This window comes from Sabulicella glaciei (assembly GCF_026183895.1).
Taxonomy (GTDB): domain Bacteria; phylum Pseudomonadota; class Alphaproteobacteria; order Acetobacterales; family Acetobacteraceae; genus Roseococcus; species Roseococcus glaciei.
The window spans coordinates 35,592-89,459 of the sequence record NZ_JAPFQI010000006.1; the positions used below are offsets into that span (position 1 = coordinate 35,592).

55 protein-coding genes and 1 pseudogene (1 of these 56 cut by a window edge) are annotated in these 53,868 nt (G+C 72.2%); 36 read left to right on the forward strand and 20 right to left on the reverse strand.

From position 1 onward, the window contains the following. Positions 1–235 precede the first annotated feature (235 nt). The 7 genes from OF850_RS10040 to OF850_RS10070 all read left to right on the forward strand — a co-directional run bounded on the left by OF850_RS10040 (position 236) and on the right by OF850_RS10070 (position 7,105). Positions 236–1,213, forward strand: coding sequence for an MBL fold metallo-hydrolase (locus OF850_RS10040; protein ID WP_301589928.1), 978 nt, complete (start codon positions 236–238; stop codon positions 1,211–1,213). Beyond that, positions 1,210–2,802: an FAD-dependent oxidoreductase gene (locus OF850_RS10045; RefSeq protein ID WP_301589929.1), complete on the forward strand. Its 1,593-nt coding sequence runs from the start codon at positions 1,210–1,212 to the stop codon at positions 2,800–2,802. Before OF850_RS10040 ends, OF850_RS10045 begins: the two co-directional genes overlap by 4 nt. After that, the gene (locus OF850_RS10050) at positions 2,799–3,020 is read left to right on the forward strand and encodes a DUF2783 domain-containing protein (RefSeq protein ID WP_301589930.1); all 222 of its coding nucleotides are present in this window, start codon (positions 2,799–2,801) and stop codon (positions 3,018–3,020) included. Before OF850_RS10045 ends, OF850_RS10050 begins: the two co-directional genes overlap by 4 nt. 9 nt (positions 3,021–3,029) lie before the next feature. After that, positions 3,030–4,184 carry a M20 aminoacylase family protein gene (locus tag OF850_RS10055; RefSeq protein WP_301589931.1) on the forward strand — a complete coding sequence of 385 codons (1,155 nt, stop codon included), beginning with the start codon at positions 3,030–3,032 and terminating at the stop codon, positions 4,182–4,184. A 27-nt stretch (positions 4,185–4,211) separates the two neighbouring features. Further along, complete coding sequence (locus OF850_RS10060) at positions 4,212–4,403, forward strand: DUF4169 family protein (protein WP_301589932.1); 192 nt, start codon at positions 4,212–4,214, stop codon at positions 4,401–4,403. Next, entirely contained in the window at positions 4,403–5,098 is a 696-nt protein-coding gene (locus OF850_RS10065; protein WP_301589933.1) for a VIT1/CCC1 transporter family protein, read from the forward strand. Before OF850_RS10060 ends, OF850_RS10065 begins: the two co-directional genes overlap by 1 nt. A 75-nt stretch (positions 5,099–5,173) precedes the next feature. Continuing rightward, the gene (locus tag OF850_RS10070) at positions 5,174–7,105 is read left to right on the forward strand and encodes a putative bifunctional diguanylate cyclase/phosphodiesterase (protein ID WP_301589934.1); all 1,932 of its coding nucleotides are present in this window, start codon (positions 5,174–5,176) and stop codon (positions 7,103–7,105) included. Here the strand turns inward: OF850_RS10070 and OF850_RS10075 are convergent. Genes OF850_RS10075 through OF850_RS10085 form a run of 3 tightly spaced genes read right to left on the reverse strand, consistent with a single transcriptional unit; the run spans position 7,098 to position 10,424 of the window. Next, entirely contained in the window at positions 7,098–8,201 is a 1,104-nt protein-coding gene (locus tag OF850_RS10075) for a hypothetical protein (RefSeq protein ID WP_301589935.1), read from the reverse strand. The two genes, OF850_RS10070 and OF850_RS10075, sit on opposite strands and share 8 nt — an antisense overlap. 16 nt (positions 8,202–8,217) lie before the next feature. Next, entirely contained in the window at positions 8,218–9,177 is a 960-nt protein-coding gene (locus OF850_RS10080) for a lysylphosphatidylglycerol synthase domain-containing protein (RefSeq protein ID WP_301589936.1), read from the reverse strand. After that, entirely contained in the window at positions 9,177–10,424 is a 1,248-nt protein-coding gene (locus OF850_RS10085) for a Zn-dependent hydrolase (protein ID WP_301589937.1), read from the reverse strand. The genes OF850_RS10080 and OF850_RS10085 overlap by 1 nt, the downstream gene beginning before the upstream one ends. Before the next feature lie 60 nt (positions 10,425–10,484). Between OF850_RS10085 and OF850_RS10090 the strand changes: the two genes are divergently transcribed. Both OF850_RS10090 and OF850_RS10095 read left to right on the forward strand, forming a co-directional pair. Further along, on the forward strand, positions 10,485–11,270 hold the full coding sequence (locus tag OF850_RS10090; protein WP_301589938.1) for an aldolase: 786 nt from the start codon (positions 10,485–10,487) through the stop codon (positions 11,268–11,270). A gap of 90 nt (positions 11,271–11,360) precedes the next feature. After that, on the forward strand, positions 11,361–11,813 hold the full coding sequence (locus tag OF850_RS10095) for a hypothetical protein (RefSeq protein ID WP_301589939.1): 453 nt from the start codon (positions 11,361–11,363) through the stop codon (positions 11,811–11,813). A 35-nt stretch (positions 11,814–11,848) separates the two neighbouring features. Here the strand turns inward: OF850_RS10095 and OF850_RS10100 are convergent, their stop codons facing one another. Next, positions 11,849–12,685 carry an NUDIX hydrolase gene (locus tag OF850_RS10100; protein WP_301589940.1) on the reverse strand — a complete coding sequence of 279 codons (837 nt, stop codon included), beginning with the start codon at positions 12,683–12,685 and terminating at the stop codon, positions 11,849–11,851. A gap of 77 nt (positions 12,686–12,762) precedes the next feature. On the opposite strand from OF850_RS10100, the gene OF850_RS10105 reads away from it, so the two are divergent. From OF850_RS10105 to rpmB, 3 genes are all read left to right on the forward strand, one after another. Further along, positions 12,763–14,628 carry an ABCB family ABC transporter ATP-binding protein/permease gene (locus tag OF850_RS10105; protein WP_301589941.1) on the forward strand — a complete coding sequence of 622 codons (1,866 nt, stop codon included), beginning with the start codon at positions 12,763–12,765 and terminating at the stop codon, positions 14,626–14,628. Positions 14,629–14,707: 79 nt separating this feature from the next. Continuing rightward, on the forward strand, positions 14,708–14,956 hold the full coding sequence (locus tag OF850_RS10110; RefSeq protein ID WP_301589942.1) for a hypothetical protein: 249 nt from the start codon (positions 14,708–14,710) through the stop codon (positions 14,954–14,956). A gap of 94 nt (positions 14,957–15,050) precedes the next feature. Next, positions 15,051–15,350 carry a 50S ribosomal protein L28 gene (gene rpmB, locus OF850_RS10115; RefSeq protein ID WP_301589943.1) on the forward strand — a complete coding sequence of 100 codons (300 nt, stop codon included), beginning with the start codon at positions 15,051–15,053 and terminating at the stop codon, positions 15,348–15,350. On the opposite strand, the gene OF850_RS10120 is transcribed toward rpmB, so the two are convergent. The 4 genes from OF850_RS10120 to OF850_RS10135 form a co-directional block, all read right to left on the reverse strand. Beyond that, entirely contained in the window at positions 15,351–16,118 is a 768-nt protein-coding gene (locus OF850_RS10120; protein WP_301589944.1) for an esterase-like activity of phytase family protein, read from the reverse strand. Positions 16,119–16,218: 100 nt separating this feature from the next. Continuing rightward, the gene (cobT, locus tag OF850_RS10125) at positions 16,219–18,084 is read right to left on the reverse strand and encodes a cobaltochelatase subunit CobT (RefSeq protein ID WP_301589945.1); all 1,866 of its coding nucleotides are present in this window, start codon (positions 18,082–18,084) and stop codon (positions 16,219–16,221) included. A 16-nt stretch (positions 18,085–18,100) separates the two neighbouring features. Next, positions 18,101–19,105 carry a cobaltochelatase subunit CobS gene (gene cobS, locus OF850_RS10130; RefSeq protein ID WP_301589946.1) on the reverse strand — a complete coding sequence of 335 codons (1,005 nt, stop codon included), beginning with the start codon at positions 19,103–19,105 and terminating at the stop codon, positions 18,101–18,103. A 59-nt stretch (positions 19,106–19,164) separates the two neighbouring features. Then, entirely contained in the window at positions 19,165–19,743 is a 579-nt protein-coding gene (locus OF850_RS10135) for a J domain-containing protein (RefSeq protein WP_301589947.1), read from the reverse strand. Positions 19,744–19,808: 65 nt separating this feature from the next. Here OF850_RS10135 and OF850_RS10140 point away from each other — a divergent pair, with 65 nt between their 5' ends. After that, on the forward strand, positions 19,809–20,084 hold the full coding sequence (locus tag OF850_RS10140; protein WP_301589948.1) for a BolA family protein: 276 nt from the start codon (positions 19,809–19,811) through the stop codon (positions 20,082–20,084). A gap of 68 nt (positions 20,085–20,152) precedes the next feature. Here OF850_RS10140 and OF850_RS10145 read toward each other — a convergent pair whose 3' ends face one another. Next, positions 20,153–20,716: a DUF2889 domain-containing protein gene (locus OF850_RS10145; protein WP_301589949.1), complete on the reverse strand. Its 564-nt coding sequence runs from the start codon at positions 20,714–20,716 to the stop codon at positions 20,153–20,155. A gap of 125 nt (positions 20,717–20,841) precedes the next feature. Between OF850_RS10145 and secB the strand changes: the two genes are divergently transcribed. From secB to OF850_RS10185, 8 genes are all read left to right on the forward strand, one after another. Beyond that, entirely contained in the window at positions 20,842–21,327 is a 486-nt protein-coding gene (gene secB / locus OF850_RS10150) for a protein-export chaperone SecB (protein WP_301589950.1), read from the forward strand. A 94-nt stretch (positions 21,328–21,421) separates the two neighbouring features. Further along, entirely contained in the window at positions 21,422–22,615 is a 1,194-nt protein-coding gene (locus OF850_RS10155) for a DegT/DnrJ/EryC1/StrS family aminotransferase (protein ID WP_301589951.1), read from the forward strand. After that, positions 22,612–23,850 carry a glycosyltransferase family 4 protein gene (locus OF850_RS10160; RefSeq protein WP_301589952.1) on the forward strand — a complete coding sequence of 413 codons (1,239 nt, stop codon included), beginning with the start codon at positions 22,612–22,614 and terminating at the stop codon, positions 23,848–23,850. The genes OF850_RS10155 and OF850_RS10160 overlap by 4 nt, the downstream gene beginning before the upstream one ends. A gap of 243 nt (positions 23,851–24,093) precedes the next feature. Further along, on the forward strand, positions 24,094–24,981 hold the full coding sequence (locus tag OF850_RS10165; protein WP_301589953.1) for a glycosyltransferase: 888 nt from the start codon (positions 24,094–24,096) through the stop codon (positions 24,979–24,981). Between the two features lie 6 nt (positions 24,982–24,987). Next, complete coding sequence (locus tag OF850_RS10170) at positions 24,988–26,925, forward strand: polysaccharide biosynthesis protein (RefSeq protein WP_301589955.1); 1,938 nt, start codon at positions 24,988–24,990, stop codon at positions 26,923–26,925. Between the two features lie 69 nt (positions 26,926–26,994). After that, a complete protein-coding gene (locus tag OF850_RS10175) occupies positions 26,995–28,137 on the forward strand; it encodes a DegT/DnrJ/EryC1/StrS family aminotransferase (RefSeq protein ID WP_301589956.1) in 1,143 nt (380 codons plus the stop codon). 37 nt (positions 28,138–28,174) lie between these two features. After that, positions 28,175–28,861, forward strand: coding sequence for a DUF1194 domain-containing protein (locus OF850_RS10180; RefSeq protein WP_301589958.1), 687 nt, complete (start codon positions 28,175–28,177; stop codon positions 28,859–28,861). Between the two features lie 31 nt (positions 28,862–28,892). Beyond that, on the forward strand, positions 28,893–29,960 hold the full coding sequence (locus OF850_RS10185) for a hypothetical protein (protein WP_301589959.1): 1,068 nt from the start codon (positions 28,893–28,895) through the stop codon (positions 29,958–29,960). Positions 29,961–30,027: 67 nt separating this feature from the next. Here OF850_RS10185 and OF850_RS10190 read toward each other — a convergent pair whose 3' ends face one another. From OF850_RS10190 to OF850_RS10205, 4 genes are all read right to left on the reverse strand, one after another. Then, positions 30,028–30,456, reverse strand: coding sequence for a DUF3775 domain-containing protein (locus tag OF850_RS10190; protein WP_301589960.1), 429 nt, complete (start codon positions 30,454–30,456; stop codon positions 30,028–30,030). Between the two features lie 61 nt (positions 30,457–30,517). Then, a complete protein-coding gene (locus OF850_RS10195) occupies positions 30,518–31,309 on the reverse strand; it encodes an aldo/keto reductase (RefSeq protein ID WP_301589961.1) in 792 nt (263 codons plus the stop codon). A 23-nt stretch (positions 31,310–31,332) separates the two neighbouring features. Then, the gene (locus OF850_RS10200; RefSeq protein WP_301589962.1) at positions 31,333–32,361 is read right to left on the reverse strand and encodes a WD40 repeat domain-containing protein; all 1,029 of its coding nucleotides are present in this window, start codon (positions 32,359–32,361) and stop codon (positions 31,333–31,335) included. Then, the gene (locus OF850_RS10205) at positions 32,358–33,338 is read right to left on the reverse strand and encodes a CobW family GTP-binding protein (protein WP_301589963.1); all 981 of its coding nucleotides are present in this window, start codon (positions 33,336–33,338) and stop codon (positions 32,358–32,360) included. The genes OF850_RS10200 and OF850_RS10205 overlap by 4 nt, the downstream gene beginning before the upstream one ends. Positions 33,339–33,446: 108 nt before the next feature. On the opposite strand from OF850_RS10205, the pseudogene OF850_RS10210 reads away from it, so the two are divergent. From OF850_RS10210 to OF850_RS10220, 3 genes and pseudogenes are all read left to right on the forward strand, one after another. After that, positions 33,447–33,632, forward strand: a pseudogene (locus tag OF850_RS10210) (plasmid stabilization protein); the annotation flags it as partial. Between the two features lie 5 nt (positions 33,633–33,637). Continuing rightward, positions 33,638–33,850 (forward strand): hypothetical protein, encoded by a 213-nt coding sequence (locus OF850_RS10215; protein ID WP_301589966.1) that lies wholly within the window; start codon positions 33,638–33,640, stop codon positions 33,848–33,850. 167 nt (positions 33,851–34,017) lie between these two features. Continuing rightward, positions 34,018–35,010 (forward strand): Bug family tripartite tricarboxylate transporter substrate binding protein, encoded by a 993-nt coding sequence (locus OF850_RS10220; RefSeq protein ID WP_301589967.1) that lies wholly within the window; start codon positions 34,018–34,020, stop codon positions 35,008–35,010. A gap of 174 nt (positions 35,011–35,184) precedes the next feature. On the opposite strand, the gene OF850_RS10225 is transcribed toward OF850_RS10220, so the two are convergent. Continuing rightward, positions 35,185–36,513: an aspartate aminotransferase family protein gene (locus OF850_RS10225; protein WP_301589968.1), complete on the reverse strand. Its 1,329-nt coding sequence runs from the start codon at positions 36,511–36,513 to the stop codon at positions 35,185–35,187. A 149-nt stretch (positions 36,514–36,662) separates the two neighbouring features. On the opposite strand from OF850_RS10225, the gene OF850_RS10230 reads away from it, so the two are divergent. Next, positions 36,663–40,133 carry an autotransporter outer membrane beta-barrel domain-containing protein gene (locus OF850_RS10230; RefSeq protein ID WP_301589969.1) on the forward strand — a complete coding sequence of 1,157 codons (3,471 nt, stop codon included), beginning with the start codon at positions 36,663–36,665 and terminating at the stop codon, positions 40,131–40,133. A 7-nt stretch (positions 40,134–40,140) separates the two neighbouring features. On the opposite strand, the gene OF850_RS10235 is transcribed toward OF850_RS10230, so the two are convergent. Continuing rightward, positions 40,141–40,974 (reverse strand): class I SAM-dependent methyltransferase, encoded by an 834-nt coding sequence (locus tag OF850_RS10235; protein WP_301589970.1) that lies wholly within the window; start codon positions 40,972–40,974, stop codon positions 40,141–40,143. 105 nt (positions 40,975–41,079) lie between these two features. Between OF850_RS10235 and OF850_RS10240 the strand changes: the two genes are divergently transcribed. From OF850_RS10240 to OF850_RS10265, 6 genes are read left to right on the forward strand one after another with little or no spacing between them, the layout of a single operon-like run. After that, positions 41,080–42,507 carry a LutB/LldF family L-lactate oxidation iron-sulfur protein gene (locus tag OF850_RS10240; RefSeq protein ID WP_301589971.1) on the forward strand — a complete coding sequence of 476 codons (1,428 nt, stop codon included), beginning with the start codon at positions 41,080–41,082 and terminating at the stop codon, positions 42,505–42,507. Further along, complete coding sequence (locus tag OF850_RS10245) at positions 42,504–43,292, forward strand: LutC/YkgG family protein (RefSeq protein ID WP_301589972.1); 789 nt, start codon at positions 42,504–42,506, stop codon at positions 43,290–43,292. The genes OF850_RS10240 and OF850_RS10245 overlap by 4 nt, the downstream gene beginning before the upstream one ends. Further along, positions 43,292–43,819, forward strand: a complete 528-nt coding sequence (locus OF850_RS10250; protein WP_301589973.1) for a Smr/MutS family protein — start codon at positions 43,292–43,294, stop codon at positions 43,817–43,819. Before OF850_RS10245 ends, OF850_RS10250 begins: the two co-directional genes overlap by 1 nt. Before the next feature lie 22 nt (positions 43,820–43,841). Beyond that, positions 43,842–44,201 carry a helix-turn-helix transcriptional regulator gene (locus OF850_RS10255; RefSeq protein WP_301589974.1) on the forward strand — a complete coding sequence of 120 codons (360 nt, stop codon included), beginning with the start codon at positions 43,842–43,844 and terminating at the stop codon, positions 44,199–44,201. Beyond that, positions 44,198–44,860, forward strand: a complete 663-nt coding sequence (locus OF850_RS10260) for an AzlC family ABC transporter permease (RefSeq protein ID WP_301589975.1) — start codon at positions 44,198–44,200, stop codon at positions 44,858–44,860. The genes OF850_RS10255 and OF850_RS10260 overlap by 4 nt, the downstream gene beginning before the upstream one ends. Further along, complete coding sequence (locus OF850_RS10265) at positions 44,853–45,152, forward strand: AzlD domain-containing protein (RefSeq protein WP_301589976.1); 300 nt, start codon at positions 44,853–44,855, stop codon at positions 45,150–45,152. Before OF850_RS10260 ends, OF850_RS10265 begins: the two co-directional genes overlap by 8 nt. Here the strand turns inward: OF850_RS10265 and OF850_RS10270 are convergent. Next, positions 45,142–45,600, reverse strand: a complete 459-nt coding sequence (locus OF850_RS10270; protein ID WP_301589977.1) for a MarR family winged helix-turn-helix transcriptional regulator — start codon at positions 45,598–45,600, stop codon at positions 45,142–45,144. The genes OF850_RS10265 and OF850_RS10270 overlap by 11 nt on opposite strands. A gap of 68 nt (positions 45,601–45,668) precedes the next feature. Between OF850_RS10270 and OF850_RS10275 the strand changes: the two genes are divergently transcribed. Continuing rightward, a complete protein-coding gene (locus tag OF850_RS10275; RefSeq protein WP_301589978.1) occupies positions 45,669–46,091 on the forward strand; it encodes a nuclear transport factor 2 family protein in 423 nt (140 codons plus the stop codon). A gap of 99 nt (positions 46,092–46,190) precedes the next feature. Here the strand turns inward: OF850_RS10275 and OF850_RS10280 are convergent, their stop codons facing one another. The 4 genes from OF850_RS10280 to OF850_RS10295 all read right to left on the reverse strand — a co-directional run bounded on the left by OF850_RS10280 (position 46,191) and on the right by OF850_RS10295 (position 49,469). Next, positions 46,191–47,165, reverse strand: coding sequence for a Bug family tripartite tricarboxylate transporter substrate binding protein (locus tag OF850_RS10280; protein ID WP_301589979.1), 975 nt, complete (start codon positions 47,163–47,165; stop codon positions 46,191–46,193). Between the two features lie 67 nt (positions 47,166–47,232). Continuing rightward, complete coding sequence (locus OF850_RS10285; RefSeq protein ID WP_301589980.1) at positions 47,233–47,853, reverse strand: hypothetical protein; 621 nt, start codon at positions 47,851–47,853, stop codon at positions 47,233–47,235. Beyond that, on the reverse strand, positions 47,853–48,824 hold the full coding sequence (gene hslO, locus OF850_RS10290) for an Hsp33 family molecular chaperone HslO (protein WP_301589981.1): 972 nt from the start codon (positions 48,822–48,824) through the stop codon (positions 47,853–47,855). The genes OF850_RS10285 and hslO overlap by 1 nt, the downstream gene beginning before the upstream one ends. A 138-nt stretch (positions 48,825–48,962) precedes the next feature. Then, positions 48,963–49,469 carry a MarR family winged helix-turn-helix transcriptional regulator gene (locus tag OF850_RS10295; RefSeq protein ID WP_301589982.1) on the reverse strand — a complete coding sequence of 169 codons (507 nt, stop codon included), beginning with the start codon at positions 49,467–49,469 and terminating at the stop codon, positions 48,963–48,965. Between the two features lie 151 nt (positions 49,470–49,620). Here OF850_RS10295 and OF850_RS10300 point away from each other — a divergent pair, with 151 nt between their 5' ends. The 4 genes in view from OF850_RS10300 to OF850_RS10315 are tightly spaced (at most 4 nt apart) and all read left to right on the forward strand, a layout consistent with a single transcriptional unit that may run on beyond the window. After that, on the forward strand, positions 49,621–50,652 hold the full coding sequence (locus tag OF850_RS10300; protein WP_301589983.1) for a M29 family metallopeptidase: 1,032 nt from the start codon (positions 49,621–49,623) through the stop codon (positions 50,650–50,652). Next, positions 50,649–51,365 carry an alpha/beta fold hydrolase gene (locus OF850_RS10305; RefSeq protein ID WP_301589984.1) on the forward strand — a complete coding sequence of 239 codons (717 nt, stop codon included), beginning with the start codon at positions 50,649–50,651 and terminating at the stop codon, positions 51,363–51,365. The genes OF850_RS10300 and OF850_RS10305 overlap by 4 nt, the downstream gene beginning before the upstream one ends. 4 nt (positions 51,366–51,369) lie before the next feature. Beyond that, positions 51,370–52,608: an acyl-CoA dehydrogenase family protein gene (locus tag OF850_RS10310; RefSeq protein ID WP_301589986.1), complete on the forward strand. Its 1,239-nt coding sequence runs from the start codon at positions 51,370–51,372 to the stop codon at positions 52,606–52,608. Then, positions 52,608–53,868 carry the 5' portion of a class I adenylate-forming enzyme family protein gene (locus OF850_RS10315; RefSeq protein WP_301589987.1) on the forward strand. It continues 74 nt past the right edge of the window, so the window shows 1,261 of its 1,335 coding nt (coding positions 1–1,261); it begins with the start codon at positions 52,608–52,610; its stop codon lies beyond the right edge, outside the window. The genes OF850_RS10310 and OF850_RS10315 overlap by 1 nt, the downstream gene beginning before the upstream one ends.

The following is a 53,868-nucleotide window of genomic DNA, read 5'->3' on the forward strand; positions in this document are numbered from 1 at the left end:
GCGGGGGGGGGGGGCGGCGCGGGGGGGGGGGGGGGGCGCGGGGGGGGGGGGGGGGCGCGGGGGGGGCCCGCCCCCCCCCCCCCCCCCCCCCCCCCCCCCAGGCGCCGCTGCTGCAGCGCTTTCCCGCCGCCCCCGCCGGGGCCGATCTGCGCGAGGTGGCGCGCGGCCTTCTCGCCGCGTGACAGGGGCGGCGGCCGGCGTCATCCTCCTGCCCCAGGACAAGGGAAACGGGACGATGAGCTTCGCCAGCACGAACGACCTCGCGGAGAAGGCCGTCTCCTTCGACGAGCTCGGTCCAGGCCTCTATGCCTACACCGCCGAGGGCGACCCGAATTCCGGCGTGCTGGTGGGGCCGGATGGGGTGGTGGTGGTGGATGCCCAGGCCACGCCGGTCATGGCACGGGACGTGCAGGCGCGCATCGCGCGGGTGACGGACAAGCCGGTGCGGCAGGTCGTGCTGTCGCATTACCACGCGGTTCGGGTGCTGGGGGCGAGCGGCTACCCGGCGCATTCCGTCATCTGCTCCGACGCCACGCGCGCCCTGATCGCCGAACGCGGCGCGCAGGACATGGACAGCGAGATCGGCCGCTTCCCGCGCCTGTTCCGCGGCCGCGAATCCATCCCGGGCCTCACCTGGCCCACGCACAGCTTCGAGCGGAAGATGACCCAGTGGCTCGGCGAGACCGAGGCGCAAGTGATCCACATCGGCCGCTCCCACACCGCCGGCGACACGGTGGTCTGGGTGCCCGCGCACAAGGTGCTCTTCTCGGGCGACACGGTGGAGTTCGGCGCCACCCCCTATTGCGGCGACGCGCATTTCGCCGACTGGCCGGCGACGTTGGCCGCCATCCGCGAACTGGGCGCGGAGAAGCTGGTGCCTGGGCGCGGTGCGGCGCTGCTGACCAAGGGGGATGTCGAGGAGGCGCTGCACCAGACGGAAAGCTACACCTCTGACCTGTTCGCCCTGGCGCGCGAGGCGGTGGCGAAGGGCCATGGCCTCAAGGACCTTTACGACATGGCGATGGAGCGCATGCGCCCGAAATACGGGCATTGGGTGATCTTCGAGCACTGCATGCCCTTCAACGTCTCCCGCGCCTTCGACGAGGCCTCGGGCATCGCGCATCCGCGCATCTGGACCGCCGAGCGCGACGTGGAGATGTGGCGCACCCTGGAAGGCGCATCCCCGATGAAGAGCGCCGAGGCGCGCGGATGACCGCCTGGGCCCCGCCGCGCTACGCCCACCGGGTGCAGCCCCACCGCGGCGGGGTGGAGGAGGCGCGGGTGGCGATCGTCGGCGGGGGGCTGGTGGGGCTGACGGCGGCGCTGGACCTGGCGCGGCGCGGCGTTGCCTCTGTGCTGCTGGACGAGGACGACACGGTCTCGGCCGGCTCCCGCGCCATCTGCTTCAGCCAGCGCACGCTGGAGATCATGGGGCGGCTCGGCATCGGGCCGCGCTTCCTCAAGAAGGGGATCACCTGGAATCGCGGCCGGGTCTTCTTTCGCGACCGCGAGGCCTACAGCTTCGACCTCCTGCCCGAAAGCGGGCACGAATACCCGGCCTTCGTGAACCTCCAGCAGTATTACGCCGAGCAGTGGCTGGTGGAGGAATGCGAGGTGAGCGGCCTCGTGGATCTGCGCTGGCGCTCGCGCGTTGCCGGGGTGGCGCCGCGCGAGGATGGCGCGGTGCTGGAGGTGGAAACGCCCTCCGGCCCCTACCGGCTCCACGCGGAATGGGTGCTGGCCTGCGACGGGGTGCGCAGCCAAGTGCGGCGCGCGCTGGACCTGCCCTTCACCGGCCAGGTCTTCGACGATCGCTTCCTGATCGCCGACGTGCGGATGCGCGCGGATTTTCCCACCGAGCGCTGGTTCTGGTTCGACCCGCCCTTCCATCCCGGCCAGTCCGTGCTGCTGCACAAGCAGCCCGACGACATCTGGCGCATCGACTTCCAGCTGGGGCGCGACGCGGACGGGGAGGCGGAGCGCGAGCCGGAGCGGGTGCGGGCGCGCGTCGCCGCCATGCTGGGCAAGGCCGTGCCCTTCGACCTCGAATGGGTCAGCGTCTACACCTTCCGCTGCCGCCGGCTCGAGCGCTTCCGCCACGGGCGCGTCCTGTTCCTGGGCGACGCGGCGCACCAGGTTTCGCCCTTCGGCGCGCGCGGCGGCAATGGCGGGGTGCAGGACGCCGACAACCTCGGCTGGAAGCTGGCCATGGTGCTGCGCGGCGAGGCGCCGGAGCGCCTGCTGGACAGCTTCGACGCGGAGCGCGTCCCGGCGGCGGACGAGAACATCCTCCATTCCAGTCGCGCCACGGATTTCATCACGCCCAAGGGCGCTGCCTGCCGCGCCTATCGCGACGCGGTGCTGGAACTGGCGCATGACCTGCCGCTGGCGCGGCCCTTCGTGAACAGCGGCCGGCTCTCGCGGCCCGCCGTCCTGCGCGGTTCGCCGCTTAACGGGCCCGACGAGGCGCCGCGCGCGGCGCCGCCCGGCACGGCTTGCCCGGATGCGCCCATCCGGCGCGATGGGCAGCCGGACTGGCTGCTGCGCCAGTTCGGCGGAGGCTTCACCCTCCTGGCGCGCGAGGCGCATCCCGTGCGGATGGAAGGGCTGCGGGTGGTGGAGCTGCGCGACTCGCCGCGCCCCGGCGCCCTGCACGACCATTCCGGCTTGGCCGCCGCCCGGCTGGGGCTCGCGCCCGGGGAATGCGCGCTGCTGCGCCCCGACCAGCACATCGCCGCCCGCTTCGCCACGACGGCTCCGGATCCCATCCTGGCGGCGCTGCGGAAGGCGGTGATGGCATGAGGCTGCGGCGCGAACCCAACATCGCGGATCCGGACGCGCTCTACGCGGCGCTGATGGAGGCGCATCGCGGCCTGGACGAGGAAGCTTCCCGCCGGCTGGATGCCAAGCTGGTGCTTCTGCTGGCCAACCACATCGGCGACGAGGCGGTGCTGCGGGAGGCGCTGCACCTCGCGCGCGGGACGATTCCGGGGCAGGATAAAGCACCAGCAACCGATTGAGAGTGCCTTGTGACCAATCCCGTCGAGACCATCCGCCAGTGGCAGGACGAGTTCACCGCCATCCGCCGCGACATCCACGCCCATCCGGAGCTGGGGCTGGAGGAGCACCGCACCGCCGCCCTGGTCGCCGCCAAGCTGCGCGAGATGGGGATCGAGGTGCACGAGGGCGTCGGCAAGACCGGCGTGGTGGGCGTGATCCGCAACGGCAATGGCCGGCGCATCGGGCTGCGCGCCGACATGGACGCGCTGGCGATGGTGGAGGAGTCCGGCGCGGGCCATGCGTCCACCATCCCCGGCAAGATGCATGGCTGCGGCCATGACGGCCACACCACCATGCTGCTGGCTGCCGCCAAGTACCTCCAAGAGACCCGTCGCTTCGACGGCACGGTTCACCTGATCTTCCAGCCCGGCGAGGAAGGCGCGGGCGGCGCCCTCGCCATGCTGGAGGATGGGCTGTTCGAGCGCTTCCCCTGCGACGCCGTCTACGGCATCCACAACCGCCCCGGCCTGCCGGTGGGGCAGTATGGCCTCCGCCCCGGCCCGATGATGGCGGGCGTCGCCTTCTACGACATCGTGGTGCAGGGCGTTGGCGGCCACGGCGCGCGGCCCGAGGCGACGGTGGACCCGGTGGTGATGGGCTCGGCGGTGGTGCAGGCGCTGCAATCGATCGTGTCGCGCAACGTGCCGCCGGTCGACCGCGCCGTGGTTTCGGTGACGCGCTTCGACGCCGGCAACGCCTACAACGTCATCCCCGACCGGGTGCGGCTGGGCGGCACGGTCCGCGCCTTCTCGCGCGAGATGATGGAGCTGGTGGAAAAGCGCATGTGCGGCATCGCCGAGGGCGTGGCTTCCGGGTTCGGCGGCTCCGCGACGGTGGATTTCCGCGTCATCACCACGCCGCTGGTGAACGACCCGGCGGAAACGGAGGCGCTGGCCGACGCCGCCGCGTCCCTGGGCGACACGAAGCGCGACTTCCCGGCCGTGATGGGCGGGGAGGATTTCGCCTTCATGCTGGAGAAGTGCCCCGGCGCCTACCTCGTCACCGGCAATGGCGACACGGCCGAGGTGCACAACCCGAAATACGACTTCAACGACGAGGCCATCCCCTTCGGCGCCGGCGTGCTGGCGGCGGTGGTGGAGCGGAAGGCGCCCCGTGTTGGCTGAACTTGTGTCGGCTGAAGGCGCCGATTGATGGCCGGGGAGGTCGTCAACCTCCGGGTGGCGCGCAAGGCGGCGGAGCGGGCGGCGAAGGATCGCGAGGCCGCCGCCAATCGCGCCGCCCATGGCCGCAGCAAGGCGCAAAGGCAGCGCGACGCCGAGTCGGAGCGGCGGCGCAACGCCCTGCTCGACGGCGCGCGGCGCGAGGACAGCGAGGCACCCTGATGGAGCCTGCCGAGGGCAACCCCTATCGCGACGGGCTGCCGCCCGCCCCGCCCGGCCCACCGGAGGGCGAGCAGCACGCGTTTCGCGACGCCGCGCCCTTCCTGTCCGGCCTCGCCCTGGGGCCGGTCCTGCCGGTGGCGCTGCTGCTGGCGGGAGGCGGGGGGTGGCTGGCCCTGGCGGCGCTGCTGGCCGCCCTGGCCACCCTGGCCCTGCTGCCGCCGCTCCGTGCCCTTGGCCGGGCGGAGCGCTATGCGGCCGAGCGGCGGCGCGAGGAAGCCGAGATCCGCGAATGGCCCGAGCGCGAGCGCTGGGAGGTGGCGGCGGTGCTGCACCGCTACGGGCTGCGCGGCGACGCGCTGCACCGGGCGGTGGAGCAGGTCGCGGCTGATCCGCGCCGCTGGGTGGACTTCATGATGCGCTTCGAGCTGGACCTACTGGAGCCGCGCCCCGGCCACGCGATTCGGGAAGGCCTCGGGCTGGCCGGCGGCGCCCTGCTGGGCGGGGCCGCAGTGATCGCCCTGGCGACCTTTGCCGGGCTGCCGGCGGCGACGGCGGGCGGTGCCCTGCTGGCCGCGCTGGGGGCCGGCGCGGCCGGCGCGGCGGGGGGCGAGGCCGCTTTCCCGGCGGGGCTGCGTGGCCTTCTCCTGCTGGGCGCAGCCGCGCTGCTCGTACTGCTGGCGCGCGCCGCGCTGTGAGCGCAACCGCCCCTTAAGCTTCGGCGCGCATCCTCCCTCCGCAATGGTGATGGAGGGGTGGATGCGCGAGGCCGGATGGCGATGACGGCCCCGCTTCTCGTGGCGGCTGCCCTGCTGGTCGCGCTGCCGGGCCTGGCGCTGCTGGCGGCGCGGCGGGCTGGCCTGGGGCTGCTGCTGCTGGACCGGGCGCGGTGCTGCCGCTGGCAGGCGGGCCCCTGCGCCGGGGCGCGGCGCGGCATGGGCTTCGACCCGATCTTCGGGGCAATGCTGGACGCGGGCGCGCTGCGGGCGCTGCGCGCGGCCTGCGAGGCGGGGCGTGCCGCCGCCCGTCCCGCGGCGCTGTTCGTGAAGCTGCCAGGGTGCTGGCGGCTTGCCGTGCTGGCGCCGCCACCGCCGCCCAGCTTGCCCGATGGCGTCCCGGTGGGGGTGTGGCTGCTCGACCCACGCGGCCGCACCCTGACGGGCAACCGGCCCCTCGCGCGGCTGCTCGGCGGCGCGATTCCGGAAGGGGTCGCCACGGCGGGGCTGCAGCTTTGCGGCCCGGCCGGCGGCGAGGCGCCGCTGGGGCTCGACCCGGGGAAGGAACGGGAAGCGCTGCTGCGGCAGCCGGGCCAGAAGCCGCGACGGCTTCTGGCCTCCGCCTCGCCGGCGGGCGGGGGGTGGCTGCTTTCCCTGCTGGACGTGACGCCGCTGCGCACGGCGCAGGAGCGGATCGAGCATCTGGCGGGGCACGACCCGCTCACCGGCCTGCCCAATCGTGGGGTGCTGCGGGCGGCGCTCGACGCGTTGGCGGAGGATCCCGGAGGCGGCACGCTGATCCGGCTCGACCTGGATCAGTTGCGGGCGGTGAATGACCGCCACGGCCAGGGGGCGGGCGATGCGCTGCTGCGGGTCGCGGCGGGGCGGCTGCGCGCCGCCATCCGCCCCTCCGACCTCGCGGCGCGGCTGGGCGGCAACGAGTTCGCGGTGCTCGCCTTCGGCCTGCGCGGCGAGGGCGCGATGCTGCTGGCCGATCGGCTGCGCGAGTCGCTGCTCCAGCCGGTGCGGCACGGGACGTGGGAAGCCACCCCGGCCGCCCGGCTGGGCGTCGCCTGGACACCCGACCATGGCGATGGGGCGGAGGCGCTGATGCACGCCGCCCAGCACGCGCTGCGCGAGGCGAAGCGGAAGGGGCTCGGGGCGGCGTCGTTCGAGCCGCGACTCCTGGAACGCGCGCGCCACCGCGCCCTCCTGCGCGACGCACTGGCCGAGGCGCTGGCGGAAGGCGGCCTTGCCTTGCACATCCAGCCGCAGCGCCACCTCCGCACTGGGGCGCTGGGCGGGGCGGAAGCGCTGCTGCGCTGGGACTCCGCGCGGCTGGGCCGCATGGTCCCACCGACGGAGATCCTCGCCGCCGCGGGGGAGGCCGGGCTGACGCGGGCGCTGGACCAGTGGGTGCTGCGCGGCGCCATCGCACTGCAGCGGGAATGGCTGGGCGAGGCGGGGCTGCCGCAGCGCCTGGGCGTCAACATCTCTGCCGCCACGCTGCAGGATCCCGGCTTTGCCGAGGAGGTGGCGGCGGCGTTGGACCACGCCGGCCTGCCGCCCTCTGCGCTGGAGATCGAGATCCCGGAGGACCTCGCCGTGCGCGACCTGCCGGCGGTGGCGGAAACGGTGGCCGCGCTGCGCGAGGCGGGAGTGGTGCTGGCGCTGGACGATTTCGGCGCCGGCCATTCCAGCCTGGCCCATGTGGTGAAGCTGCCGGTGCATCGGGTCAAGCTCGACCGCAGCACGATCGAGCGCCTGCCGGACGACCCGCGCGCCTATGCCGTGCTGCGCTCCACTCTAGCCATGGCGCGTGGCCTGGAGCTGGAAGTGGTGGCGGAAGGGGTGGAGACGGAAGCGCAGGCGGAGGCGCTGCGCCGCCTGGGCTGCCACGTCGCGCAGGGCTGGCTGGTCGCCCGCCCCATGCCGCCCGAGGCGCTGCGCGACTGGTGCGCGGCGCCGGTGCTGCGCGCGGTCAGCTGAAGTAATCTTCCAGCCCGCCGCGCCGGCGCACGTCCAGCGTCGCGCAGTGGAAGCCGCCGCCGAAGGGGCCATAGGCCAGGAAGGGCAGGGGGATGGGGTCGAAGCCCCAATCCTTGAAGGCCCGTATCAGCGTTGGCTGGCTGGCATCCACCACCACCTTGCGCGGATCCAGCATCAGCACGTTGATGCTGGTCCAGGGCGAGCACATGCTGATTTTCTGCATGACGTCGTCCACCGGGTCGGGGCGCGGCGCCACCAGCACGTCCCAGCGCTTGAGGATGGGCGGCAGGCGCTCGATGTCGATGTAGTCCGGGTTCACCAGCACCTTGCCGGGCGCCAGCGGCATGAAGGAGCTGTCGATGTGCATGGGCTGGCGGCAGGTGCCCGGCAATTCGTGCAGGCGGATGCCGCGCGGCTGGAGGTGCCGGCGCAGCCACTCGATTCCCATGCGGTTGGTGACGTTGGAGGGAATGAAGAACCAGTCCCGCCCGCAGCGCACGAAATCCGCCGCGTCGAAGACCGGCTCGAACTCCGTGACGATGAAGCGGAGCGGCTCGCCCTTCTCCGGGATGCGGTAGCCGTGGTCGAACAGCTCGTCGGTGAGCTGTGGGCGCGGCGCGGCGGTCCAGCGGGCGCCGGCGCGGAAGTATTCCTTGAACAGGGGGCGGTAGGCATCCGCCTCGAAATGGCGGGAGCGCCAGCACATTGGCGTCTCGATGATCTCGTCGCCGGCCGCCATGAACCCGTCGCGCGGGCAGGCGATGCAGAAGCCGCGCGACGACCATTCGAGGGTGCGGAACTTGCGGCGATGGTCCATCACCTCCGGCCGGCGCACCGTGACGCCCTCGGCTTCCAGCAGGCGGATGAAGCCATCCAGCTCCGACTGGGCGCGCTTCTTCATCCAGGCCGGGTAGCGCCGCCCGGCGACGAGGCGGTGCAGCCTTGCGGTGAAGGAGGGCACGTTGAAGGTGACGCTGACGTGGTAGGGCGGGATCACCGCGCCTTCCAGCCGGCCGACGATCACCTCCTCCAGCGTGTCCCACTCGTTCCAGGACCAGACCGGCGAGGCTGTGCGCGTTTCCACCAGTGCATCCATGCGTTCATCCCTCCCGTCACCCGGCCCGGCGCATCTCCCATCGGTGCCAGAGCGCGAGGCCGGGCAGGCCCAGGGCGATGTCCGGTACGCGCTTGACGAAGGAAAGGGCCAGGGCGGCTTCGGGGGCAACGCCGAAGAAGGCCCCAAGGATGACGAAGCCGCCCTCCTGCACGCCGACCCCGCCAGGCACGGGAAAGGCGGCGCCGCGCAGCGCCTGGGCGAGGCTCTCGATTACCAGCGCCTCGGCCAGGGACAGGTCCAGCCCCATGAACCGCGCGGCCAGCCAGATCTCCAGCGTGCCCAGGAACCAGGCGAGGAGGTGCAGCGCGAAGGAGGCGCGCAGGGCCGGGCGGTCTGCCCAGATGCGCGTCAGCCCCTCCTGCAGGCCGATCCCCTCGGCGCCGCCGTCACGCCCTGCGGCGCGGCGGGCCAGGGCGGCGATGCCCCGCTCCACCAAGCCCACGCCGCCGAGGCGCTGCGCCAGAAAGAAGCCGAGCAGCGCGAGCGCCGCAACCGCGAGGCCCCAGGACGCCGCCGCCGTCACCGGCGAGTGCCCCGCCAGCGAAACGAGCAGCACGAGGCCGGTGAGCGCGAAGATCGCCTGCCCCACCGCCTGGATCAGCAGGTCGGCAAGGGTGGAGGCCCCGGCCATGCCCGCCGGCACGCCCCGGAAGGTGAGCAGCCGCGCGCCCAGGATCTCCCCGCCCACCGTGGCGACGGGCAGCAGCACGTTCACCGCCTCGCGGATGAAGCGGATGGCGAAGATTGGTCCCGCCGCCACTGCCCCGCCCAGCAGCCGCCCCCAGCCAAGGGCGCAGAGCCAAAGGATGGCGGCACGAATGAGGGTGCAGAGCGCGAGGCCCAACACCCCCACCGCCGCGAAGGCGGCCCAGACCAGTGCCGCGTCGTTGCGCGCGACCAGCCACGCGGCGAGGGCGAACCCCGCCAGGGTAAAGGCCGCGATGCCGAGGCGCATCAGCGCGCGGGCGCGTTTGCCCGGGCCAGCACCGCCTCGAACAGCACCTGGCAGCCTGCCTCCGCCTCCTCCGGCAGGATGGATTCCGCCTCGTTGTGCGACAGGCCGTCCTTGCAGGGGGTGAAGATCATCGCGGTGGGGACGTGGCGCGCGACATAGACGGCGTCATGCCCGGCGCCCGAGACGATCTCCCGCGCATCATGGCCCAGCCGCGCCGCGGCCTGCCGCACGAGGTCCACGCAGGCGGGGTCGAAGGGCTGGTGGGCGAAGCGGAACTTTTCCCGAAGCTGGAGGCGACAGCCGGTTTCGCTAACCAGCTTCTCGGCCTCGGAAGGGAAGCTGGCGGCCAGCTGCTCGATCTCCTCCGTGCGCGGGTGGCGGAACTCGACGGAGAAACGCACCTCGCCCGGCACCACATTGCAGGAATTGGGCAGGACCTGGAGGAAGCCGACCGTGCCGCGCCCATCCTCGCCGCGGGCGCGCATCAGCGCATCCACATGGGCGATGACGCGCGCGGCGGCCACCAACGCGTCCCGGCGGGCGGAGGGGGGCGTGGTGCCGGCATGCGCGTCCTGGCCGGTGATGACGGCATCGTACCAGACCTGGGCCTGGGCGCCGGTGACGATGCCGACCATCTTGCCCTCGCGCTCCAGGATGGGGCCCTGCTCGATGTGGAGCTCGAAATAGGCGTCGACGGGAAAGGGCTTGGCCGGGTGCGGGCCGCGATAGCCGATCGAGTCCAGCGCCGCGCCGACCGAGACGCCGTCCACATCCGTGAGAGCGTTCACCTTCGCCTCGTCATAGACACCGGCCCAGGTGCCGCTGCCCATCAGGGAGTGGCCGAAGCGGCTGCCTTCCTCATCCGTCCAGTTCACCAGTTCCAGCGGCGCCTCGGTGCTGATGTTGAGGTCGTTCAGCGTCCGCATCACCTCCAGCCCGGCAATGACGCCCAGGGCACCGTCGAACTTGCCGCCCGTGGGCTGGCTGTCGAGGTGGGAGCCGAACAGCACCGGCAGGCGGGACGGATCCCGCCCCTCCCGCCGGGCGAACATGTTGCCGATGGCATCCACCCGCACCGAAAGCCCCAGCGCCTCGCACCATTGCCGGAAGCGGTCGCGACCCTCGCGGTCCACCTCGGTCAGCGTCAGGCGCTTCACCCCGCCCTTGGGGGTGGCGCCGATCTCGGCCATGGCCATGAGGCTGTCCCAAAGGCGCTTGCCGTCGATGCGCTGGTTGGTCCCGGCCATGGGTGCTCCTTGCTGAATGAAGGCTTCAACCATGGCCGCGCCTGCGCCAAAGTGAAACCCATGGCCCATGCCCTCGACCGTTCCGCCCCCGCCCTGCGCCGCAACGCCGACCTGGACACGCCGGAGATCCGGCAGGCTCGGATCGATCTTGCCGCCTGCTTCCGCATGGCGCACCGCCTGGGGCTGCACGAGGGGATCTGCAATCACCTTTCGCTTGTCGTGCCGGGGCATGACGACCTGATGCTGGTGAATCCCTACGGGCTCGGCTTCGGCGAGGTGACGGCGTCGCGCCTGCTGATCACGGATTTCAACGGCAACGTGGTGGCGGGGGAGGGAGTGCCGGAAGCCACGGCGTTCTTCATCCACGCCCGGCTGCACATGAAGCACCCGCGCGCCAAGGCCGCCTTCCACACCCACATGCCCAACGCCACCGCGCTGTCCATGCTGGAGGGGCAGCCCCTGGTCTGGGCCGGTCAGACGGCGCTGAAATTCTTCGGCCGCACCCTGGTGGACGAGGACTACAACGGCCTCGCCCTGGATGAGCGCGAGGGCGACCGTATCGCCGCGTCCCTGGGCGAGGCCGACATCGTCTTCATGAAGAATCACGGCGTCATGGTGGTCGGCCCGACGGTAGCTGAGGCCTGGGACGACCTTTACTACCTGGAGCGCGCCTGCGAGGTGCAGCGCCTTGCCATGGCGACAGGGCGGACCCTGAAGCCGGTGCCGGATTCGGTCGCCCGCCTGACCTACGAGCAGATGCGCGAGGGCGACCGGGAAAGCGCCCGGCTGCACCTGGAGAGCGTGAAGCGGCAGCTTCTCAAGACGGATCCCGACTACGTGGAGTAGGAGGGCCGGCGGGAGGCTGCCTTCCGCGCGCCCCCTTGGTGCCCAAGCCGGGCCTTGCCTAGGGGCAAGGCCCACAGCCCCGGAGCGAAGATGGGCGACGCGGTGGTGGCAGGTCCAGGCAGGGGCCGACAGGCGCTGGATGCCGGCCTCGGCTTCGTGCTTGGGGCGGCGGTTGGCGTTCCGGTGGGGCTTGCGCTGTACGCGACGCTGCGCGGGGCGCTGCTGCCGCCGCGCCTGCTTTCCTCCGACGCGATCCTGTGGAGTGTGGTCGCCATTGTCGCGCTGGGCCTGGGCTGGATCGGGGCGCGAAGGCGTTGGGGCGCACCAGGCGGAAGCCGGCTCCTGCGTGGCGTCCTTGGCTGCGTGGCGGGCGCGGTGATCGGCGGCCCCCTGACTTTCGCCATCGCCCTGGCGGCTTGGGACGCGACGGGTGCCCCGGACCGGGATGGCGGCTTCGGGTTGATGGCGCTCTTCGTCCTGGCGCCGCTGGGGGCGCTGGCCGCGGGTTGGGCCGCGGCCGTGTTCCTGGTGCGGCGCGGCTGACCCTGCGACCTGCACCGAAGCCGCCCGGGCGGAGTTCAGGGCCCCTGGTTCAGCGCCGGGCGTAGCGCCGCCGCCTCGGCCTCGGGCACCAGCCCCTCACGCAGGAACAGGTCGATCAGCACGAGGTTCACGTTGAACTTCACCGTGTCCCGCTCCCGCACCTCGGCCAGGACGCGGGCGAGGGGCCAAAGCTCGAAGCGCTCCACCTCGTCATCATTGGGCTTCGGCTCCCAGCCTTCCGGCAGGTCGAGGTCGAAGCAGTGCAGCACGTCGCGCCGCAGCCCCTCCTCGTTGGTCATGACATAGGAGACGCGGCCTACCCGACGCGCCTGCCGCACCAACTCGGCGGGAAGGGAGGCTTCCTCCTCGCCCTCCTTCAGTAGCGTGTCCTCCGGCGTCATCCCGGCCGGGATGCCCCCGGCCACGAGGTTGTCCAGCTGCCCCGGCGCCACCGCCTTGTGAGGGGCGCGGAACCCCACCCACAGATACAGCCCGTCGGGACCCCTGACGCGGCCGTTGAGGTGGACGCCCTGGCCGATCACCCCGAATTGCGGCACCAGCCCCCGGTCCAGCGCGCCCAGCGCCGGTCCATCGGCCTCGGCGCGGATGTCGAACAGCTCGTTGCGGATGCGACCGAAGCCGCGCCGCGCCAAGTCCCGCGCGATGCCCGCCAGCGCGTCGGAGCGCTGGGCGGGGGTGCGGAACCGTCCCGCCATGGCCACGCCGCGCCCGTCGAAATGGATCTCGGCCGGAAAGAAGGCCAGGGCGCGGGCGAGTTCCGGCGTCACCCAGCCCACCTGCGCCTCGCCGAAGCGGAAAGGCAGGAGGTGGGCGGGAGAGGGGGTGTTGTTGCAGGCATGAACATGCCGCATCAGCGTTCCGGACATGGGGGCCATGTGGCACGGGCCCTGCGCTTTCCAAAGGCCCCGCGCCGCGCCACATCCCTCCTATGCCTGCCAAGACCGACCTGCCCCCCGGCCATGGAGGGGCGCTGCGCGCCATCCTTCCCTATCTGTGGCCCGAGGGCGAACCGGGGCTGCGGCTGCGCGTCGTCCTGGCCGTGCTGTTCCTTATCCTCTCCAAGGCGGCCAACGTCCTGGTGCCCATCGCCTATGCCCGCGCGGTGGACGCGCTGGCCCCGGAGGAGGGGCCGGGCGCTCTGCTCGCCATCCCGGTCGCGCTGGTGGTGGGCTACGGCCTCCTGCGCGTCATGGCCTCCCTGCTGGCCGAGGCGCGCAACGCCGTCTTCGCGCGGGTGCAGGCGCGGGCCGGGCGGCGGGTGGCGCTGTCGGTGTTCCGCCACCTTCACGCCCTGTCCATGCGCTTCCACATGGACCGCGCGACGGGCGGGCTGTCGCGGGTGATCGAGCGTGGCGTGCGCGGCATCGCGATCACGCTGAACTTCCTCCTGTTCAACATCATCCCGACGATCCTGGAGATCGTGCTGGTGGCCGGCATCCTGTGGTGGATGTTCGCCTGGTCCTTTGCCGTGACCATCCTGGGCACCATCGTCGCCTATGTCGGCTTCACCCTGGCCTTCACCAACTGGCGACTGCGCTTCCGGCGCGAGATGAATGAGACGGACCAGGAGGCCAACACCAAGGCGGTGGATTCCCTGCTGAACTACGAGACGGTGAAGTACTTCAACAACGAGCGGCACGAATCCGCCCGCTACGACGAGAGCATGACCCGCTACGAGCACGCCTACACGCGCTCGGAAGTCACGCTGAACATGCTGAACAGCGGGCAGGCGGCGCTCATGGCGCTGGGGCTGACCGTGGTGATGCTGCTCGCCGGCCGGGGCATCGCCGCCGGCACCATGACGGTGGGCGACTTCGTCATGGTGAACACCTACCTGATCCAGCTCTACCTGCCGCTGAACATCCTCGGCTTCGCCTATCGCGAGATCCGCCAGGGCCTGACCGACATGGAGGAGATGTTCCGCCTGCTCAACGTGCCGGCCGAGGTGTCGGACGCCCCCGACGCCAAGCCGCTGGCGGTGACCGCGGGCACGGTCGCCTTCCGCGAGGTGCGCTTCAGCTACCGCCCGGACCGGGAGATCCTGAAGGGCGTGTCCTTCGAGGTGCCGCCGGGCCGGATGCTGGCCATCGTCGGGCCGACCGGGGCGGGCAAGTCCACCATCTCCCGCCTCCTGTTCCGCTTCTACGACGCCTCGGGCGGCGCGGTGGAGGTGGACGGGCAGGACGTGCGCGCCGTGACGCAGGACAGCCTGCGCCGGGCCATCGGCGTGGTGCCGCAGGACACGGTGCTGTTCAACGACACCATCGCCTACAACATCGCCTATGGCCGCCCTGGCGCCACGGAGGCCGAGGTGATCGAGGCCGCCAAACTGGCCCAGGTGCACGACTTCGTCCTGAAGCTGCCCGAAGGCTACCGGACCCGCGTCGGTGAACGTGGCCTCAAGCTGTCGGGCGGCGAGAAGCAGCGCGTCGCCATCGCCCGCACCATCCTGAAGGACCCGCGCATCCTGATCCTGGACGAGGCGACCAGCGCCCTGGACACAAGGACGGAGCAGGAGATCCAGGCGGCGCTGCGCGACGTGTCGCGCGGCCGCACCACCCTGGTCATCGCTCACCGGCTTTCGACCGTGGTGGAGGCGGACGAGATTATCGTGCTTCAGGAAGGGCGCATCGCCGAGCGCGGCTCCCACGCCGCGCTCATGGCCCGGGGTGGCCTTTATGCCGAGATGTGGCGGCGCCAGAGCGAGGCGGTGGCGGCGGCCGAGGCGGCGGCGCGGGCCGAGGAGGATGCGCGCTTCGGCGAGGCGGTGCAGCCCGGCACGGCCGCGGAATGACAGAGCGTTAATCCGATCCGGGGTTCCTCTGCACGGAGGGGCTTCCCATCTGGGCGTGAATTCATGGAGTTGACCGGGAATGCAGCACGAGCTGGGCGACGCGCCCGAGGATCTGAGCCACGCGGGATCAGTGGTGGACAAGGCGATCGAGTACATGCTCGAGCAGCAGATCGCCCCGATCTCCGCCGCCTCGGCCCTGCTGGGCGGGGCACTCGGCCTCCTGGCGCGCTCCATGGATGACCGCTCCATCGCGGGCATCCTCCGCCAGGCGCTGCACAGCGTGGAATCCGGGGAGCTGCGCTCCCTGCCCACACTGCCCAAGGGTTGACTCCCGGGCCGGGCGACGGCAAAAGCCCGACTTCCTGTTCACCTCCGCGCGCGGGGCATCCCTGCGCGCGCTTCCGTTTCTTGGGGACTGCATCATGGCTCGCCGCTGCGGCATCACGGGCAAGGGCGTCATGTCCGGCAACAATGTCAGCCACGCCAACAACAAGACGCGGCGCCGCTTCCTGCCCAACCTGCAGGAGCAGTCCTTCTTCAGCGACGTGCTCGGCACCTCGATCCAGCTGCGCCTGTCCGCCAACGGCATCCGCACGATCGAGCACAATGGCGGCCTGGACGCCTTCCTGCTCGGCACGCCGGACCGCCGCCTGCCGGACGAGGCGCGCACGCTGAAGCGCCGCATCGAGCGCGCCCAGGCGAAGAAGGCCGTGGCCGCCTGATCAGCCGAGGCGGTAAAGCGCCAGAAGGCTTCGCTGAAAGGGGTTCTGGTTGTCGTCCGACAGGAGGACGACCAGGACCCCTTCGCGCGTTCGGGTGACGGACACCGCCTCCCAGTTCTCTGCCGGGGCATCGCCCGGCATCTCCAGCCAAGTCTCGCCCTCCAGCACCGGGGCGGACAGGTCGGCGACATGGGCGAGGCGGGAGCGGAACCCGCCGAACAGGCTGAAATCCCGTTCCAGCACCAGCGCGCCACCATTCGGCAGCGCGGCCGCGTCGGTGGGCGAGAAGCCGCGGGCTGGCCGGTAGAGCCGTTCCTCCCAGCCCGCATCATTGCCCAGCCATGCGGCGCGCAGGCTGTCCGACCCCAGCGACTCCGCGATGGCGAGGAGGCGCCCGTCCGGCAGCAGGGTCAGGGATTCCAGCCCGCCATTGTTCGGCGCGTCCTCCAGCCCGGGCGGGGAGGGGAAGCGGCGTGCCGGTCCATCCAGCCTCTGGTAGCGCCAGATCCGGTGCCGCCGCTCGAACCCCACGAGCCAGGAGCCGTCGGGCAGCTGGGCCAGCGCCTCCGCGTCGCCCGCTCCGCCGACGAGGGGCCGTCCGCCCGTGTTGAGCAGGGGGCCGTGCCGGATCTCGCTGATCGCCAGCGGGTCAGGGTGGAGCCTCGCCTGCCACCAGCGGCCGCGATCGCTGACCACGGTCAGTGTCATGTCGCGCGCCAGATGCGCGCCGGAGAACCCGCCGAAGCCCCAGGGCGTCGTGTCGAGCACCAGCAGCCCGAGGGGCTCCAGCCGTCCGCGCGGGACCAGCAGCGGTTGGGCCGTTGCGCAGCCGGGCGCGGCCAGCGCCGCCGCCAGCAGGGCGCGGCGGCTATACGATCGCAGGGGCGCGCTCGGCCGCCGCGCGCTGCCACGCCTCGGCCGCGTCCTCGTCGAACAGCTCGGCGAGCTTCTTCATCATCGTGCCGCCCAGCTCCTCGGCATCCACGATGGTGACGGCGCGGCGGTAGTAGCGGGTGACGTCGTGGCCGATGCCGATGGCGATCAACTCCACCGCGCCGCGATTCTCGATGTCCTTGATCTGGTCGCGCAGGTGGCGCTCCAGGTAGTTGCCGGGATTGACCGACAGGGTGCTGTCATCCACCGGCGCGCCGTCGCTGATCACCATCAGGATGCGGCGGTGCTCGGTGCGGGCGAGGAGGCGCTTATAGGCCCAGGCCAGCGCCTCGCCGTCGATGTTCTCCTTCAGCAGCCCTTCGCGCAGCATCAGCCCCATGGCGCGGCGCGAGCGCCGCCAGGGCGCGTCGGCAGCCTTGTAGACGATGTGGCGCAGGTCGTTCAGGCGGCCGGGATTGCGCGGCTTGCCCTCCTGCACCCAGCGCTCGCGGCTTTGCCCGCCCTTCCAGGCGCGGGTGGTGAAGCCCAGGATCTCCGTCTTGACCGCGCAGCGCTCCAGCGTGCGGGCCAGGATGTCGGCGCACATCGCCGCCACCGTGATCGGCCGCCCGCGCATGGAGCCGGAATTGTCGATCAGCAGCGACACCACCGTGTCGCGGAAATCCGCGTCGCGCTCCCGCTTGTAGGACAGGGCGTGCATCGGATTGGTGACGACGCGCGTCAGGCGCGACACGTCGAGCAGCCCTTCCTCCAGGTCGAACTCCCAGGCGCGCTGCTGCTGCGCCATCAGCCGCCGCTGGAGGCGGTTCGCCAGCTTGGAAACGACGCCCTGCAGGTGCTGGAGCTGCTGGTCCAGCTGCTGGCGCAGCCGCGTCAGTTCGTCCGGATCGCAGAGATCCTCGGCCTCCACCACCTCGTCGAAGGCGGTGTTGAAGGCGCGGTAGCGGCTAGCATCGTCGGTCTGGGGCGGCTCCTTGCGGGCTTGCGGGCCGCCGGGCTTCTCGTCGCCCTCGGCGGCGGCGCCTTCCTCCTCGGAATCCTGCGCCTCCTCCTCGGCGGCCTCGCCCTCCATGGTCTCGGGCTCGGCGCCCTGCATGGATTCCTGGTCCTGCGCCTGGGCCTCGCCGGCGCTGGCCTGCTGGTCCTGGGCGTTCTCCTCGCCGCCTTCGTCGCCTTCCTCGTCCTGGTCGGCCTCGCTCTCCACCTCGGCCTCGGCGAGGTCGAGGGCGGAAAGCAGCTTGCGCGCGGCGCGGGCAAAGGCCTCCTGGTCGTCGGTCGCGCGCGACAGCTCGTCCAGCGCGCCCTCGGCCTTCTCGTCCAGCGATCCGCGCCACATCTCCAGCACGCGCTGCGCGGCGGGGGGCGGCGCCTCGCCGCTGATTTTCTCCCGCGCCAGCAGGGACAGCGCCGTGTGCAGCGGCAGCTGGTCCTTGCGGGTCATGCGGTCATAGCCCTCGCTTTCCGCCTCATCGGCGAGGCGGGCGCGGAGGTTGGCGGCGACGCCCGACATGTGGCGCGAGCCGACGGCCTGGACGCGGACATCCTCCAGCGCGTCGAACACCTCGCGCGCCTCGCGCCGCGCCGGGGCGCGGGCAGCGTGCGTCGCCTCGTCGTGGTGGCGGAGCTTCAGCGCCACCGCGTCGGCGGCGCCGCGCAGCTTCGCCATCTCGGCCGGGGGCAGGGCGCGGGTGGGCAGGGGCAGGCGCGCGCGCTTGCCCGCGACGCCCGCCGGGCCGGGCTGGAAGGCCACCTGCACCTCGGGCGTCTGGGCGATGGCGCGGATGGCGCCCGCCGTGGCGCGCTTGAACTCTTCCTGCCGGGTCTGGTCGGGCTTGCTCATCGTGGCCTGCCGGGGCTCACCCCGCCTTCTTGTAGAGCCCCGTCTGGATCTCCTCGTTGAAGCAGCGCTGGTAGTACTCGGCCACCGTCGCGCGCTCCGCCTCGTCGCACTTGTTGAGGAAGGTGAGGCGGAAGGCGAAGCCCACGTCGCCGAAGATGCGCGCGTTGTCGGCCCAGGTGATGACCGTGCGCGGCGACATGACGGTGGAGATGTCGCCCGCGATGAAGCCGGCGCGGGTCAGGTCGGCCAGGGCCACCATCGCCTCCACCTGTTTGCGCATCTTGCCGTCGTTGGACGCGCCCATCTTCGCCAGCACGATGTCCACCTCTTGCGCATGCGGCAGGTAGTTCAGCGTGCAGACGATGTTCCAGCGGTCCATCTGGCCCTGGTTGATCTGCTGCGTGCCGTGATACAGCCCCGTGGTGTCGCCGAGGCCCACCGTGTTCGCCGTGGAGAAGAGGCGGAACATCGGGTGCGGGCGGATCACCCGGTTTTGGTCGAGCAGGGTCAGCTTGCCCTCGACCTCCAGCACGCGCTGGATCACGAACATCACGTCCGGCCGGCCGGCATCGTACTCGTCGAACACGAGCGCGCAGGGATGCTGGAGCGCCCAGGGCAGGATGCCCTCGCGGAACTCCGTCACCTGCTTGCCGTCCTTCAGGACGATGGCGTCCTTGCCGATCAGGTCGATGCGGCTGATGTGGCTGTCCAGGTTCACGCGGATGCAGGGCCAGTTCAGCCGCGCCGCCACCTGCTCGATATGGGTGGACTTGCCGGTGCCGTGGTAGCCCTGGACCATGACGCGCCGGTTGTGCGCGAAGCCCGCCAGGATGGCGAGGGTCGTGTCGCGATCGAAGCGATAGGAATTGTCCACCTCGGGCACGTGTTCCGTGCGGATGGAATAGGCGGGGACCTGCATGTCCACGTCCAAGCCGAAGGCCTCGCGGGCGCTCACCGTCGTGTCGGGCATGGAGATCGCGCCCGTCGGCTGCACCTCGGCCAGATTTGCCACCTTGTTCATCACGCTTCCGCTTCGTCCGATGGGTTTCGGGAGACTCTAGGCCAGGGGCGCCGCGTGCGCTACCCGGCGGCCGCCCGCGGGGCTCCGTCCCCAAGCCGCTTGCGCAGGAGCGCATAGGCGCGGCTGATGTCCTTGAAGCGCTCCTCCGCCCGCTTGTCGCCCTTGTTGGCGTCCGGGTGGTGGCGCTTCGCCAGTTCCTTGTAGCGCGACTTCAGCGCGCCCGCGTCGAGCGGCCACTCGAGTTCCAGAACGCCCAGCGCGGCCCGGAGTTCCGGCGGCGCCTCCCGGCGCTGGGGCTGGGTGCGCGGCCGGGGCGTGGCGTCGCGCAGGATGCCCAGCGGGTCGCCGAGCTTGCTGAGGTCCACGTGGCCCCCGAGCCGCCCCAGCGGCCAGGTCGGGCGCTGCCAGCCCGTGTCGGAGCGGATCGCGCTCTCGATGTCGGCGCTCGGCATGCCTTTGTAGAAATCCCAGCCGGCGTTGTAGGCGCGGACGTGGTCTAGGCAGAACCACAGGTAGTCGCGCAGGTCCCGGTCGCGCGGGGCGCGGAATTCTCCTGGGAGGGAGCAGCCGGGCGCCGCGCAGGTCTCGGGCGGCGCCTTCGGGTCGCGCTGCGGCTGGAAACTGCTCCTTCGTGCCATTCGGGAGGATATGGCGGGCGCGAAAGGGCTTGGCAACGGCGCGCGATGCGGGGAAAGCTGCGCCCATGACGAACCGCGCCGAGCGCATCCGTTCCACCCTGGAAGCCCGTTTCTCCCCTTCGCAGATCGAGGTGGTGGACGACAGCCACCGCCATGCTGGCCATGCCGGCGCCCGGCCGGAAGGTGAGACGCATTACGGCGTCCTGCTCGTCAGCCCCGTCTTTTCCGGCATGGGGCGGGTCGACCGGTCCCGCGCGGTGCATGAGGCGCTGGCAGGGGAGTTCTCCTCCGGGCTGCATGCGCTGGCGCTGACGCTGCGCGCGCCGGAAGAGGTGGCCTGAAGCACCTTCACGCCAGGCTGCACCGCCTGGCGGCTTGGGAGACGCGCCCCAGCAAGGGCCAGGTCGGCCTATTCGCTCCACTCCGGCCATTTCCGGCGCACGACGGGGCTGTTCGGCGCATAGGCATGGCAGGTGCCAAGCAGGGCGGGGCGCCGCCGCGGAGCGCCCGCTTCCTCGGCCCCGCGCTGTTCCTGCTGGCGGCGATGCCGGATGGGCCACATGGTCTGGAAGGCGACGGTCGCCATCTGGGCCAGCACCTCGCGCAGGTGGGTGCAGCCTTGCACGCCGCCCACGACCTCGTTCACCGCGCGGTTGAAGCCGGGTCCGATGGACAGGCCGGCGAGCTTGCGGAAATTGGGCGTGGCGCCGGGGCAGATATCGAAGGGGGAATGGTCCGTCACCGCCTCGCACTCGGTGATCACCATGTCGGTGTTGATCGTCATGCGGACCCACATGCCGTGCAGCGCCTCCCCCGGATTGACCTGGCCGCGATGCTCCGACGGGAAGCCGTAGGTCTTGGTGTCGGTGAGGTGGGCCTCGATGTCCACCAGCCCGTCCTCCCGAAGAAAGCCGCGCAAGGCGATGTCGCGGAGGTGATGAAGCTGCCGGGGGGCGGGGGCGGAAAGGGGCATGGGGAAATCCTATTCCCTCCCTGCGGCGCGGCAATCCCCGGCTGATGCGGGGGTGACCCCCGGGGATGGCCCGCCGCCCCGCCCCATGCTAGCGCCCGGCCGACCCATCGCTGGAAGGCGCACCCATGTCCGAGCCCATCAACCTTCCCCCGCAGAACGGCCCCGACGCCCAGCAGCAGCCGCCCCTGCTGCTGAACATCCAGTTCACCAAGGACCTGTCCTTCGAGGTGCCGGGCGCCCCCGAGATCTACGCCACGCTGCGCGAGCAGCCGCGCATCGACCTGGCGCTGGACGTGCAGGCTCGCCCCATCCAGGAGGGCCAGAACGTCTTCGAGGTGGCGCTGGTGATCCGCGCCGATGCCAAGACGGGCGAAGGCACCCAATGCTTCATCGCCGAACTCACCTATTGCGGCATCTTCACCGTGAACGTGGCGCAGGAGCATCTGGAGCCGGTTCTGCTGGTGGAATGCCCGCGCCTGCTCTTCCCCTTCGCGCGCAACATCCTGGCCGAGGTGACGCGCGAAGGTGGGTTCCCGCCCGTGCTGCTCAACCCGATTGACTTCGTCCAGCTGTGGCAGAGCCGCCGTGGCCAGACTTCTGGGACGGCCTGAGGTTGTAGTCCAGGGAAAAGATTCACCCCTGACTTGCAACTTGGGGTTGGCGACGGCAGTATCCGTAAAGGCTTAACAAAGGCTTTACGGCTCGATGCCAACCCCGTCGCCGCTCCCTCTGGGCGCCGCCATCCTGCCGTTCCGGCGGGACGAGGCAGCGGCGACACCGCTACTCCTTTCCCCGCCGCTCCTGACCGGCGAGGAGGAGACGCAATTCGCCCGGCTGCTCCAGTCGGGCTGGCTCGCCCCGGCCGGGCCCACCCTGGCTGCCTTCGAGGCAGCGGTGGGCGAGGCGGCGGGGTTTCCGCACGTCCTCGCCACCGGATCCGCCACCGCCGCGCTGCTGCTGGCCTATCGCCTGCTGGGCGTCGGTCCGGGGGACGAGGTCTGGACTAGCAGCCTCACCTTCATCGCCACGATCGCGCCGGCCGTGCAGATGGGCGCCACGCCGCGCTTCCTGGACGTGTCGCCGGAATCCTGGACGCTCGACCCTGCCCTGCTGGCGGAGGAGCTGGCAGCGGCGGCGCAGCGCGGGCGCCTGCCGCGCGTCGTCGTTTCCGTGGATCTCTACGGCCAGCCCGCCGACATCCCGGCACTGCGCGCGGCCTGCGACCGCTGGGGCGTGCCGCTCGTCTCCGACAGCGCCTGCGCGCTGGGGGCCACCCAGCATGGCCGCCCGGCCGGGCAGGGGGCCTGCCTCGCCGTCACCTCCTTCAACGGCAACAAGATCGTCACCGCGGGCGGGGGCGGCGCGCTGCTGGCCGATGAGGCGGCGCCCATCGCCCGCGCCCGCCACCTTGCCACCCAGGCCCGCGACCCGGCGCCGCATTACGAGCACACCGAAGCGGGGTTCAACCTCGTGATGAGTGCGGTCCTGGCCGCGGTCGGGCTCGCCCAGCTTCCGGCGCTGGAGCGGCGCGTCCTGGCGCGGCGACGCCTGTTCGATCGCTACGCCGCGGCGCTCGGCGCCCTGCCGGGCCTGTCCTTCATGCCGGAGCCGGGCTGGGCGCGCTCCACGCGCTGGCTCTCGGCCATGCTGGTCGAGCCCCGGCGCTTCGGTGCGGATCGCGAGGCGCTGCGCCGTGCCCTGCTGGCCGAGGGCATCGAAAGCCGCCCGGTCTGGAAGCCGCTGCACCTCCAGCCCGCCTTCCACCACGCCCCCTTCGCCGGCGGCGCCGTGGCCGCCGCCTTGTTCGAGCGCGGCCTCTGCCTGCCCTCCGGCAGCGGCATGGGCGCGGCCGAGCAGGACCGGGTCATCGCCGCGGTCGCGGGCCTCGCCCGCGCATGAGTCGCATCCTCTACCTGCACCAGCATTTCTCGACGCCCGATGGCGGGACGGCCACCCGCAGCTACGCCCACGCCCGCGCCCTAGCGCGGGCGGGCCACGAGGTGACGGTGGCGACTGGGCGCTACGCCGGCGCGGAGACGGGCCTGTCCGGGCCCTTCCGCCTCAGCCGGCGCGACGGGGAGGTGGCGGGGTTCCGCGTGGTGGAATGGGACATCCCCTATGAGGGCGGGATGAGCCTCGGCGCCCGCGCCCTAGCCTTCGCGCGCTACGCGTTGCGCGCCCTGCCGCCCGCCCTTTCGGGCCACGACCTCGTCATCGCCTCATCTACCCCGCTTTCCGTCGCGGTGCCCGCCCTCCTGGCGAAGCGGCTGCGCGGGACGCCCTTCCTGTTCGAGATGCGCGACCCCTGGCCGGAACTGCCCCGCGCCCTGGGCCTGCGCAACCGGCCCATCCTCGCCGCGATGGAGGCGTTGGCCGGCGCCGCCTGCCGCGAGGCTTCCGGCGTGGTGGCGCTGTCCGAGGGCATGGCGGAGCTGGCGCGCGCCCGTGGCGCCCGGCGGGTGGAGGTGATCGGCCAGGGCTGCGACCTCGACCTGTTCGGGCCGCACATCCCGGCCTGGCGCCCGGAGGAGGCGGCGAGCCACGAGGCGCTGGCGGTCTATGCCGGGGCGCATGGCAATTCCAACGGGCTGGGCCTCCTGCTGGAAGCGGCGGCGCGGCTGCGCGCGGCTGGGGAGGCGCGGGTCCGCATCGTCCTGGTGGGGCAGGGCCCGGCCAAGCCCGCCCTGATGCGCGAGGCGCTGCGGCGTGGCCTCCGCAACGTGTCCTTCCTCCCGCCCTTGCCCAAGCGCGAACTCGCCAGGCTACTGGCGGGCAGCCAGATCGGCCTGCTCTGCCTCGCCCCCGTGGGGGAATTCGCGGAGTGGACCGCACCCAACAAGCTGATGGATTTCCTGGCCGCCGGGCTGCCCGTCCTTTCCAACCTCCCGGGCGCCGCTGCGCGTCTGCTGGAGGAAGGGGAGTGCGGCGTCACGGTGGATCCCCGCGACGCCGAGGCGCTGGCGGCCGCGCTGGTCCGCATGGCGGCGCGCCCCGCCGAGCGCCTCAAGATGGCCCGGGCGGCGCGCGACATGGCGCAGCGCCGCCTCGACCGGCGCCTCCTGGCCGCGCGCTTCGTCGCGGCGGCGGAGACGGCGCTGGGCGCTCCGCCCCGCGCCTTCGAGGCCACCGCGTGATCCTTCTGCTTTCGGCGGTCCATCCGCCGGATGACCTGCGGGTGGTGCGCAAGGAAGGCGCTGCCCTGGCAAGCGAAGGCTGGCGCGTCCGCCACCTCGCGCCGCACGGGGCCGCCCCCGCCACCCTGGGCGGGGTGGAGATCGAAACGCTGGCGCCCGGCCTTGGCCGGCGGGCCCGCTGGTGGCCGCTGCTGCGCCGCGCACTGGCGCTCCGCCCCGCGGTCCTCCACGCGTCCGAGCCCGATGCCTGGGCGATCGCGCTCCTGGCCGGGCGCCTCCTCGGCGCGCGTGGTGCTGGACGTGCACGAGCACTACCCGTCGCGCCTCGACGGGCGGCTCCCCGCCGCGCTGCGCCCCCTTGGGCGTGCCGCGCTGCGCCTGCTCCTGGCGCTGATGGGCCGCATGGCCGATGCGGTGGTGGTGGCGAAGGACGGGCTGGAGGCGGATTTCCCCGGCGCGCGCTGCGTCCCGGCGCGCAACCGCGCCGTCGTCCCGCCGGGGCTGCGCCCGCGTGAGCACCAAGATGGGCCGCTCACCCTGCTGCACCTGGGCGCCATCACCCGGGCGCGGGGCTGGCCGCAGATGCTCGCCGCCCTGACCCTGCTGCCGCCGGACACGCGGCTCCTCGTCATCGGCCGCTTCGGTGATGGCAGCGAGGCGGCCTTCCGGGCCGAGGCCGCGCGGCTGGGCATCGGGGCGCGGGTGGAAGTGGCGCCCTGGATGCCGCGCGAGGCGGCGCTGGCCCGCGCGGCCGCGGAAGCCGACGTGAACCTCGTACTGTTCCAGCCGGGCGAGGAGAATCACCGCCTCGCCCTGCCGCACAAGCTGTTTGACGGCATGGCGGCGGGGCTGCCCGCCGTGGTGCCGGGCTTCGCAGCCGACGTGGCGCGCATCGCGCGATCCTCGGGTTCCGGCATCGCGGCCGATTCCGCCGATCCCGCCAGCATTGCCGCCGCCGTGCTCTCCCTCGCCGATCCTGGCAAACGCGCGGCAATGGGCGCGGCCGGGCGGCGCGCGGCGGAAGGGGAATGGGGCTGGGCGCCGGAGGCCGCGCGCCTAGCCGCCCTGTATCGCGACCTGCTCGCGCCCCGCGCGCGAGCCGGTAGGAGGGCGGCGGAAGCCGCGCTATAGGGGCGCATGGCGCGCACCGCCCCGGCCCGCATCCTGCTGAACCTGTCCCTCGACGCCACTCTGGCGGCGCTGGCGCTGCCGCTCGCGCTTTGGCTCGCCGCGCCCGGGGCCTGGCCGCCCGGCCTGGTGTGGTGGGCGGTGGGGCTGCCGCTGGCGGTCTTCGCGACGGTCCTGCCTGGATGGGCGCTGGGCCTGCCCAAGCAATACTGGCGCTATGCCGGGCTTCCCGACCTCCTGGCGCTGATGGGCGCGGCGGCGATCTCGGCCGGGCTGTTTTCCGCCGGGCTGCGCCTGGGCGGGCTGTGGTTCTCGCCCAACGGCGCCTATCCGCTGATCCACGCCATGGTGCTGGGCGCGCTGCTCGGCATTCCGCGCCTGACCGGGCGCTTGCAGACGCTGCGCCGGGGGTCGGAGGAAGCGGGGCAGCAACCCGTCCTCGTGGTGGGCGGGGTGGATCAGGCCGACCTCTTCATCCGTGCCCTGCGCCGGGAGCGCCGGCCCTCCTGGCGCGTCCAGGGCATCCTGGCCCGCCGGTCCCGCCAGTCCGGCCGCCGCATCCAGGGCCACCCCATCCTCGGCACGATCGAGGAGGCCGATGCGGTGCTGGACGCGCTGCGCGCCGAGGGGCAGCTGCCCTCCGCGATCGTCCTCGCCTCGCCCGACCTGTCCGGCCCGGGGCTGGAGGCGCTGCTGGACGCCGCCGACCACCACGGCGTGCCGGTGCGCCGCGCCCCGCAGCCCACCGCCCTCGGCCACGCCGCGCGCAGCACCGGCGACGCGCCGCGCATGGACCTGCGCCCCGTTTCCATTGAGGAGCTGCTCGACCGCCCGCAGGTGCCGCTGGACCGCGAGGGCATGGCGCGGCTGGTGCAGGGCAGGCGCGTGCTGGTCACCGGCGCGGGCGGCACGATCGGCGGCGAGCTGGCGCGGCAGGTGGCGGCGCTCGGCCCCGCCCTGCTCATCCTGCTCGATCACGGCGAATACGTCCTATACGAGATCGACCTTGAGCTGTCCGAGCGTCACCCGGGCGTCCACCGCCGCGCGGTGCTGGCCGACATCCGCGACGCCGCGCGCATGCGCCGCCTCATGGAGGAGATCCAGCCCGAGCTGGTCTTCCACGCCGCCGCGCTGAAGCACGTCCCGATGGTGGAGGGCGACCCGATGGAAGGGCTGCTCACCAACAGCGAGGGCACGCGCGTCGTGGCCGACGCCGCCCGCGCCGCCGGCTGCTCGCTCATGGTGTTCATCTCCACCGACAAGGCGGTGAACCCGACCAGCGTCATGGGCGCCTCCAAGCGCCTTGCCGAGATGTACTGCCAGGCCATGGACCGCGAGGCGCGGGCCACCGGGCGCGGCATGCGCTGCGTCACGGTGCGCTTCGGCAACGTGCTCGGCTCCACCGGCTCCGTCGTGCCGCTTTTCCGGCGGCAGCTGGAGCGCGGCGGGCCGCTCACCGTCACCCATCCCGACATGCGCCGCTACTTCATGACGGTGCGCGAGGCGGTGGGGCTGGTGCTGCAGGCGGCGGTGGTGGGCGCGGCCGACCGGCAGGACACGCCGCCCGAGCTGCGCGAGGGCGGGATCTTCGTGCTCGACATGGGCAACCCGGTGAAGATCGTGGACCTCGCGCGGCGCATGATCCGCCTCGCCGGGCTGCGACCGGAGCAGGACGTGGAGATCCGCTTCACCGGGCTGCGCCCCGGCGAGAAGCTGTTCGAGGAAATGTTCCACGGGCAGGAGCCGCCGCGCCCGACGCATTTCCCGGGCCTGCTGGTCGCCACGCCGCGCACCGCCGACGCCGCCCTGGTCAGCCGCGCACTGGACGAGGTGGCGGCCGCCGCGCGGGGCGGGCACAGCAAGTTGGCCCTGGCCCAGCTTTCGCGGCTGGTGCCCGAGTTCGCGCACATGACCGACCCGTCCGCCGTCGGTTTGAGCAAGCCGTAAATCCCCGTCACACCTCGTGACGGGGGGTGGGACTTGATTGCCCCCGGCAGAGGCCGCAGGAAGCGCGCCATGACCGACACCCCGATCGCCCTTTTCGACATGCAGGCGCAGCAGGCGCTGATCCGCGGCGAGATCGACCGCCGCGTGGCGCATGTCCTGTCCTCCGGCCGCTTCATCAACGGGCCCGAGGTGGCGGAGCTGGAGGCGGCCCTGGCCGAGTTCGCCGGCTGCGCCCATGCGGTGGGCGTGTCCTCCGGCACGGATGCCTTGCAGATCGCCATGATGGCCGAGGGGATCGGGCGCGGCGACGCGGTGTTCCTGCCCGCCTTCACCTACACCGCGACGGCCGAGGTGCCACTGGTGCTGGGCGCCACCCCCGTCTTCGTGGACGTGGACCCCGAAAGCTTCAACATCGACCTCGCCTACCTGCGCCGGCGGGTGGAGGCGGTGGCGAAGGAAGGCCGGCTGCGCCCGCGCGCCGTGGTGGGGGTGGATTTGTTCGGCCTGCCCGCCGACTGGCCCGCCATCGAGGCGCTCTGCGCCGAGCACGGCATGTTCGCCCTGGACGACGCCGCGCAGGCCTTTGGCGCCGCGCTGCACGGCAAGCGGCTGGGGCGCTGGGGCGGGGCCGCGGCCCTGTCCTTCTACCCGACCAAGACCCTGGGCGGTTACGGCGATGGCGGCGCGCTGCTCACCGACAGCGCCGAGCGGGCGGAGCTGTACCGCTCGCTGCGCACCCATGGCGAGGGTGGGCACCGCTACGAGGTGCTGCGGACCGGCATGAACGGGCGGCTGGACACGCTCCAGGCCGCCATCCTCCTGTGCAAGATGACGCTGTTCGGGCGTGAGCTGGAGGGGCGCTCCGCCGTCGCCGCCCGCTACCGCGAGCGCCTCGCCGGGCGCGTCGCCATGCAGCGCGTGGATGCGGGGATGGAAAGCGCCTGGGGCCTGTTCACCCTGCGGCTGGAGAGCGCCGAGCAGCGGGAGCGCGCACAGGCGGCGCTGAAGGCGGCGGGCATCCCCTCGGCCATCTACTATCCGAAGCCGCTGCATCACCAGCCCGCCTACCGCGCGGCCCATGCGGAGACGGGCGCCGCCCCGCTGCCGGTTTCCGAGGCGCTGTCCGGCCAGGTCCTGTCCCTGCCCATGCACCCCTATCTCTCGGAAGCGCAGGTGGATCGCGTGTGCGAGGCGCTGCTTCCCACGCTTTGACGTTGCGGCCCGGGGGCAAGGCGCGCTTCGATGCGCCATGCGCCGCCGAAGCCTCCTCGCCGGTCTGCCCGCCGCCCTGCCTTTCGCGGCGCGGGCCAATGATCCGGTGGATGTCGCCCTCGTCCTGGCCGTGGACGTGTCCCGCTCCATCGACGAGGACGAGGCGCGCCTCCAGCGCGAGGGCTACCGCGCGGCGGTGAGCGACCCGCGCGTGGTGGAGGCGATCGGGCGCGGCATGATCGGCGCCGTCGGCCTGGCCTATGTCGAATGGGCGGGGTTCGAGTACCAGCGCCTCGTCCTGCCCTGGACGCGCATCGCCGACGCGCAGGACGCGGAAGCCTGGTCGCAGGCCCTGGCCGAGGCGCCGCGCGCCTCGCTGTCCTGGACCTCCATCTCGGGCGCCATTGATTTTTCGCGCCGCGTGCTGGAACAGTCGCCCTTCGAGGCGACGCGGCGCGTCATCGACGTTTCGGGCGACGGGGTGAACAACAGCGGCCGCCCGTCCTCCCTCGCGCGGGACGAGGCGGTGGCGGAGGGCATCACGGTGAACGGCCTGCCCATCGTCAACGACCGCCCGGCCTTCGGCCGCATGCCGCCCATCCCGCTGGACCAGTACTACGCGGAGAACGTGATCGGCGGGCCGGGCGCCTTCATGATCGTGGCGGAGGATTTTGAAAGCTTCGGCACGGCGGTGCGGCGCAAGCTGATCCGGGAGATCGCTTGATCTTTCCCCCCGGCGGGGCTGAATCCCGCCCATGACATCGATGACGGATGGCGCGACGGCGCCGCTGACCGCCGAAACGGTGGGCTGGGCCTACCGCCTGCTGCTGGGTCGCGACCCCGAATCCCCCGAGGTGATTGAGCAATGGCGCGGCGTCGGGCTGGAGAGGCTTCGCCACGACATGCTGCGCAGCCCCGAATTCCAGGGCCGCGTCGCCGCCGGGCAGGCGGAGCGCTCCGTGGCCTCCTGGGCCGTCGGCCCGGCGGCGGTGGAGGCGATGCTGGTGCTGCGCGACGGCCACGCCCCCGCGCCGGCTGAGGTGGAACGCCGCCTGCGCGCCGGAGCGGACCTGGACGCGCTGCGGCGCGAGTTGTTCGCGGGCGAGGCGGTGCGTGCGATGCTGCCGCCGCGCGAGGGGCTGCGCAGCCGCGCCCTGCGCCTGCTCGACTGGGAAGGGACGCTGCTGGGCGACACGCGCGACCCGGATTTCACCGGGGCGCCCGCCCCGGCCCCCGCCGTGGCGGCCGCGCTGCGCGCCCTGTGGCCGGATGGCGCGAAAGGGGTTCCGCTGGTGGATAGCGGCGCGGGGATCGGGCTGATCACGCTCGCGATGGCGGCCGCCCTGCCGGGCCATGGCGGGCTGCGCTGCTTCGAGGAAAGGCTGCGCGAGGCCGCCTTCCTGGCCGCCAACCTCGCCGGCAACGGCATCGCCGATGCCTCGCCCTACGCGGTCGCTGCCCCGCCCGCCGCCGAACTCGTCGCCGCGCCGCAAGGGGCGCCCGGCCTCTTGCGCCTCGGCGCCGCCGGTGCGGTGGGCGAGGCGCTGGCGGCGCGCGAGGCGCTGGCCGCTTCGGGCTGCGCCGTGCTGCTGCGCTTCGACCCGCGCGCCGTCATGCTTCTCGACCGCGAGGATCCGCGCCGCGCCCTGGCGCTGCTGGCCGAATCCTTCCCCGGCGCGGCCGCGCTGGACGACCCGGCGGAGCCGACGCCGCTCGCCGAGGAGGCGGCGCGCGACCGCGTGCTGGACGCATCGCTGCGCGCGCCGCTGGAATTGGTGCTGGCGCCTGACCCGGGCTGGATCGGGCGCTTCCGCCTGATGTGAGGCGGGAGCGGATCCGTTTCGCGCCTTCCCCGAGTCGCCGGGCGATGCCGCCCGGCTCGGGAATGCCTTACCGCTCCACATCCTCCACGCTTAGCCCGAAGGCGGCGACGCCTTCGGCGAGCAGGTCGCCCAGACCCTGCATGTCCACGAGGTACTGCGCCGCCGTGCCTGCCGCGTTGCGCTCATAGGCGAGCTTCAGCGCCTCGTCCCAGGATTCCGCGTCGTAGTCGCCACGCCCGATCCAGGCCAGGGCGATCAGCGCGGCCTGCTGGTCCTCGTTCAGCTCGTCGATGAACTCGGTGAGCACGTCGAGCGTGACGTCCTCGTCGTCGAGGTCGTCCGCCTCGCTCTCGTCGTCCAGCTCCTCGTCCTCGTCGCCATCGCCCATCGTGCCTTCCTCAGGGGACTGCACGGCGTTGGCGAGGTCCACGACCGTCACGACCACCTCCAGGCTGACGCCCAGATCCACCTCGCCGTCTTCGTCCGTCGCGGGCATGGGTTTGGGCTCCTTGCTGTTCCACGTTCCGGCTGGCGAACACGCGAAGGAAGGAACCGTTTCACGCTTTCCAGTCGGGGGCGAAATCCGGTTGGACGAAGCGCCGGTCCTGCGGAAGCGCCGCGAGGGCGGCCAAGTCCTCCGCGTCGAGGCGAAGGTCCAGCGCGCCCAGATTCTCGCGTTGGCGCTCCACCCCCTGGGCCTTGGGGATGGCAGCGACGCGCCCGCGCCCCAGGATTGCGGCCAGCGCCACCTGGGCCGGGGTGGCGCCGTGCTTCCCCGCCACGGCGCGCAGCGCGGCGTGGTCCAGCACGTCGCCCTTGCCGAGCGGCGTGTAGGAGGACAGCACTATGCCTGCCTGTTCCGTGACCTCCAGCAGGCGCGACTGGTCCAGCATGACATGGTGCTCGACCTGCACGCAGGCGAGGGGGGCGATCCGGAGGCCGAGCGCCCGGCGCAGCATCCCGGCCGGGAAGTTGGACACGCCCACCGCACTGGCACGCCCCTCCTCCCGCAGCCGCGCCAGCGCCTCCAGCAGGGAAGGGAGGTCCATCCCCGGCGAAGGCCAGTGGATGAGCAGGAGGTCCACATGGTCCAGCCCCAGGCGATCCAGCGAGGCGAGGGCGGCCTCGCGCAGCGCCGGGCCGGCCGTGCGGTCCCACCAGACCTTGGTGGTGACGAAGACCTCCCCGCGCGGGACTCCGCTGCGCCGCAGGGCCGTGCCCACCTCGCGCTCGTTGCCGTACATCTCGGCGGTGTCGAGGTGGCGGTAGCCAAGGGCAAGGGCGGATTCCACCCCCGCCTCGCACTCCGCGCCGCGCATCGGCCAGGTGCCGAGGCCGAGCGCCGGCATCCGCAACAATTTCGTTTCTAGAATCATCGCTTGCTGAGATCCACGATGCCGCAGCGCCCTTCCTCCGTCCCGAAGGCGAGCAGGGTGCCGTTGGCGTTCCACACCAGGGCGGAGATGCCCCCCCCGCCCGGTGGCGCGATGGGCAGGACCCGGCCGGAGCCGATATCGGTGAGCAGCACCAGCCCGTCCTCGAAGCCGGCGGCCACCATCTCGTGCTGCGGGTGGCAGGCGACGCGGGTGCAGATCACCCCGTCGCCGCCCGCGAGTTCCGTGGGCGCTTTACCCATCGGGCCGCCGCCGAAGAAGGGCCACAGCACCACCGCCTCGGCCCCGCTGGTCGCCAGCCACTTGCCGCGCGCCGTGAAGGACAGGGAATGCGTCTTGGCCGGGTAGCCGGACATCCGCATGTGCTGCCCGTCGGCAAGGCGCCAGCCATGCAGCGACGCCTCCTGCATCGCGGTCACGACATGGGTGCCGTCCGGGCTCAGGGTGATGGCGTGGTGGCTTCCCTTCCACTCCAGCACGCGCGGCTTGTCCTCCTTCGCGCCGACGAACCAGAGCGAGGCGCCGTTGTAGTGCGAGGCGGCGACGCGCTTGCCCTTGCCGTCAAAGGCGACCCCGCCGACCGTGGAGGGATGGGCGAGCGACTTCAGCGCCGCGCCCTTCGCGTCCAGCACGTGGACCGCCTTGCCCACGGCGCAGGCGCGCAGCCCGGTCTCGTGGGCGGCGACGTGCTCGATCCACTTGGAGCCGTAGCGCGCCACTTCCTCTGCCGTGCCCTCGAAAGGCACGCGTATGAGGCGGCCGTCATCGCCGCCCGACAGCGCGCCCTCCTTCGCGTCGGCGCAAAGGGACAGCACCGCGCCGTCATGCGCCTCCACCACGCGCCACTCGGCGCCGGGCTGGGCGATGCGGACCGTGCCGTCGCCAAGTCCCGCGAAAAGGCCGCGCCCGTCGCGCCCGAAGGCGAGGCTCACCACCCAGGCGCCCAGGTCGGCGCTGGTGCCGCGGCCGTTGATGAGGAAATCAGGAGCGGGAGCGGTGGTGCTCACGCCGGCACCTGGCAGGCCTCGAAGCCGCGGCGCAGGACGGGGCGGTTCAGGTCGCGGCCGATGAAGACGATCTTGGAGCGCCGTTCGTCGTCCTCCTTCCAGGGGCCGATGAAGTCGCCATCGGCGATCATGTGCACCGCCTGGAAGGCGAAGCGGCGATCATCGCCCGGATAGGCGAGGATGCCCTTGGTCCGCAACAGGTCCTGCCCCTTGGCGGCAAGGAGGTCGCTCATCCAGGAGTTGAACTTCTCCGGGTCGATCGGGCGCGACACCTCGAAGGAGACGCTGTTGATCTCGCTGTCGTGCTCGTGCTCGTCCTCGCCGGACAGGAACTCCGGCTCGCGGTCCAGGATGCGTTCCAGCGAGAAGCTGTCGCGGCCCAGCACCTCGTTCACCGGCACGTCCGACTTGGTGGCGCGGCGGATCTCGGCATAGGGGTTGATGGCGCGGATGCGGCGCTCGACCGCCTGCGCCTCTTCCTCGCTCACCAGGTCCATTTTGTTGAGGATCAGGAGGTCGGCGAAGGCGATCTGCTCCTCCGCCTCCTTGCTGTCGTCGAGGCGCGCGGCGAGGTGCTTGGCGTCTACCACCGTCACGATCGAGTCGAGCTTGGTGGCCCGCTTCACGTCCTCGTCCACGAAGAAGGTCTGCGCGACGGGGGCTGGGTCGGCGAGGCCCGTCGTTTCGACAATGATGCCGTCGAACCGGTCGCGCCGCTTCATCAGCCCGGACAGGATGCGGATCAGGTCGCCGCGCACGGTGCAGCAGATGCAGCCGTTGTTCATCTCGAACACTTCCTCGTCGGCATCCACCACGAGGTCGTTGTCCACGCCCAGCTCGCCGAACTCGTTGATCACCACGGCGTATTTCTTGCCGTGGTTCTCCGTGAGGATGCGGTTCAGCAGCGTGGTCTTGCCCGCGCCGAGATAGCCGGTGAGCACGGTCACGGGTACGGGATCGGAAGGGTTCTGCACCATGGGAAGGAAACTCCGTCAGGCTTTCGCCCTATATGGACCGCGCCCGGCGGGAGGCAAAACCCCCGCCCGCCCGGGACGTTGCCCCTCCGAAGCGTCGAGGAGGCCACGATGAGCCAGGGTTCCAAGGACAAGTACACCGACAAGCAGAAGCGCAAGGCCGAGCACATCGCCGAGGGCTACGAGGCGCAGGGCGTCCCGGACAAGGAGGCCGAGGCGCGGGCCTGGGCCACCGTCAACAAGCAGGATGGCGGCGGCAAGAAGTCCGGCTCCGGCCGCAGCAAGTCGACGGTGCATTGACCATGGGCGGCGGGCAGAACAAGCCGGACTGGTCTTCCAAGACCACGGGCGGCGAGATGGACACGCGCTCCACCACGCCGGACATGGCGGCGGACAAGACGAAGAAGCACACGGAGCGCGCCAGCGAGGGCAAGGGGGAGGGCACCGGCCCCGCCTCGGGCACCAGCGGCGAGACCGCGGGCGCCATGAAGGACCAAGTGGGCAAGAGCGGCTGAGGGCAGCCCGCGCTTCACGATTGCCGGGGCCAGGGGCAGAACGCCGCTTTTTGGGGCCGTGCACGGCTTGACGCGGCCCGGATGACGCGCCCGTCATGCTTCACGGCTCCGCCTCGCCGTGGCATCCGTGCCACCGCGATGCGTTCCAGCCTCGAGGAGAGTTGTTCATGAGCACGACACGGCGCCAGATGATGGGCGCGGCGGCTATCCTGGCCATGCCGGGCCTCGCTTCCGCCCAGGCCAGCTACCCGAACCGAACCGTCCGGATGATCGTGCCCTTCGCCGCGGGCGGCGCGGTGGACATTACCGGGCGCCTCCTGGCGGAGCGGCTGCAGCCCATCCTCGGCCAGACCATCCTGGTGGACAACCGGGGCGGCGCGGGCGGCAACATCGGCGCCGATGCGGTCGCCAAGGCCGAGGCGGACGGGCACACCATCCTGCTCGGCAATGCCAGCATCCTGGCCGCGAACAAGTTCCTGTACCGCCGCTCCATGCCCTTCGACCCGATGCGCGACCTCGCGCCCGTCACGCGCGTCTCGACCGGGACGGTGCTGCTGGTGGTGAATGCGGATCGGCCCTGGCGGAGCTTCGCCGACCTCGTCGCCGCCGCGAAGGCCGCGCCGGGGCGGATCAGCATGGGCTCCTCCGGCACCGGCACGGTCAGCCACCTGACGCTGTCTTCCGTCAACCGGGCGGCGGGGATCGACATCAGCCACATCCCGTATCGCGGCGGCGGCCCGGCCATCACCGACCTGCTGTCCGGCACGATCGACATGATGTTCGACGTGATCCCGGCGCTGATGCCGCATGTCCGCTCGGGCCGCTTCCGCCCGCTGGCCGTGGGCAGCGCCGAGCGCGTCGCCTACGTGCCCGAGCTGCGCGACGTGCCGGGCATGAAGGAAGTGCTGCCCAACGCCAATATTGACATGCAGTCCTGGTACTCGGGTTCCGTGCCCGCCCGCACCCCTGCGCCGGCGATTCAGCGCCTGCACGAGGCGCTGGTGCAGGTCGTCCGCTCCGACGACTTCAAGGCGCGGCTGGAGCCGCTGGGCTTCACCCCGGTGTGGGACGAGAGCCCGGCTGCCTTCGGCGAGTACCTGCGCGCGCAGGAGCGGGTCTGGCAGGGCCTCGTCGAGGCCTCGGGCGCTTCGTTGGACTGACAAGACACGGCGCTGGCGGGATTCCGCCAGCGCCACACCATTGCCTGCCGGCCCTGATCCGGCCGCATGGCGGCCGGCACCGCAAGATCAATCGCGCAACCAGCACGACCGTGGCGTGGCGAAAGCCAGGCGCGCGGAGCGCGCGCCTGGCGCCTGAAAGCTACAAGGAAACCGCTATGCGGCTTCCTTGTGAATCGCGTCGCCCAGCGTGGTGACGATGCGGTCCACATGCGACTTCTCGATGATAAGCGGCGGCGAGAGCGCGACGATGTCGCCCGTCACCCGCACCAGCAGCCCATCGTCGAAGCAGCGGCGGAAGATCCGCATGGCGCGGTCGCCTGGCTTGCCGGCGGTGGACTGCAGCTCGATCCCCGCGATCAGCCCGTGGTTGCGGATGTCGATGACGCCCGGCGCCGCGCGCAGCGAATGGGCCGCTTCCTCCCAGTAGGGCTCGATGGCGCGGACGCGGCCGGGCAGGTCCTCGCGCACATGGATCTCCATGGCAGCGATGGCGGCGGCCGAGGCCAGCGGGTGGCCGGAGTAGGTGTAGCCGTGGAAGAATTCGATGCCGCCGGCCACGCCGGTCACGATGGCGTCGTGGACCTCGTTCTTCACCGCCACGGCGCCCATCGGCACGGCGGCGTTGGTCAGCCCCTTGGCCATGGTGATGATGTCGGGCGTCACGCCCAGGCGCTCGGAGCCGAAATAGTTGCCGATGCGGCCGAAGCCCGTGATCACCTCGTCGAAGATCAAGAGAATGCCGTACTTGCTGCACAGCTCGCGCAGCTTCTCCAGGTAGCCGACGGGCGGCACCAGCACGCCGGTCGAGCCGGCGACCGGCTCCACCATCACCGCGGCGATGGTGTCGCCATGCAGCGCGACCAGCTTCTCGACCTCCTCGGCCAGGAAGGCGCCGTGCTCGGGCTGGCCCTTGCTGAAGGCGTTGCGGTCGGGAAGGTGGGTGGCGGAAAGATGGTCCACATAGGGCAGCATGGCGCCGAACTGCTTGCGGTTCGGGCCGATGCCGCCCACCGACATGCCACCGAAGCCGACGCCGTGATAGCCGCGCTCACGCCCCACGAGGCGCACGCGCTGCGCCTGGCCGATGGCCTTCTGGTAGGCGAGGGCGATCTTCAGCGCCGTGTCGGCGCTCTCGCTGCCCGAATTGGTGAAGAAGACGCGGTCCAGCCCGTCGGGTGTCAGGTCGGCGACGCGCGCTGCCGCCTCGAAGGCGATGGGGTGGCCGAGTTGGAAGGTCGGCGCGAAGTCCAGGATGGCGGCCTGCTTCTGGATCGCCTCGGTGATCTCGCGGCGGCCATGGCCGGCATTGCAGCACCACAGCCCGGCCGTGCCGTCCAGCACCTCGCGCCCCTCGGGGGTGAAGTAGTGCATGCCCTCGGCGCGGGCGAGCAGGCGCGGCGTGCCCTTGAAGTACTTGTTGTCGCTAAAGGGCATCCAGAACGCGTCGAGGTCGTTCGGGCGGGGGATCGTGATCTCGTTCATCGGGCGGATCCTTGGCGGTCGGGGCGACCTTAGACCCAAGCGGGCGGCGGTTGGAACACCCGCCAAGAGGGGGAATCCGTAGAACTCCGTCCTTTCTGGAGGGAGCGCGGTGCGGCTAGGGGCTGCGGAACCCTGTCCTGGACACCCCGATGCGCCGACGCGTCCCGCCCCCCGCCCTGGCCTTCGTGCTCGCGGCCTCTGCCGCCTCCGCGCAGGGCTGGAACCTGTATGACGGCAGCACCGCCAGCATCTTCGTGCCCTACCACAATGCCGTGACGAACGGGCAGCTGGTGCATTCGCCGTCGCTCCGGCTTTCCTTCAGCGGGTTGTCGGGCGGGAATTTCACGCCGGGCGCCCAGTCCTTCACCATGGACACGGGCTCCATGGGCCTCGTCGCCTCGCCGGACAACTTCCAGCCGCAGGCGGGCGACGTGGCGATCGGCCCCGGCCAACTGACCTACACCAGCTCCGGGCGCATCAACCACGGCACCTGGTACCTGACGCGGGTGAACATCCACGACGCGCAGGGCGTGGCCGCCGTGGCCGAGGTGCCGGTGCTGCAGGTGACGGAGATCACCTGTCAGCACAACGCTCGCGAATGCACCGCCACCACCGTCCCCAGCGGCGTCGCCATGATGGGCGTCGGCTTCGCGCGGGAAGCGGACCAGCAGCAAGGCTCCCGCCCGCGCGACAACGCGCTGATCAACATCGTGCAGATGCGGGGCCCCAACGGGCTCGACGCGGTGGCGCCCGGTTCCGGCTACACCCCCGGCTATGTCGTGACGCGGGGCGGCGTCACCCTGGGCCTGACGCCCGCCGACACGGCCGGGGCCGCCTTCGCGCGGCTGCTGCCCAACCCGGCCATCCCCGGCGAATGGATGCCCGCGACCGGCGGCACGACCGTCAACGGCGTTGCGGGGCAGGGGAACTCGCTGGTGGATACCGGCGTGAACGAGATGTTCCTGGTGCCTGGCGCCGCCGCCGGCTTCGTCGCCGGGCAGGCCGTGCCCGCCGGGACGCGCATCGCGGTGTCGCTGCCCGGGCTGGGGGCGGCGGGGCTCGCCTCCTACGGGTTCACGGTGGGCGGCGGCTCGGCCCTCGAGCCCAGCGCCGTCATCATCCCGCATGGCACCTCGCCCTTCGTGAACACGGGGCGCTACGCGCTGAACGCCTTCGACGTCATCTTCGACAGCGGCAACGGCTTCATCGGCTATCGCCGCGCCGCCGGCGCCACCGAGGGGCAGGTGACGCCCGGCTTCGTGCTCCAGGGCTCCTGGCAGCTTCCCGGCCTGTTCCTGTCCAGCCTGCCCGTGGTGCTGGCCGCCGATACGGCGCTTGCCAGCGCCGGCACGGCGGGGCTGACCGGGGGCATTTCCGGCCCGCATGCGCTGACGCTTTCGGGGGGCGGCACCTTCAACCTGGCGGGGCGGGGCACGTATTCCGGCGGGACGGCCGTCGGTCCAGGCACGGGCCTGGCCATCAGCGCGGGGAACGAGCTTGGCTCGGGTCCGCTGACGCTGGATGGCGGGCGGCTGATCGGCGCGGGTGCCTTCACCCTGCCCAATGCCGTCGCGCTCACCGCCCAGGGCGGCACGGTGCAGCCGGGCGGGCGCAACGTCGCGCTCACCGGCAATCTTTCCGGCGCTGGGCAGCTGACGGTCAGCGGCACGGGCCAGGTGACGCTGAGCGGCGCCAACACCCAGGCGGGCGGCACGCTGGTTCGCGGCGGCGCGGTTCTCGCCACTGCCTCGGACCTCGCCCTCGGCGCGGCGGGCGCTCCGCTGACGCTGAATGGAGGGACGCTCAAGGCCCTCGCCGACCTCGCGATCCTGCGTCCGGTCAGTGCGACGAACGGCAGCTTCGACACCACGGGCGGCTTCGTCATCGCCTTGCGCGGCGCCTTCACCCATGACGGCGCGCTTTCCGTGCTGGGCGATGGCCGGCTGGATCACGCGGGGGATGCGGTTTCCGCCAGCCCGGTGACGCTGGGCGGCGGCCGCCTGTCGGTCTCGGGCAGCCTGACCGCTCCGGCGCTGCTCGTCGCGCCGGGCGCGACGCTGGGCGGCACCGGCACGGTGAACGCCCCCACGGCGGTCGCCGGCACGCTGGACCCCGGCAATTCCCCGGGAACGCTGGTCTTCTCGGCGCCGGTCACGATGCTGCCCGGCTCCGTCCTGGCGGTGGAGCTGGACGGCACGGGAACCGGGAATGGCGCGGGCCAGTTCGACCGCGTGGTGGTGCAGGGGGGCGGCTTTGCCGCCGCCGGCACCGTCGCCCCCGCGCTGCGCGGCCTGTCCGGCGCGACCAACGGCTTCACTCCCGCGCTCGGGCAGGGCTTCACCATCGTGCAGGCCGATGGCGGCATCTCGGGCCAGTTCACCGCGGTGGCGCAGCCTGCCAGCGGCACGGTCGGGACGCGCTTCGACCTGCTCTACGCGCCCAACAGCGTCACCCTGCTGACGACCCCCGCCGCCTATGGCGCGCTACGCGATGCCGGGCTCCCGCAGACGGCCAACCAAGCGGCGGCCGGCGCGGCGCTGGACGCCTTCCGCCCCGCCGCGGGCCCTCGCCTGTCCGGCGAGGCGGCTTCGGTCTTCGGCCCGCTCTATGCCCTGGCCCCTTCCGTCCTGCCGGCGACGCTGGAGGCGCTGGCCGGAACCTCATGGGGTGACGGGCTGGCGGCACGGCTTTCCGCCCGGCAGGCCTTCACGGCCGGGCTGTCCGACCAGCTCGCCCTCGCGCGTGGGACCGGTGACGCGCGGGCCGCGCAGGGCGTCGCGCTGGGACCCGAGCGCGCGGCCTGGTTCCGCGCCCTGGGCCAGCCGATGCTGCGGGCGGGGCGCGACGGCGCGCCGGGCTTCACGGCCGGCCTCGGCGGGGTCGCCGCGGGCACGGAGATCCGTCTCGGCGCCGGGACCCGGGCAGGCGTCGCGGTGGGCTACACCTCCGGCGTGGTCACCACCCGCGCCGGCGCCCGCATCGAGGGGGAGGCGCTGAACCTCGCCCTGTATGGCGGCTGGACGGGGCCGCGCGGCGTCTTTGTCGAGGGCGATGCGGGCGGTGGCTGGGCGCGTGATGCGTCGCGTCGCGTCCTCGCCGCCTTTGGCCGCCAGGCGCGCGGCGCGGCGGAGGGCGGCTCCCTTGGCGCTGGGCTGCGGGCCGGCGTGGCGATGGAAGCCGCCGGATGGCGCCTCGAGCCCAGCCTCGCCCTGCGCCTCGACCGCGTGGACCGCGCGGGCGCGACCGAAACCGGCGCGGGCAGCCTGGGGCTGCGCGTGCAGGGCGGCGACATGCTGTCCGTCCGCAGCGTGCTCGGGATGACGGTGTCCCGGCGCCTGGACCTGCCCTGGGACGGCATGTCGGTCGCGCCGTCGCTCCGCGCCGGCTGGGCGCATGAATTCGCCGATGCCTCGGCCACGACGCGCGCCGCGCTGCTCGGCGCGCCGGATGCCGGGTTCCGCGTCGCCTCCACCCGGCTGGGCCGCGACGCGGCGCTGCTGGGCGCGGGCGTCAGGCTTTCGCTGCGCCCCGGCGTCTCCCTCTTCCTGGACTACGCCTCGGAATGGCGGAGCAACCTTTCGGCGCAGACCGTCTCGGGCGGGGTGCGGATGAGCTTCTGAGGGGGCGTCAAACCTTGGACGCGACCAAGCTGTAGGCCAGGGGCAGCCAGGGCTGGGACGGCCAGGTCCATAGACCGTCCGCCCCGCGCACCAGGCCGGGAAAAAAGGCCCAGGGGAGGCGGTCATGCTCGCGCAGCCGCTCCAGCCGCAGCCCGGCCTCGTGCAGCGCGTTCAGCACGTCGCCCAGCGGGTGCAGCCACGCCACGGTCCGGCTGTTGCGGATAGGCACGGAGGGGTCGCAGTAATCCACCGCCTCCTCGAAGACGCGGCCCTTGCGCTCGAAATAGGGGACGAGCCAGTCGGGCTTCCCTTCCGGGTCGCCGGGCGGGGACCAGCCGTCGAACACGGCGGTGACGGGGTGGCAATCGGCGAAAAGGAGGCGCCCGCCGGGCCGCAGGAAATGCGCCACCACCCGCGCCCAGGCGCGGATGTCGGGCAGCCAGCCGATCGTCCCCCAGGAGGTGAAGACGAGGTCGAAGCCGCCCTCCTCGCCGGGCATCGCCTCCGGCGCGGCCAGCACGTCGCTTTCGGTGAAGCGCAGCGCCGCGGCGCCGGTCTCGGCAGCCAGGGCGCGGGCGGCGGCGATGGCAGGCGGGCTCCAGTCCACCCCAAGCACTTCCCGCGCGCCGCGCTGGACCAGCGCCAGGCTGTCATCGCCGATGTGGCATTGCAGGTGCAGGATCCGCAGACCCTCCAGCGGCGGCAGCATCGCCTCCACGATAGGGTCAAGGCGGCCGCGCCCCGCCCGGTGCGTGGACAAGTCGTAGCCGCGCGGGCCCAGGTGAAGCGCTGTGCGCTCATCCCAGTTCGCGCGGTTCAGCCGGCGCCAATCCTCCTCCATCGCGGCAAGCCTGCCGGAGGCGCTGTGCGCGGTCCAGCGCGTTCCGCGCGGGCGCCGCTTGCGCTATGCTGCGGGAACCAGCCCCTTTCCGGGAAACCCCGCCCCGTGCTCGTCACCTCGCCTGCCTTCAAGGACAATGCCGCCCGCGCGCTGGAAAGCCCCGGCCTGCAGAAGGCGCTCGACCGCGCCAAGGGCGGCTTCCTCAGCAAGCGCGGCGCCGCCGTCGCCGGCCTGCCGGAATTCGAGCGGCTGCGCGACATCGGCCGCGACATCAAGAACCACACCCTCCAGCACCTGGATTTCTACCTGGAGGAGTACGAGGCGAAGGTGCAGGGGGCCGGGGGTCACGTGCACTGGTGCCACACCGCCGATGACGCCCGCCGCGCCGTGCTGGAGATCTGCCGCCGCGCCGGGGCGCGCACCGTCACCAAGGGCAAATCCATGATCTCCGAGGAGCTGGGGATCAACGACCACCTGGAGGCGCACGGCATCCAGCCGGTCGAGACCGACCTGGGCGAGTACATCCTCCAGCTTCGCAATGAGCCGCCCTCGCACATCATCGGCCCGGCCTTCCACCTGAACCGCGAGGATTGGGAGGAAAGCTTCCGCGCCTCCCACACCGACCTGCCGAAGGACCGCGTCTTCCACGAGCGGCGCGACATCCTCACGGAGGCGCGGTCCCGGCTGCGCGACAAGTTCCTTGTCGCCGACGTGGGCATCACCGGCGCGAACTTCCTTGTCGCCGAGACGGGCAGCAGCGTCATCGTCACCAACGAGGGCAATGGCGACCTGACGCAGACCCTGCCGCGCGTCCACATCGTCCTCGCCAGCATCGAGAAGGTTGTGCCCACGCTGGAGGACTGCACCTCTCTGCTGCGCCTGCTCGCGCGCTCGGCCACGGGACAGGATTTCTCCGTCTACACCACCTTCTCCACCGGGGTGCGGCGCGAGGGCGACCTGGACGGGCCGGAGGAGTACCACGTCATCCTGGTGGATGCCGGGCGTTCCAACATGGTCGGCACGGATTTCCAGGACATGCTGCGCTGCATCCGCTGCTCGGCCTGCATGAACCATTGCCCGGTCTACGGCGTGGTGGGCGGGCACGCCTATGGCTGGGTGTATCCCGGCCCGATGGGCTCGGTGCTGACGCCAACGCTGGTGGGCGTAGACAAGGCCGGGCACCTGCCCAACGCCTCCACCTTCTGCGGCCGCTGCGAAAGCGTCTGCCCGGTGAAGATCCCGCTGCCCAAGCTGATGCGCCACTGGCGCGAGCGCGAGTTCGAGCGTCACCTGACGCCCTCGGCGATCCGCGCCAATCTCGGCCTCTGGGCATGGTTCGCGATGCGGCCTTCGCTCTACCGGATGGCAACGCGCGCCGCGACCGGCGTGCTGGGGCTGCTCGGGCGCGGCAAGGGCAGCTTCCGCACGCTGCCGCTGGCCGGCGGCTGGACGGCGGGGCGCGACCTGCCCGTGCCGCAGGGCGGCACCTTCATGGCGCAATACAAGCGCCGTCAGCGCGGAGCGCGGCCATGAGCCGCGACGCCATCCTCGGCACGATCCGGCGCGGGCTGAAGCGCGGCCCGCTGCCGGAGGACCAGAAGGCGATGCTGCGCGCCCGCATGGCCGCGCATCCCCGCCATCTCATCCCCGCTCGCTCGCGGCTGGACCGCGCCGGGCAGGTGGCCCTGTTCATCCGGAACGTGGAGAAGGAGTTCGGCACGGTGGAGCGCGTGCCGGACCTCGCCGCTGTCCCCGCCGCCGTGTCGGACTACCTCGCGGCCCACAACCTGCCGCCGCGCTTCGCCATGGCTCCGCACCCGGAGCTCCAGGGCATCGACTGGAGCGACCGTCCGCTGCTCGAGTTCGAGGCGCGCAAGGGCGCGGCCAGCGACCAGGCCAGCCTGCAGCACGGCTTCGCGGCGGTCGCCGAGACAGGGACGCTGATGTTGCCCGTCGCCGGGGAGCGCCCGACCACGCTGAACCTGCTGCCCGACACGGCCATGGTGTTCCTGCGCGCCAGCCGCATCGTCGGCGCCTACGAGGAGGCGTGGGACCTCCTGCGCGCCGAGCGGGTGGACCCGCTGACCGGCGGCTTCATGCCGCGCAACGTCATGCTGGTCACCGGTCCCTCGCGCTCCGCCGACATCGAGCAGACGCTGGAGCTGGGCGCGCACGGGCCGCGCCGCCTTCACGTCATCCTGCTGGATGACGACCCGGCCGCCCTGCCCGAGGCGGTGGCGGCGGCGCCGGATTTGCGCCCCGAGCCGGCGCGCCACCCCATCGCGGAACCGGGCGAGCCCGCCAGCCCGGGCGATTGATGCGCCGTCGCCGGGGCGAGTTGACGGAGGAGGACCGCGCGGTCTGGGCGGCCTATGCCCAGCGCGTGCGGGTGCTGCCCGGCCGTGCCGTCCCGCCGCTGCCTTCCGCGCCCACCGTCACGATCACGCCGCCGCCCCGCCCCGCCGCACCCCCGCCGCCCAAGCCGCGCCTGCCCCCGCCGGAGGTGGCGGTGGGCGCCCCGCCGCCCGGCCTCGACGCACGGCGCTGGCGCGACCTCCGGCGCGGCAAGCTGCGGCCGGAGCGCAAGCTGGACCTGCACGGCATGACCGCCGCCGCCGCGCATGGCGCCGTGTCCTCCTTTCTCCATTCTGCGCTGGCGGATGGGGTTCGCTGCGTGTGCATCGTCACCGGCAAGGGCTCCTCGGCCGAAGGCGGGGTGCTGCGTCGGGAATTGCCGCATTGGCTGAACGCGCCGGGGCTGCGCGGCCTCGTGCTCGGCGCGGCGCATCCGCATCGCGCCAATGCCGGGGCGGTGCACCTGCTGCTGCGCCGCCCGCGCGCATGACCCGAACGCGACCGGGCGTGGCATGACCCCCTTCGGCCGCAAGCTGCGCGAGTTGCGGGAAGCGCGCGGCGTCACCCTGACCGAACTGGCGGCGGCCCTTCAGGTCTCGCCCGCCTATCTTTCCGCGCTGGAGCACGGGCGGCGCGGCCGGCCTTCCCCCGGGCTGGTGCATCAGGTGAACGAGCATTTCGGCCAGATCTGGGACGAGGCAGAGGAACTCGTCTCCCTCGCGCGGCTGTCGCATCCGCGCGTGGTGGTGGACACGGCGGGGCTGAGCCCGGAGGCGACGCGTCTGGCGAACGAGCTGGCGCGCCGCATCCGCGACCTCCCCTCCGAACGGGTGCACGCCCTGCTGACGCTGCTGGAGGCGGAGGGGCCGTGAGCGGCACCGGTCCCTTCGCCCGCGCCTGCCGCGAGGCGCTGGGCGCCCCCGCACTCGCCATGGCGGCGACATTCCTGGCCTTCGGCACCGCGACCGCGGCGGCGGGGCTGCCGCTGGGCTGGGCGTTGCTCGCGGCGCTGGGGGTCTATGGCATGCCGGGGCAGATGATCCTGCTGGGCGGGGGCGGCGTGGCGGCGGCGGTGGCGGCCAATGCGCGCTTCCTGCCCATGGCGGTGTCGCTTTCGCCCTGGCTCGGCCGGGGCGGGGCGCGCTGGCTGTCCCTGCCCTTCATCGCGGTAACGCCCTGGGCGATGGCGATGCGCCAGCTGCCCCACACCCCGCCCGCCGAGCGGCTGCGCTGGTTCCTCGGCTTCGGCCTCACCTCCTGGCTCGTGGCGGGCCTGTCGTCGCTGGCCGGGTTCCTGCTGGCGGGGCGGCTGCCCGGCCCGGTGCTGGCGGTGCTGCTGCTGACCAACCCGATCTATTTCGGCCTCATCGTCGCCGACGCGGCACGGGTGCATCCGGCGCGGCTTTCCGTCGCCTGCGGCCTGCTGGCCACGCCGCTGGCGCTGGTGCTTCCCGCGAGCCTTGGCCTGCTGGCGGCGGGGCTGGTGGGGGGCAGTGTCGCCTTCGCCCTGTCGGCGCGCCGTCGTGACTGAACTCCTGCTGCTCATCGGCGCCTGCGCGGCGCTGCGCGCGGCCGGGCTGGCGGTCGCGGGGCGGATGGGGCCGGAACACCCCTTCATCCGCTGGGCATCCTCCGTCGCGATGGCGACGCTGGCGGCCTTTGTCGCCTCGGCGCTGCTCCTGCCTTCCGGCGCGCTGGCGACGCTGCCCCTCGCGGCGCGGCTGGGCGGGATGGGGGCGGCGGTGGCGGTGCTGTTCTGGCGGGGCGGGCTGCTGCTGCCGGTCCTCGTCGGGCTGGGCGTGGCGGTGCTGCTCAATCTCTGACCGGCGAAAGCTCCTCGGCCAGTTCCTCCAGCAGGCTCCGCAGCCGCGCCAGCTTGGCAGCGCCGATGCGGCGGCCGAATTCCTCCTCCGCCTCCCGGCTTTGCACCAGCAGCGCCTCCATCACCGCCTGGCCGCGCCGCGTCAGGTGGATGCGCCGCGCGCGGCCATCCGCCGGGTCGGGCCGCGATTCCAGGTAGCCGGCCCCGGTCAGACCCTCCACCAGATAGGCCATGCCCTGCTTGGTCATGCCCGCCGCCTCGGCCAGTTCGGTGAGGCGGGAGCCAGAGGGAAGGATGTGGCGGAACACGGCGCCGTGCGCGGCGCGGATCTCGGGGAAGCCGCGCGCGGCGAGGCCGCCATAGACGCGCTCGCTCAGCTGGGCGTAGGGCAGGCGGAGCAGCCAGCCCAGGCTGCGGCGCGCCTCGGTGGGGTGTCGTTCGACTGTCATTTCCCCACTTGACAGAAAGTCAGGCGTCCTGCCTAGTTTAGTCAGATGATCTGACGAAAGGAGATGCCGTGAACCACCTCGCCTCCCTCCCGCCCGACCTCGTCGCGCGCAACCTCGCCACCGTGGACGCGCATATACGTGGCGAGGCGGAGGACCCCGCCTCCGTCATGGCGCTCTACGCGCCGGGCATCGTGCTGGAAGTGCCGGGACGAGGCCTGCGCCTGTCGAGCCTCGCGGAGATCGAGGCGAATTACCGCCGCATGTTCGCCTCCATGGCCGAGGTCGAGATCGTGCCGCTCGACCGCTTCGCCACTGAGACGCGCGTGGTGGATGACTGCCTGGTGCGTCTGCGCCTCGTGGGCGACGGCATGGTGAACGCGCCGGTCCCCGTCGGCTCCCGCGTCGAGATCCGCCTACTGCACATCTTCGAGATGCGGGACGGGCTGATCGCGCGCGAGACGGTGTTCGAGGGCTGGCGGCGGCTGGACTAGACCCGCTTCAGCGCATCCGCATGCGGTGAAGCGGGTCTCGTCCGTTCTCTGGGCGGATTTCCCGAATCGCCAGGCGATCCTCCCTGGCGCGAAGATGCTCTAGCCCTCGACCTTGATCCCGCGCTCGCGGATCACCTCGCCCCAGCGCTCGTATTCGCGGCCGACGAAGCTCTCCATCTCGGCGGGGGTGGAGCCGACCGCGTCCAGCCCGGCGGCGGCCATGCGCTGCATCACCTGCGGATGCGCCACCGCCTCGCGCACCGCCACGCCCAGGCGATCGACGGCGGCTTGCGGCGTGCCCGAAGGCACGGCGATGGAGCCCCAGGACTGCACCGTCGCCGCAGGATAGCCCAGCTCGGTGAAGGTCGGCGTCTCGGGCAGCAGGGACAGGCGGCGCGGCCCGCTGGTGGCGAGGACGCGGATCAGGTTCTGCCGCACCTGTGCGATGGAGGAGGCGGGCTGGTCCAGCATCACCTGCACCGTTCCGTTCACCAGGTCGCTCATCGCTTGGCCGGAGCCGCGATAGGGCACGTGCGTCATCTGCGTACCCGTCACCGCCATGAACAGCTCGGTGAAGATGTGCGTCCCCGTGCCGACGCCGGAGGTGGCGAAGGACAGCCGCCCGGGATTCGCCTTCGCATGGGCGATGAACTCCGGCAGCGTGCGCGCGGGCACGGAGGGGTGCACCACCACGATCACGTCCGTGGTGAAGATCAGCGACACCATGGCGAGGTCGCGCCGCACATCCACCTGCCGCATCAGGCCGAGATGCGGTGCCAGGGTGAAGGCGCCGTTGGTGGCGACCAGCAGCGTGTGCCCATCGGCCGGGGAGCGGGCCGCGGCCTCGATGCCGACGGCGCCGCCGGCGCCGGTGCGGTTCTCCACCACCACGGACTGGCCCAGCGTTTCCCCCATGCGCTCGGCGATGATGCGCCCGCCCACGTCGGTGGAGCCGCCGGGGGCGAAGGGAACGATCAGGCGAAGTGGCCGCGTCGGCTGCCAGGACTGCGCCCGCGCCGTGGCGGCGGGCAGCACGAACGGCGCGGCAAGCAGCGCGCGGCGGGCGAGGACCATGGGGAAGCCTCCGTTTCGGTGAGGGAAGCTTCCGCCGGAATCCGTGCCGTGTTCAAGACGCCCCCGGTCAGGACGGGGGCAGGGCTTCCCGCTCGACGCCCGCGGCGGGCGCGGGGCCACGACCCGGCCCCTCGGTCAGATAGGGGCGCAGCGTGCGGCGAATCTGGAACTCGAATTCCGTGTTCAGGTCGAACATCGCCTGGCGCAGCAGCGACTCGGCGGCGGCGCGGCGTGCGGCGGGGTTGGAGTCCACCCCGGTGCGGACGCGGCTGGTTTCCGCCTCCGCGAAGCCCAGGCGGCGGCCATTCGGGTCCTGGATCTCCAGCCGCGCGGCGAGGCGCGCCTCCAGCCGCTCCGTCGGCCCGCCGGAGAACACGCCGCCCCCGCCCTGGCGGTCGCGCGTGATCTGCGCGCGCGGGACGCTGAACACCGCGCGATTCTCCGTCCCGAAGGCGGAAAGCCGGTCGCGCCCCATGATCCGCACCGCGTCGACGGCGCTGGGGCTCAGCTCGCGCCCCAGGTCGCCGGGGCCGGGCAGGGGGTCGCGCCCATCGATCTCCACCGAGGACACGTCCAGCCGAAGCTGGGTCAGGTGGCCATAGCCGATCGGCGGGCCTTCGACGCGCGGCGGCGGCGGGGAGGCGCAGGCGGCGGCCGGCAGGGCGAGCAGCAGGACGCGGCGGCGCATCAGCGGCCCTGCACCTGGTCGCGCTCGAAGCGGAAATTGACGTTGCAGAACTCGCAGGTCATGGTGATGCGTCCCCCTTCGGCCATCTCGTCCAGATCCTCGGCCGGGAAGCCTTCCAGCACCCCCGCGAGGCGGGAGCGCGAGCAGCGGCAGCCATAGGCCAGGGCCCGCGTCTGGTCGAGCGCGAGCCCCTCCAGCGCGAAGAGCCGGTGGAGAAGCTGACCGGGTGGCAGCCCGTCGTCCAGAAGCTCCTCCTCCGTCAGGGTCCGCGCCAGGGTGACGGCGGTGTCCCAGGCATCGTCCTGCTCGGCCGCGTTCATTCCGGGCGCCAGCCCGCCTTCGCCCGCCACGCGCTCCATGATGAGGGCGGAGGCGCGCCATCCCTCCGGCCCCTGCGCGCAGGCGAGGTGCAGGTGGGTGCGAAGCTGCTCGGAGGAGGCGAAGTAGCCCGCCGCCATCTCCGTCAGGTCCTGGCCCTCCAGGGCGACGATGCCCTGGTAGCGGTCCATCTCCGGCCCCTGGTCGCAGGTGAAGGCGAGGTAGCCCTTGCCCATCAGCGCGCGGGGCGAGGGGTTGCGCCCGTACATGGCCAGCTTGTCGTCCAGCACGCGGGCATGGCCGCGCAGCTCGCCGCCATCGGTGCAGTCCACGAGCAGCAGCGGCACCGGCCCATCCCCCTTGGCCTGGAACGAGAAGGAGCCGCGATACTTCAGGGCGGAGGCAAGGCCAGCCGTCAGTGCCAGCGCCTGGCCGAGCAGGCGCTGCACCGGCTCCGCCTGCTCGCGGCGGGACAGGATCGCGTCGGCCAGCGGGCCAAGCCGCACCAGCCGCCCGCGCACGGGCTTGTGGTGCAGGTGGAAGGGGCTCACGCCGTCGGACACCACGAGATTCGGCACGTCCGGCCGGTCGTGGTTGAGGAAGTCGGGTTCGAACTGGGTCACGGGAGGGAGATAGCGACGCGAGCGCCGCATTGCACCCTCTGGGATCCCGCGACGGAAAACGCGCCGGGCCAGGGCCTCAGCGCGTCACCAGGACCAGGATGTTGACCACGGCCGCCAGAACCAGGGCGACTAGCACCCATCGCCCGAGCTTCTCGGGCGGGGGGATCCTCAAGCGGCTTCGCGGCGTCGGCCGCGCGCGGGACGGGCGGCCATGCTGCGGAGCAGCTCCTTCAGCCGGTGGGCGCCGATGTCGGGGAAGCGGGACAGGAGCTCCGCCTCGTGCGCCTTGGCCGAGACCAGCAGCTCGCGCACCGTCGCCTCGCCGCGCGGCGTCATGGCGATGCGGACCACGCGGCGGTCGCGCGCATCCGGCATGCGCTTCACCAGGCCGTCGCGCACCATGCGGTCGAGCAACTTGGTCATGGTCGGCTGCTGGAGCAGGCACGCCTCGGCGAGGCCGGTCACCGTCTCGCCCGTGGTGCTGCCGGACAGCGACGCGAGCACACGCCACACCGGAACCTGCACGCCCGCGCGGCGCAGCGTCGTGTGGAACTCGGCCGAGACGGCGTGCGAGGCACGCGCCATTAGGTAGAGCAGGTAGTCGTCCACGAAGCGACCCTCGCCCGATGGAACGACAGAAGAATGCGGCGCCTCGTTGCTCAGGGCGATGTCCATGTCGCGATCTCGGGTCAAGGTGTCCATGAGCATCGTCTTGGCGAAATTCGCGTGCGCTTCCAATTCGGTGAACTACGCATGGTTGTTCACTGTCATGACACATGAATCTTCATGAGCTAACTTTCCCGAGGGGCAAGGAGCATTCGGCGCGATGAAAAGCTGGGAAGCCGGGTGGCAGGACGCCTTCGAGCAGGCGTTCCGTCTGTGCTGTGTCGCCCCCGGGGAGCCGGTGGCCGTGCTGGCGGAGTCCCTGTCGCGCCCGGTGAATGTCGCGCTGGCGGAAGCGGCGCTGCAGCGCCTCGGCGCGCGGCCCGTGCGCGTCACCCTGCCCAGCCCGCGCCCCACCGCGCCCGTCCCGGTCCGCTCCACCGGTGCGTCGCGCGCCATCGCGGGACACCCGGGCGCGCTGGCCGCCATCGGCGCCTGCAGCTTCCTCGTGGACCTGACGGTGGAGGGGGTGCTGCACGCACCGGAACTCCCCGCCATCCTCGGAGGAGGCACGCGCGTGCTGATGGTCAGCAACGAGCATCCGGAAACGCTGGAGCGCCTGGTGCCGCTGGAAGGCGATGACGCGCCGGTGAAGGCGGCGGTGAAGCGGCTGCGTGCCGCGCGGCGCATGCGCGTTTCCTCCGCCGCCGGCACCGCGCTCGACATCGCCATCGAGGGTGCGCCGGTTGCGGGCGTCTGGGGCTGGACGGACCGGCCCGGCACCGTGGCGCACTGGCCGGGCGGCGTGGTGGTCGCCTTTCCGCGCGCCGGCACGGTGAATGGGCGCCTCGTGCTCGATGCGGGCGACGTGAACCTGTCCTTCAAGCGCTACCTCGAACGCCCGGTCGTGCTCACCATCGAGGATGATCACGTCACGCGCATCGAGGGCGAGGGCGCCGATGCGGCGATGATGCGCCGCCACCTGGAAGCGTGGGGCGATCCGCTCGCCTACGCGGTGTCGCATGTCGGCTGGGGCATGAACCCGCGCGCGCGCTACGAGGCGCTGCTCTTCCACGACCGATCGGACACCAACGGGACGGAGCTTCGCGCGGTGGCCGGCAACTTCCTGTTCTCCACCGGCGCCAACGAATTCGCGGGCCGCCACACCGAGGGGCATTTCGACATTCCCGTGTTCAACACGACGATCGAGCTAGATGGCGAGGCGGTGGTGCGCGAAGGGCGCCTCGTCGCATGACGCCCGTTGTTGCCCTGCACGGGATCGGCGGCAGCGCCGGATTATGGGCGGAGGTGGCGCGCGACCTGCCGCTCCTCGCCTGGGACCAGCCGGGCTATGGCGGGACGGCGCTGCCGCCCGTGCTAAACTTCCCCGCGCTGGCCGATGCGCTGGTCGCCTTTCTCGACGCGCACGGCATCGCACAGGCCGATCTGACCGGGCATTCCATGGGCGGGATGATCGCGCTGGAAGCGGCGTTGCTTCATCCGGCGCGCGTGCGGCGCCTGGCGCTGATCGCCACCACCCCGGCCTTCGGCGGCCGCGACCCCCGCTTCGCCGAGCAGTTCCTCCATGCGCGCCTCGCCCCGCTCGATGCCGGGCGTTCCATGGCGGAATGCGCGGGGGAACTGCTGGAAGGCCTATTCGGTCCCGAGGCCACGCCCGCGATGCGCGCGGCGGCGGCGCGGGCGATGGGCGAGGTGCCCGAAGCCACCTATCGCGCCACGCTGCGCTGCCTTTCCACCTTCGACCGGCGCGAGGCGCTGCCGCAGTTGACCCAGCCCACGCTGCTGGTCGCAGGCAATGCGGACGCGACGGCGCCGGAACGCACCATGCGCCGCATGGCAGATGCCCTCCCCGATGCGCGCCTCGTTGCCTTGCCCACCGGCCACATGCCGCATCTGGAAGCGCCGGCCGCACTGGCCGCGGCGCTGCGCGAATTCTTCGAGGGCTGACCGCATGGATGTGCCGATCTTCGACCCGCGCGGCTTCCGCCTGACCGCATTCGAAGCCGATCTCTGCGCCCGCGCGCGCGAGTTCGGCGCGCGCGTCCTGGCGCCACGCGCCGCGCAGTGGGACCGCGAGGCTTCCTTTCCCGTCGCCAATTACGACGACATGCGGCGCGAAGGCTGGCTCGGCATCTGCATCGGGCGCGAGGAAGGGGGGTGGGGCGCCGATTTCCGCGCCTATTGCCTCGCCGCGGCGGAGTTCGGCCGCTATTGCGGCGCCACGGCGCTGACCTGGAACATGCATGTCTGCTCGACGCTCTGGACCGGCCTGCTAACCGACGATCTGGAGATGGACGAGGAAACGCGCGCGACGCACCGGGGCCGGCGCGCGCTGCATTACGGCCGCATCCTCGGCGAGGGCGCGGTGTTCTCGCAGCCCTTCAGCGAGGGCGGCGCGGCGGCGGCCGGTACCGTCGCCTTCGGAACCACGGCCACGCGCGATGGGGCTGGTTTTCGCATCAAGGGCCGCAAGATCTTCGCCTCGCTCGCGGGCCACGCGGATTTCTACGGCATCCTTTGCACCGAGCAGCATGACGAGGAGAAGCTGTCGCGCCGCGACACGCTCTACCTCGCCGTGCCGAAGGACGCGCCGGGTGTGTCGGTGGAGGGCGAGTGGGACCCGCTGGGGATGCGCGGCACCGTGTCGCGCAACCTCGCCTTCCGCGACGTGTGGGTGCCGGAGGAGGCGATGCTGATGCCACCCGGCCTGTACTTCCAGGCGGCGTCGCGCTGGCCGCACATGTTCATGACGCTGACGCCGACCTACATGGGCCTCGCCCAGGCGGCGCTGGACTTCACGATCCGCTACCTGCGCGGCGAGCAGCCCGGAACGCCGCCGGTTAAGCGCCGCATGTATCCCACCAAGCAGATCGCCGTGGCGGAGATGCGCGTGATGTTGGAGCAGACGAAGGCGCTGTGGTTCGCGGCGGTGAGCGAGGCTGGCCCCGACCCGTCAAAGGAAGCGGTGCTGCGCGCCCTGGCGGCGCAGCACACGGTGATGGAGAACGCCGCCGCCCTCGCCGCCAAGGCGGTCCGCACCTGCGGCGGCCAGGCCATGCTGAAGACGCTGCCGCTGGAGCGCATCTTCCGCGACAGCCGCTGCGGCTCGCTCATGCTGCCCTGGACGGCGGAGTTGTGCATCGACCGCATCGGTCGCGACTCCCTCTACGAGAAGGGCGAGGCGGATTAATGGATCTCGCCGCGCTCCGCCCGCTCGTCGAGGCCGAAGCGCAAGCGCTGCGGGCGGCGGGCGTGGCGCGGGGCGACCGCGTGGGATGGATCGGGCTGAACCATCCCTCCATGCTCGCCTGCCTCCTGGCCTGCGAAGCGGTCGGCGCGGCGCTGGTGCCGCTGAACTGGCGCCTCGCCGCGGCGGAGCTGCAGTGGATCAGCGAGGATGCGGGGCTGCGCCTAGTGCGGGAGGGACCGTCCTCCGGCGCCACCGCGCCGCGCCCCGCCGCCATCCCGGTGCGGAGCGACGATGGGACGCTGCTGCTCGCCTACACCTCGGGTACCACGGGCAATCCCAAGGGTGCCAAGCTGTCCGCCGCCGCGCTGCGCGCCAACGCGGCACATGCGCAGGCGATGTTCGGGCTTTCGCCGCAGGATCACGTCCTCACCGTGCTGCCGCTCTTTCACGTGGGCGGGCTGAATATCCAGACCATGCCGGCGCTGCTGCTCGGCGCGCGGGTGACGCTGCACGGGCGCTTCGACGCGGATGCCTTCCTCCACGCGGTGGAGCGGGAGCGGCCGACGCTGTCCTTGGTGGTGCCGGCGGTGATGCGGGCACTGGTCGCGCATCCGCGCTGGGAGGCGGCCGACCTGTCCTCGCTGCGCGCGGTGGGGGCGGGCTCCTCCGACGTGCCGCCCGAGCTGATCGCGGCCTTCCACCGCAAGGGCGTGCCGGTGCAGCAGGTCTATGGGCTGACGGAAAGCGCCCCGATCGCCATCGCCCAGACGCGGGAGGAGGCGCTGGCGGCGCCGGGCTCTATCGGCCATCCGATCGGCGAATGCGCCGCCCGCATCGTGCGGCGCGACGGGACGGAGCCGGCGCCCGGCGAGGAAGGCGAGATCCAGCTGCGAGGCCCCAACCTGTTTTCCGGGTACTGGAACGCGGCCACGGCGACGGCAGAGGCCTGGACGGCGGATGGCTGGTTCCGCACCGGCGACCTCGGGCGGCGCGACGCCTCCGGGCAGTTCTGGTTCACCGACCGGTTGAAGCACCTGATCATCTCCGGCGGCGAGAACATCGCCCCGGCGGAGGTGGAGCGCGTGCTGATGACCGCCCCCGGCGTGCGCGAATGCGCGGTGGTCGGCCGCCCGGACCCACGCTGGGGCGAGGTGCCGGTGGCCGTGGTCGTGCCCGGCGAGGGCTTCGACGCCGAGGCGCTGCTGCGCCATTGCGAAGGGCGCCTTGCCCGGTTCAAGCATCCGCGCGCGGTGGTGACGA

Excerpts from the sequence above, each read along its gene's own strand:
- OF850_RS10190 (WP_301589960.1), bottom strand. The coding sequence starts at position 30,456 with ATGCCCGCGACGGACGAAGACGGCGAGGTGGATCTGGGCGTCAGCCTG.
- OF850_RS10215 (WP_301589966.1), top strand. The coding sequence starts at position 33,638 with ATGGGCGGCGGGCAGAACAAGCCGGACTGGTCTTCCAAGACCACGGGC.
- OF850_RS10090 (WP_301589938.1), top strand. The coding sequence starts at position 10,485 with ATGGCCCATGCCCTCGACCGTTCCGCCCCCGCCCTGCGCCGCAACGCC.
- OF850_RS10050 (WP_301589930.1), top strand. The coding sequence starts at position 2,799 with ATGAGGCTGCGGCGCGAACCCAACATCGCGGATCCGGACGCGCTCTAC.
- OF850_RS10220 (WP_301589967.1), top strand. The coding sequence starts at position 34,018 with ATGAGCACGACACGGCGCCAGATGATGGGCGCGGCGGCTATCCTGGCC.
- OF850_RS10310 (WP_301589986.1), top strand. The coding sequence starts at position 51,370 with ATGGATGTGCCGATCTTCGACCCGCGCGGCTTCCGCCTGACCGCATTC.
- OF850_RS10195 (WP_301589961.1), bottom strand. The coding sequence starts at position 31,309 with ATGCCGGCGCTCGGCCTCGGCACCTGGCCGATGCGCGGCGCGGAGTGC.
- OF850_RS10245 (WP_301589972.1), top strand. The coding sequence starts at position 42,504 with ATGAGCCGCGACGCCATCCTCGGCACGATCCGGCGCGGGCTGAAGCGC.
- OF850_RS10140 (WP_301589948.1), top strand. The coding sequence starts at position 19,809 with ATGACGAACCGCGCCGAGCGCATCCGTTCCACCCTGGAAGCCCGTTTC.
- OF850_RS10080 (WP_301589936.1), bottom strand. The coding sequence starts at position 9,177 with ATGCGCCTCGGCATCGCGGCCTTTACCCTGGCGGGGTTCGCCCTCGCC.
- hslO (WP_301589981.1), bottom strand. The coding sequence starts at position 48,824 with ATGCGGCGCTCGCGTCGCTATCTCCCTCCCGTGACCCAGTTCGAACCC.
- OF850_RS10065 (WP_301589933.1), top strand. The coding sequence starts at position 4,403 with ATGGAGCCTGCCGAGGGCAACCCCTATCGCGACGGGCTGCCGCCCGCC.
- OF850_RS10165 (WP_301589953.1), top strand. The coding sequence starts at position 24,094 with ATGCCTGGGCGATCGCGCTCCTGGCCGGGCGCCTCCTCGGCGCGCGTG.
- OF850_RS10135 (WP_301589947.1), bottom strand. The coding sequence starts at position 19,743 with ATGGCACGAAGGAGCAGTTTCCAGCCGCAGCGCGACCCGAAGGCGCCG.
- OF850_RS10060 (WP_301589932.1), top strand. The coding sequence starts at position 4,212 with ATGGCCGGGGAGGTCGTCAACCTCCGGGTGGCGCGCAAGGCGGCGGAG.
- OF850_RS10145 (WP_301589949.1), bottom strand. The coding sequence starts at position 20,716 with ATGCCCCTTTCCGCCCCCGCCCCCCGGCAGCTTCATCACCTCCGCGAC.
- cobS (WP_301589946.1), bottom strand. The coding sequence starts at position 19,105 with ATGAACAAGGTGGCAAATCTGGCCGAGGTGCAGCCGACGGGCGCGATC.
- OF850_RS10100 (WP_301589940.1), bottom strand. The coding sequence starts at position 12,685 with ATGCGGCATGTTCATGCCTGCAACAACACCCCCTCTCCCGCCCACCTC.
- OF850_RS10045 (WP_301589929.1), top strand. The coding sequence starts at position 1,210 with ATGACCGCCTGGGCCCCGCCGCGCTACGCCCACCGGGTGCAGCCCCAC.
- OF850_RS10235 (WP_301589970.1), bottom strand. The coding sequence starts at position 40,974 with ATGGAGGAGGATTGGCGCCGGCTGAACCGCGCGAACTGGGATGAGCGC.
- OF850_RS10180 (WP_301589958.1), top strand. The coding sequence starts at position 28,175 with ATGCGCCGCCGAAGCCTCCTCGCCGGTCTGCCCGCCGCCCTGCCTTTC.
- OF850_RS10185 (WP_301589959.1), top strand. The coding sequence starts at position 28,893 with ATGACATCGATGACGGATGGCGCGACGGCGCCGCTGACCGCCGAAACG.
- OF850_RS10295 (WP_301589982.1), bottom strand. The coding sequence starts at position 49,469 with ATGGACATCGCCCTGAGCAACGAGGCGCCGCATTCTTCTGTCGTTCCA.
- OF850_RS10280 (WP_301589979.1), bottom strand. The coding sequence starts at position 47,165 with ATGGTCCTCGCCCGCCGCGCGCTGCTTGCCGCGCCGTTCGTGCTGCCC.
- OF850_RS10230 (WP_301589969.1), top strand. The coding sequence starts at position 36,663 with ATGCGCCGACGCGTCCCGCCCCCCGCCCTGGCCTTCGTGCTCGCGGCC.
- OF850_RS10075 (WP_301589935.1), bottom strand. The coding sequence starts at position 8,201 with ATGGATGCACTGGTGGAAACGCGCACAGCCTCGCCGGTCTGGTCCTGG.
- OF850_RS10225 (WP_301589968.1), bottom strand. The coding sequence starts at position 36,513 with ATGAACGAGATCACGATCCCCCGCCCGAACGACCTCGACGCGTTCTGG.
- OF850_RS10270 (WP_301589977.1), bottom strand. The coding sequence starts at position 45,600 with ATGACAGTCGAACGACACCCCACCGAGGCGCGCCGCAGCCTGGGCTGG.
- secB (WP_301589950.1), top strand. The coding sequence starts at position 20,842 with ATGTCCGAGCCCATCAACCTTCCCCCGCAGAACGGCCCCGACGCCCAG.
- cobT (WP_301589945.1), bottom strand. The coding sequence starts at position 18,084 with ATGAGCAAGCCCGACCAGACCCGGCAGGAAGAGTTCAAGCGCGCCACG.
- OF850_RS10255 (WP_301589974.1), top strand. The coding sequence starts at position 43,842 with ATGACCCCCTTCGGCCGCAAGCTGCGCGAGTTGCGGGAAGCGCGCGGC.
- OF850_RS10105 (WP_301589941.1), top strand. The coding sequence starts at position 12,763 with ATGCCTGCCAAGACCGACCTGCCCCCCGGCCATGGAGGGGCGCTGCGC.
- OF850_RS10285 (WP_301589980.1), bottom strand. The coding sequence starts at position 47,853 with ATGCGCCGCCGCGTCCTGCTGCTCGCCCTGCCGGCCGCCGCCTGCGCC.
- OF850_RS10110 (WP_301589942.1), top strand. The coding sequence starts at position 14,708 with ATGCAGCACGAGCTGGGCGACGCGCCCGAGGATCTGAGCCACGCGGGA.
- OF850_RS10175 (WP_301589956.1), top strand. The coding sequence starts at position 26,995 with ATGACCGACACCCCGATCGCCCTTTTCGACATGCAGGCGCAGCAGGCG.
- OF850_RS10095 (WP_301589939.1), top strand. The coding sequence starts at position 11,361 with ATGGGCGACGCGGTGGTGGCAGGTCCAGGCAGGGGCCGACAGGCGCTG.
- OF850_RS10155 (WP_301589951.1), top strand. The coding sequence starts at position 21,422 with ATGCCAACCCCGTCGCCGCTCCCTCTGGGCGCCGCCATCCTGCCGTTC.
- OF850_RS10305 (WP_301589984.1), top strand. The coding sequence starts at position 50,649 with ATGACGCCCGTTGTTGCCCTGCACGGGATCGGCGGCAGCGCCGGATTA.
- rpmB (WP_301589943.1), top strand. The coding sequence starts at position 15,051 with ATGGCTCGCCGCTGCGGCATCACGGGCAAGGGCGTCATGTCCGGCAAC.
- OF850_RS10040 (WP_301589928.1), top strand. The coding sequence starts at position 236 with ATGAGCTTCGCCAGCACGAACGACCTCGCGGAGAAGGCCGTCTCCTTC.
- OF850_RS10205 (WP_301589963.1), bottom strand. The coding sequence starts at position 33,338 with ATGGTGCAGAACCCTTCCGATCCCGTACCCGTGACCGTGCTCACCGGC.
- OF850_RS10085 (WP_301589937.1), bottom strand. The coding sequence starts at position 10,424 with ATGGCCGGGACCAACCAGCGCATCGACGGCAAGCGCCTTTGGGACAGC.
- OF850_RS10250 (WP_301589973.1), top strand. The coding sequence starts at position 43,292 with ATGCGCCGTCGCCGGGGCGAGTTGACGGAGGAGGACCGCGCGGTCTGG.
- OF850_RS10070 (WP_301589934.1), top strand. The coding sequence starts at position 5,174 with ATGGCGATGACGGCCCCGCTTCTCGTGGCGGCTGCCCTGCTGGTCGCG.
- OF850_RS10300 (WP_301589983.1), top strand. The coding sequence starts at position 49,621 with ATGAAAAGCTGGGAAGCCGGGTGGCAGGACGCCTTCGAGCAGGCGTTC.
- OF850_RS10160 (WP_301589952.1), top strand. The coding sequence starts at position 22,612 with ATGAGTCGCATCCTCTACCTGCACCAGCATTTCTCGACGCCCGATGGC.
- OF850_RS10170 (WP_301589955.1), top strand. The coding sequence starts at position 24,988 with ATGGCGCGCACCGCCCCGGCCCGCATCCTGCTGAACCTGTCCCTCGAC.